This window comes from Variovorax sp. Varisp53 (genome assembly GCF_059491555.1).
The window spans coordinates 2141006-2197175 of sequence record NZ_CP168512.1 but is presented as its reverse complement, the minus strand read 5'-3'; the positions used below and the strand labels follow the sequence as shown (position 1 = coordinate 2197175).

The following is a 56170-nucleotide window of genomic DNA, read 5'->3' as shown; positions in this document are numbered from 1 at the left end:
AAAGGGGTGCCGCCAGCACGAGCGCGGCTGCCTTCCTCAGAGGGCGTCCAGGCACCGAGTTGCTTGCACGATGTGCCGTGGCGGCGGCGGCCCCTGGCCAAACGCGAGAGGGCCTATCTAGATTGATCATTTCTGTCTCCAATAGCTCGTTTTAGGAATGGGCGGGCGCCTGCTTGCCCGAGCGAAACGGGTCACCCCTCGGGGCGTGACCTCGACTAGAGTTCCGGATCGAACAAGACCCTGCCGTACGCGAGCACGCTGACCCGCCCATTGGCGTCCTTCATCGAACCCTCCAGTTCGAGAACGCTCCCGTTCTTCCGGCGGGCGGCGGCCGATGTGGATGCCACGACCCACGCCAGGGTCACGGTCTCGGTCGCCAATACGGGATACAGCAGGTCGACCGAAAAGCTCGTGCCCAGGACATGGCCCCTCTTGGCGAAGTGAGACCCGACCAGGCCCATCAGAAGTGACGTCGTATGCGCCCCGCTCGCGATCAGTCCACCGAATCGCGTGCCGCGTGCGAAGTCTGCGTCGTGGTGCAGCGGGTTCTCGTCCCCTGCGGCCCGTGCAAACGTGCGAACCTGCTCGTCATCGAAGCGATGGACGCGCGAGAAGCAGTACCCAGCCTCGATCGCGGGGCCCACCGCCGGCATGCACTCAATCATGAGTTGCCAGCCTGGTGATGGCTTCCGTGCTTCCCGCTTCCTGGCGCAAACGGAACTTCTGGATTTTTCCGGTGGCGGTCTTGGGGAGGCTTGTGAACACCACGCGGCGCGGACATTTGAAGTGGGCCAGGCGTTCCCGGCAGAACTTCAATATCTCCTCTTCGGTCGGTGCTGCAACGCCGGCTCGCAGTTCAATGAAGACGCAAGGGACTTCGCCCCACTTCGGGTCTGGCTGAGCGACCACGGCAGCGTGCAGCACTGCCGGGTGTCCGTGAATCACGTCCTCGACTTCGACGGATGAGATGTTCTCTCCGCCCGAAATGATCACGTCCTTCGAACGGTCGGTGATCTGGGCATAGCCGTTCTCATGGAGCACCGCGACGTCGCCGGTACGGAACCAGCCGCCCGCGAGTGCCTTGCGTGTGGCCGCTTCGTTCTTGAAGTAGCCCATCATCACCGTATTTCCGCGCAGCATCAGTTCACCGACGGTCTTGCCGTCCCGAGGAACAGGATCGAGCGTGTCCGCGTCGCCGACCATGAGGCCTTCGAACATGGCGGCTCTCGCGCCCTGCCTCACCCTGAGCTTGCCTTGATCGGACGGCGGGAGATCGTCCCACCCGTCCTGCCAGACGCAGCTCACCGGCGTGCCGGACACCTCGGTGATGCCGAAGACATGCTCCACGTCGAAGCCCATGGCCAGCACCGCGTTCAGCACGGCGATCGGCGGAGGCGATCCGGCGGTCAGTACGCGCACCGGCCGGCTCAACCTGGTGTGCCGCGAAGAGTCCGCCAGCATGGCCATGACGATCGGCGCGGCACAAAGATGATCGACCTGGTGCACGTCGATCGCCTGCAGCACCGCTTCGGCGGACACCCGGCGCAGGCAGACATGCGTACCCGCTGCGGCCGTGATCGCCCATGTGAAGCACCAGCCGTTCGCATGGAACATGGGCAGCGTCCACAGATACCTCGGTGCCCGCGGAACGGCCCAGTTCGTGTTCTGGAGCAGGCTCATCAGGTAAGTGCCGCGGTGGCTGACGACCACGCCTTTGGGATCGCCCGTCGTGCCGGAGGTGTAGTTCAGGGCGATGGGCTGCCACTCGTCAGACGGCCAGCGGCCCGCGAAATCCGGATCGCCACTTGCGAGCAGAGATTCGTAGTCGGCCTCGCCGATGCGCTCGCCAGGCGGTGCCAGATGATCTTCGATGTCGATCACCGAAGGCGGATGGTCGAGCTTCTTCAGCGCCGCGGCGACGACTGCGGAGAACTCGCGATCGACCAGCAGCAGCCTGCACTCGCCGTGCCGCAGGATGAACGCGATTCCCTCCGCGTCCAATCGATGATTGATGGCGTTGAGGACTGCGCCGGCCAGCGGCACGCCGAAATGCGCTTCCAGCATGGCCGGTGTGTTGGGTGCGAGAACGGAGACGGTGTCGCCCGGCTCGATGCCCCGCGCGACGAGTGCCGACGCAAGGCGATAGCAGCGCTCGCGTGTCTGCTCCCACGTCCGCGTCAGATCGCCGTGCACCACCGCCACGCGCTTCGGATGCACGAGGGCGGCCCGATCCAGGAAGCCAAGCGGCGTCAGTGGCACATGGTTCGCTTCGCAGCGGTCAAGGCCCGTTCCATAGGACTTCGCACTCATGGTCTTGTCTCCTTGGCTGTGTGGTGAAACGTCGTGAAGGTCGACACCGGCTCACGCTCGGTGACGAGCGAGTTCTCGATGGAAGCTGGGTCGGCATAGCCAAGGCTCATGCCGCACACGAGCATCTGCCCGACGGGAATCTCCAGGAAGTCGGCGATCTGGCGGTGAAACTTGAGGAAGGCTGCCTGGGGACAGGTGTGAAAATTCCGAGCCCTCGCAGCAATCATCACGCTCTGCAGGAACATGCCGTAGTCCAGCAGGCTGCCTTCCGCGAGTTCGCGATTCACGGTGAAGAAGAGACCGACGGGAGCGTCAAAGAAGCGATAGTTGCGCCCATGCTGCTTGTGCATGCGCTCCTTGTCGCCCTTGGCTATCCCCAACAGGCCATACAGGTCCCACCCAACTTTTCGGCGCCGTTCGAGATACGGAGAAAACCATTCGCGCGGGTAGTAGTCGTAGGGCTCCTGAAGGTCCTGCGAACCTTCCGGGTCGTCATCGAGCTCGGCCAGCACTGCAGACAGCTTCGCCTTCGCCTCGCCGGTCAATACATGCACGCGCCACGGCTGCATGTTCATGCCGGAGGCGCTGTAGCGCGCCGTCGAAAGAATGGCTTCGACTTCCTCGCAAGGCACGGGCGTGGGCAGGAAAGCTCGCACGCTGCGTCGGCTGGAGATGGCCCAATCCACGGCCTCTCGCAGGGCTTCTGCGCTCAATGCGGGCGCGGTCACTCGGTTCATTCGAAAAATCCTTCTCTTCTCATATCTTTGGTGCCGCGCGTCAGGGGCAAGAGGTACTCGGTGGTCACTTGGGAGCCATGCGGATCGCACCGTCCAGACGAATCACTTCGCCGTTGAGGTACTGGTTTTCGATGATGTGCAACACCAGGCTCGCGAACTCGTCCGGACGACCCAATCGCGGAGGGAAAGGCACCATCTGTCCCAGCGCTTGCTGCACCTCGGCCGGCATGGCCGAAAGCATTGGCGTTTCCATGATTCCCGGTGCCACGGCCACCACCCGGATTCCCACGCGCGAGAGCTCCCTTGCAACAGGCAGCGTCATGGCGGCGATCCCTCCCTTGGAGGCGGCGTATCCCGCCTGGCCAATCTGCCCATCGAAGGCGGCAACCGACGCCGTGTTGACGATCACGCCGCGCTCGCCGTCTTCCGTGGCGCTGTGCTTCGCGATCTGCGCGGCCGCGAGCCGCAGCACATTGAAGGTACCGACCAGATTGATCTGGATCGTGCGCGCGAAGGCGTCCAGATCATGCGGACGTTCGCGCCCCAACACCTTCTCCGCGGGCGCAACCCCTGCACAGTTGACGGCACCGTGGAGGTCGCCCAAGGCTTCGCGGAAAAGCCGCAGCGCATTCTCGACATCGGCCGCGGACGTGACGTCGGCCCGGACTGCAATGGACCGGTCTCCCAGCTCATCGCAAAGGGCCTGCGCTGCGGCAATGTCCCGGTCCAGCAGAAGGACGGAAGCGCCCGCCCTCACCAGGCGCCGAGCCGTCGCCGCGCCCAGGCCGGAACCTGCGCCCGTGATGACAAAACCACGATCTCTTGCTTGCATTCTTGTCTCCTTCGCACCTGCTCACCCGCAAGTGCCTTGTCGATTCACTCTATCCACCGAGCCCCTTCGCGGCCATGTCCGATCACGTCAGTAACGTGGGGCGTACGGACACCCGTCGGGGCCAGGCGATACCGCCTCCTTCGATGCGGGCTTTGCTTGCTAGCTGGCCAGTGCGTTCACGGCTCTGGTGCGCGTCGAATCGGCTCGCGATTGGTTCACGAACGTGACGGCGACAGCCCCGAGAAGCCCGGCAACCGCGATCGCCATGAAGTTCTGCTCCATGGGAAGCTTCAAGGAGACAAGCCAACCGATCAGAACCGGTGCGACGATGGCGCCAATGCGGCCAACACCGGAGGCGAAGCCCACACCTGTTGACCGTGTCGCAGGCGAATAGAAATCACCGGCGTATGCATAGGCCAGGAGTTGCGTGCCCAACGTGGAAGCACCAACGACAAACACGGCCAGGAACAGCAGTTCAGTCGACTTCGTATACGCGAGTGCGGTCAGGGATATGGCACCTGCTGCATAGAAGCCGATCAGAACGTGTTTGATGTTGAACTTGTCGCTCAGCAGTCCTCCGCCGATCGCGCCGACAATGGCGCCGACGTTGAAGACGATCACGAAGTTCAGGGCGGAGCCGAGGCTGTACCCTGCCATGGCCATCAGCTTGGTGAGCCACGAGTTCAGCGCATAGACCATGAAAAGGCCCGTCATGAATGCGACCCAGATCATCACGGTGCTGAGCCCACGGCCCTCCTCGAACAGGCTGCGTATGGGTGCTGCGCGCACCTTGTCGGTGGGCGATCCAATGTAGACGACGTCCATCGCATGAACCTGCTCGGGCGCAATCCTTGCCGCCATCGCCCGGAGCTTCCGTTGGTCACCCTTCTTGACGAGGAACGACGGCGACTCCGGCATCGTCTTGAGGATGAGCGGGATCAGAAGCACAGGAAGTCCCGCCACGTAGAACACCCACTGCCACCCGTAGCCTTCGATCAGTTGCTTGGCGGTCAGGGCGACAAGAATGCCGCCCACTGAATAGCCGGCAAACACCAGCGTCACCAAGCGTGTGCGCAGATTCGATGGAGCGAACTCGCCCATCTGCGCCGTCACGATGGGGAGCACGCCTCCGATGCCCAGGCCGGCGATGAAGCGGGCGACGCTGAAGCTGATCGGGTCATGGGTCAAACCGGCCGCAGCGGTGAAAAGACTGAAGAACGCAACGCACACCGCGATCATGCGCGGACGCCCGATTCGATCCGCCAAGGTGCCAAGAAAGATGGCCCCCAGCATCGTGCCAAGCAACGCGGACCCGGCCATGACGCCGGCGCTTGTTGCATCGACCCCCATGTCTTTCATGATCGACGGGAGCGCTGCCCCGACGACAGCCAGGTCATAGCCGTCGATGATGAGGATCAGCACGCACCAGAAAAGGACGAGCCCGTGGAATCCATTGAAACGCGACTGACCCGCCAAGGCGTGCACATCGACTTGTTGCATGTTGTCTCCTGTCGTTGGTGTTGGCCGCTTTGCGCGGCGTCGACCGGAGGTTATTTCTGCAACTGTTCGATGCCCATGCCCAAGGACCTCGATATGAGCGGGGCGTCAGGACACGGGAGCTACGGGCGCGATGAGCGCTCCTGCGTCGGGTTGCTGGCGGAGCGATAGGCGCCGGGGCTGACGCCGGTCCACTTCTTGAAGGCGCGATGGAACGCACTCGTTTCTTGAAATCCAGTCTGTGCGGCAACCTCCGCCACGGTCAACGACGCACTCGAGAGCAGGTCAATGGCGATGTCGCGGCGCAGGTCGTCCTTCAACCGTTGATAGCTCAAACCTTCCTGCTGCAACCTGCGCTGGAGCGTGGTGCTGGAAAGGCGCAACTCCCGAGCGATTTTTTCCAGCTCCGGCCACTCGTCCGGCATCCGGCTGCGCAAACTCTTTCGAATCTGAGCGCTTGTACTGGCGTCGTTGTGATACTTGACAAGCAAGTTCGCGGGAGCCGCGCGGAGAAAGCTATCGACCGTCTCGGGCGTCTCTGCGATCTTCAGGTCCAGCAGGTCGCTCGCGAACACGATGTGCGTGGTCTCGGCATTGAAGGTCACGTTGTCGCAGAACCGTGTGCGGTAGTGACTATCGTCGACGGGCGGCGCACACCGAAACTGCATCTCGCTCAAGGGAATGCGCCGATGCACCAGCCAGCATGCCAGGCCGTGCACGAGGATGAACCAGGTGCCGTAGCCGAACAACCGGCGCAGCACGCCGCCGTCGTGCAGGATCACGCGAGCTTCGCTTTCCGTCCGGATCAACTCGCCACGAAAATCGTCCAGCGTCGATCGAAGGAATCTGAGAATGCGGCGCAGGGCGTGCTCGAGGTTGTCCGAGCTGACAGCGGCACGGGTCATGAGCGCATAGCTTCCGCGCCGCAGCCCGTGGCTGTCCAGACCGAAGAACTCGTCGTCCATCAGATCCGCAAGCGCGACCCACATGCGCGAATACGCCGCGGCGGAGATGCGCGCGCGAGGAGAGTTCAGCAACTCGCGATCCAGCTTGGCGAGCTCGAGGACATGGGTGATGTCCATGTTGCGAAGCTGCGCGGCATGAAGCGCTTCATGCACGAGTTCGATCGCGATGGTTCCCTTCAGTCCTGCGGACTTCATGCTCGTCTCCGGCAAATGGTTTTGGTCAGGTGAGTGCGCCATCAATGTGCCTGGGCGGCCTTGAAAAATCCAGTCGCTTGCCGTGCGAGGCATGAGGCGCGAAATCGGGGGCGAAGCATTGAAGTGGGCGATCAATCATGTTCGGTTTCCTCGGATATACCTGGGCACTTCAAAGCGCCTAATTGACACTAGGTTTACGGTGTATACCATTCGCCAGGTCTTACAACCGAGAGCTATCCATGTCATCCGTCGACACCAGCGCGCTGTTCCAGCCACTCACCCTCAAGAACCTCCAACTCAAGAATCGGCTTGTCATGGCGCCGATGACCCGCACCTTCTCGCCCAACGGTGTCCCCGTCGAGGCCAATGCGGCCTACTACCGGCGCCGTGCAGAAGGCCAGGTCGGGCTTATTCTTTCGGAGGGTACGGTCGTCGATCGCCCTGCCTCCCGCAACGATCCCAACATCCCGTTCTTCCACGGCGAAGCTGCGCTGGCCGGCTGGAAGGGAGTGATCGATGCCGTGCACGCAGCCGGCGGCCGCATGGGTCCGCAGCTCTGGCATACCGGTTCGGCGCGCTACACCGAGTGGGAACCCGATTCGCCGGTGGAAAGCCCGTCGGGCCTGGACGCACCGGACAAGCCGCGCGGTAAAGCCATGACCGAGGAAGCAATCGCGGACACCGTGGCGGCGTTCGCTGCAGCTGCGGCAGATGCCAAGCGCCTGGGCTTCGATACCGTGGAAATTCATGGTGCACACGGCTATCTCATCGACCAGTTCTTCTGGTCCGGCACCAACAGGCGCACTGATGGGTATGGCGGCGCCACGCTCAAGGAGCGTTCGCGGTTCGCCAGCGAGATCGTGGCCGCCACCCGCAAGGCGGTGGGTCCCGACTTTCCGATCATCATGCGCGTCAGCCAGTGGAAGCAGCAGGACCTGACCGTGCGTCTCGCACCCACGCCAAAGGAGATGACGGATTGGCTGCTGCCGCTCGTGGAAGCTGGCGTGGACGTGTTGCATTGCTCGCAGCGGCGTTTCTGGGAGCCGGAATTTCCGGAGATCGACGGCGAAAACGGCCTGAACTGCGCAGGCTGGGCCAAGAAGCTGACCGGTGCGACCACGATCAGCGTGGGCTCTGTGGGCCTGGACGGCGACGTCCTGAACGCCTTTGCCGGCAAGGGATCGAAAGCGGCGAGCGTGCAGCAATTGGTCGACCGCATGGAACGCAACGAGTTCGACTTGATTGCCGTCGGCCGTGCATTGCTCGGTGATCCGCACTGGGTTTCGAAAATTCAATCGGGGGATCACAAGAACCTGAAGGGCTTTGATGCCGCCGCACTGGGTGCGCTCGTCTGATGCAACTGCGACGCTGATCACAGATCGCTGGTCGCTGATCGGCCGCTTTCAAATAGCGGCCGAAGCCTTCTTCATGGCTTGATGTCATTCATTCCACTGCTGAAATGCGCGTCACGCACTCTCCGATGAGCGCATGCAGTGCGCTGACATTTCGGCTCCCGATCAATCGGTGCACCTTGGCTTGGGCCACGCTCCAGTGAGGCATGCCCTCGGCACACTTGCCGCGGCCCGCAGCGGTGATACGCGCGCTCCGAGTGCGCCCGTCAGAACCCGGTCCAAGATCCACCCAACCTGCCGAGATGAGTGGCCTGAGAGTGCGTGTCAGCGTTGATGGAGAGAGCGACATCGTCTCGGCCAGATCGCAGGGGCGCACCGGCCCGTGCGCCAGGACCTCCATCAACAGCCGGTACTGCGTGATTCTGAGACCGACCTTGCCGAGTTCCGCGTCATATTGCTGCCTGATCACGCGGGCGAGCTGATGCGCCTTGGCGTCGGTACAGGCTGACCGCTGAAGGCCCGCGGCAGCGATCGCGTGCGTCTGCGGCGTAGAGAGCGTTTGCATGGGCGCACGTGCGGGAGTGGCGCGCCTGGACAACATCGGCTTCGACTGTCAGGACACCTTGGACGGCTTTGCGGGAGCCTCATCCAGCGCATGCGTCTGGTCGATGAAGCGGCGGCTGGAGGCGAGGATCTCTTTGCGGGTGCGCTCGGATTCGACCGCGCGCGACAGGACCAGTGCACCGACGCACTGGGCAATCAACGCCCAAGCCGCATCCGGGTCGCCGATGCGCGAGCTCCAGCTCTTCTGCAGGCGCTTCAGTCCTCCCTCGACGGCCGCACGCACTTCGGGGCCGGCCCGGGCGATCTCGGGCCCGAGGGCCGGCAGGACGCAGCCGGTTTCGGGATGCAGCGCGTGGTACGAACTCAGGTAGCTGCGCAGGCGCTTGGCGACGTGGTCGGGCGGCGAATCGCGGTCTCCAGCCAGCATGTCGGTGCTGTTCGAGATCTCGTGCTCGAGGAGCTCGGCGAACAGCGCCTCCTTGGACGGGAAATGGCCATAGAACGCTCCCCCGCTCAGGCCGATGCTCGCCATCAATTCATCGACGCCGGTGGTTCCGAAGCCGCCCTTCTTCGCGATGGCACGGGCATTCGCGAGCAGTTTCTTGCGGGTTTCCTCTTTGTGGTTTGCCGGATAGCGCATGAATGAGCCTCTGCAGATCGTGGAGCACCCATCATAGCATGCCGACCGTTTGCTAAACGGTCATGGCTCCATCGGTTCATCGATCTGCCGGGCGAGGGTTTCTCCCTGCTGCAAACCCGCTCCAGCGTGTTGACGCTGCAGTGATGGCAAACCTATAGTTCACCAACGTTTACCAAACGATCGTTATTCAAATCCAAACGGATGATCCGATGACCCAACCGACCCAGCTGATCGTGCAAGGCATCTCCAGCGGTGCCATCTACGGACTCGTCGCGCTCGCCTCGTTCTGCGCCTGAACCGCAACGTCGTGGCCAGCCGCTACGCCAACCTTTTCACCGAACCCCTTGGAGTCTGATTCATGAGAGAAGCCGTCATTGTTTCCACCGCACGCACGGGCATCGGCCGCGCGTTCCGCGGCGCGTTGAACAACATCAAGTCGCCCACGCTGATGGGCCACGCGATCCAGCATGCCGTGCAGCGCGCGGGCATCAACCCCGGGGAAGTGGAAGACGTGGTCATCGGTAGCGCAATGGCCGCCGGCACCGCGGGCATGAACATCGGACGCCTCGCGGCGCTCGCGGCGGGACTGCCGCAGTCGGTGCCGGGGCAGACGATGGACCGGCAATGCGCCTCGGGGCTGATGGCCATCGCGACGGCGGCCAAGCAGATCGTCGTCGACGGCATGGACGTGACCGTGGGCGGGGGCCAGGAGAACATCTCCGCCGTGCAGAATCCTTTCGTCAAGTGGGTGGGCGAAGAGGCCGACCCGCTGCTCGTTGCGCGCGTGCAGCACGCCTACATCCCGATGCTGAACACGGCCGAGATCGTGGCGAAGAAGTACGGCATCTCACGCCAGGCGCAGGACGAATATTCCGCGGAGGCCCAACGCCGCACCGCGCTGGCGCAGGAGCGCCACCTGTTCGACGACGAGATCGTGCCGATCACCGCGCGCATGGCCGTGGCCGACAAGGAGACGGGCGCGGTCAGCTTGCGCGACGTGACCCTGGATCGCGACGAAGGCAATCGCCCCGATACGACGCTCGAAGGCCTTTCCAAGCTCAAGCCGGTCATCGAAGGCGGTGTCATCACGGCCGGCAACTCGAGCCAGCTGTCGGATGGCGCATCGGCCTGCGTGCTGGTGGAGCGCACGGTCGCCGAGCGCCGCGGGCTCAAGCCGCTGGGCATCTACCGCGGCATCGCGGTCGCCGGCCTCGCGCCCGAGGAGATGGGCATCGGCCCCGTCCTGGCGGTGCCCAAGCTGCTGAAGACCCACGGGCTCAAGGTGAGCGACATCGGGCTGTGGGAATTGAACGAGGCCTTTGCCTGCCAGGTGCTGTACTCGCGTGACCGGCTGGGCATCGATCCCGACAAGCTGAACGTCAACGGCGGCGGCATCACCATCGGACACCCCTACGGCATGACCGGCTCGCGGCTGGTGGGGCATGCACTGATCGAAGGCAAGCGGCGCGGCGCGCGCTTCGTCGTGGTGACGATGTGCGTCGGTGGCGGCATGGGTGCCGCGGGCCTGTTCGAAGTGGCCTGACGCCAGGAGCAGCACCATGACCTACCAGATCCCGCTGCGCGACATTCAATTCGTCTTGCACGAGCTGCTCCAGGTGCCGGCCATGCTGGAAGCCTGCGGCCAGCCGGAGCTCGACGGCGAGACCATCGACCAGGTGCTCACCGCGGCCGGCCAGTTCGCGTCCGAGGTGATCGCCCCGCTTAACGCACCGGGGGACGCGCACGGTTGCAGCATGCCCTCGCCCGGCGTGGTGCAGACGCCGCCGGGCTTCAAGAAGGCCTATGACGAGTTCACGAAGAACGGCTGGGCCGGATTGGGGTGCAGCCCCGAGTTCGGCGGCCAGGGCTTTCCTTCGGTCGTGGCCAACGCGGTCTACGAAGTCTTCGGCGGCGCGAACATGGCGTGGGCCTCCTACCCCGGCATGTCGCATGCCACCTATGTGAACGTGTCGGCCAACGGATCGGAGGAACAGAAGGCGCTCTACCTGCCGAAGATCGCCTCGGGCGAGTGGGCCGGCACCATGTGCCTGACCGAGCCCAATGCGGGCACCGACCTCGGCCTGATGCGCACCCGCGCCGTGGCGCAGCCCGACGGCAGCTACAGCATCACCGGCAGCAAGATCTTCATCTCGGGCGGCGAGCAGGACCTGACCGGCAACATCATGCACCTGGTGCTCGCGCGCATCGCCGATGCGCCACCCGGCGTGAAGGGCATTTCTCTTTTCATCGTGCCGAAATTCATTCCCGATGCGAACGGCGCGGCCGGCGCACGCAACGGGGTGGTCTGCGGTTCCATCGAGCACAAGCTGGGCATCCACGGAAACTCGACCTGCACCATCAACTTCGACGGTGCGACAGGCTGGCTGCTGGGCGCGCCCAACAAGGGGCTGGCGGGCATGTTCGTGCAGATGAACCACATGCGCGTGCTCGTCGGCATCATCGCCATCGGCCTGATGGAAGCGGCCTACCAGAAGGCCCTGGCCTATGCAAAGGATCGCCTGCAGGGCCGCACCAGCGGTGCAAGATCGTCCGGCGAAGCGGCCGACCCGATCATCGGACACGCCGACGTGCGCCGCATGCTGCTCACGCAGAAAGCGAACATCGAGGGCGCACGCGCACTGGCGCTGTGGACCGCGCAGCTGAGCGATCTCCAGCGTCTTCATCCCGACCCCGCCAGGCGCAACGAGACGGCCGAATTGCTCAGCCTTTTGACCCCGCTCGTGAAGGCGCTGTCGAGCGATCTCGCGGTGGAGAGCACGCTGCTCGCCATGCAGGTGTTCGGCGGGCACGGCTACATCCGAGAGAACGGCGTCGAGCAGCACCTGAGGGACGTTCGCATCGTGGGACTCTACGAGGGCACCAACGGCGTGCAGGCCATGGACCTGCTCGGGCGCAAGGTGCTCGCCGACCAGGGCCGGCAGATGGGTGCCTTCCTGGACATGGCCGGCGCATTCGCCGAAACCTGCGGTCCGCGCGAGGCGATGCGCGAATTCGCGGAGCCGCTCGCCGCACTGGCTGCCGACATCAGGCAGCTCACCGGCAGGCTCGTGGCCACGTCGGCGCACGACCCGCATGCAGCAGGCGCCGCAGCCGTGCCCTACCTGCGGCTGATCGGGCACCTGGCCCTCGCCTGGACCTGGGCGCGGATGGCCGAGGTCGCATTGAGGAATGCGGAATCCACCGACCCGATCTATGCATCGAAGATCGCCACGGCCCGCTTCTACTTCCAACGGCTGCTGCCGCAGACGGCGGCGCTGTGCGGCGAGATCCGGGCCGGGTCGTCGGCGTTGATGGAGCCGGCCGTCGAGCTGTTCTGACCGTGGCGGCAGTACCCGAGGAGGTGCTGCTGCAGGCCCCCCGCGTCGCGGACGCCGCGGTTTTCGGCGTGCCGAACGACGAGTACGGCGAAGAGATCAAGGCGGTCATCCAGCCGGCGCATCCGGATTTCACGGGCCCGGCGGCCGCCGAGGCGCTGAAGGCTTACTCGGTCCGCCCAAGGCTCCCAGGAGCATCGATTTCGAGTCCGACTTTCCCCGGCACGCGACCGGCAAGCTCTACGAGAAATTGCTGCGTGATCGCTACCTGGCCTGAAGGGTGCGAGTCGCCGGCCCGCTTCGCAGCGAGCCGGCGGATGTCCAAGGCTAGGCCAGCGCAGGCTCCATGAACCCGGCGAGCCGCTGCACGATCAGCTGCTCGGCCTCGTCCATGATGCGATCGATCAGCTCCTGCACCGTCGGAATGTCGTTGATCAGCCCGACCACCATGCCGCAGCTCCAGGCGCCCGCATCCATCTCGCCTTCCAGCATTACGCGCGGGTAGACGCCGGCCACCTGGTCGATGATGTCTTCAAACTTGAGGTCGGCGCCCTTTTCCTTCTCGATCCTGATCAGCTGCTCCACGGACGAATTGGTCAGCACGCGCTCGGTGTTGCGCAGCCCTCGCATCACGAGCCGCGTGTCGAGCTCGGTGGCGGCCACGATGGCGTCCTTCACGTTCTGGTGGATCGGCGCTTCCTGCGTCGCCACGAAGCGCGTGCCCATGTTCATGCCTTCGGCGCCCAGCGCCAGCGCCGCCACCAGGCTGCGCGCGTCGGCCATACCGCCGGACGCGACGAACGGAATCTTCAGCTCCTCGGCGGCGCGGGGCAGCAGGATCATGTTCGGTAGGTCGTCCTCGCCGGGGTGGCCGCCGCACTCGAAGCCGTCCACGCTCACGGCGTCGCAGCCGATCGCTTCGGCCTTGAGTGCGTGTCGCACGGAGGTGCACTTGTGGATGACCTTGATGCCGGCCTTCTTGAGCGCGGGCATGTAGGCCTCGGGACTGCGCCCCGCCGTCTCCACGATGCGAACGCCGCCTTCCGCGATCGCAGCGATGTATTCGGGGTACGGCGGCGAAGACAGGGTCGGCAGGAACGTGAGGTTCACGCCGAAGGGCTGGTCCGTCATCTCGCGGCAGCGGGCGATTTCCTTGGCCAGCAGCTCGGGCGTTTTCTGCGTCAGCCCGGTGATGAGTCCGAGCCCGCCGGCATTGGAGACCGCCGCGGCAAGTTCCGCGAAGCCGACGTAGTGCATGCCGCCCTGGATGATCGGGTGGCGGATGCCGAAGAGTTCAGTGATGCGTGTTTTCATGTGTCTTTCACCAGGTTTCCATATAGGGGCGCAGGTCCATCTCGAAGGTCCAGGCATCTCGAGGCTGGGTGTGCAGGTACCAGTAGTTCTCCGCGATGTGCTCGGGGTTCAGGATGCCGTCCTGCGCCTTGAGCGCATAGCGTTCGGGAAAGTTGCTGCGGATGAACTCCGTGTCGATCGCGCCGTCGACCACGATGTGGGCCACATGAATGCCGCGCGGACCGAGTTCGCGCGCCATGCTCTGGGCCAGCGCGCGCAGCGCGTGCTTGGCGCCCGCAAAGGCCGCGAAATTCGCGGAGCCCCGGATGCCGGCCGTCGCGCCGGTGAAGAGAATCGTGCCGCGCCCTCTCGCAACCATCTTGCGGGCGACCTCGCGCGCATTCAGGAATGCGCTGAAGGTGGCCATCTCCCAGATCTTCATGTACTTGCGCCCTGTCTCCTCCAGGATGCTGCTGGGCACATTGGCGCCGATGTTGAACACCATCACCTCGATGGGCCCGCGCTCCTTCTCGATCTGCTCGATGAGGGCCACGACATCTTCCTCCTTGCGCGCATCGCTGCCGTAGCCGAACGCCTGACCTCCGGCCGCGCGGATGCGCTCCACGGCCGGCTCGAGCTTGTCGGCCGAGCGCCGCGTCAGGCACGCGGCGTAGCCCTCGCGGGCAAAGCGTGCGCCAATGGCGCTGCCTGTGGCGTCACCGGCGCCGACGACGAGAGCCACACCGCGGTGGTTGGCTGATGGGTCCATACAGTCTCCTTTAAAAAACGTCCGTTAAGTCATTGAACGTTAATCACTGAACCATCGTTTGTCAATCAAGAAAGAAGTCCAGTGAAACCCCGTTGACGCAGCCGCATTAATCACATAGCTTCCGTTAACCAAACGTACGTTTAATTAAAGGAGCCATGAATGCGCAAGTCGGTTGATTTTTTCTTCGATGTCGGCAGCCCGTCTTCCTACCTCGCGTGGACGCAGCTGCCGGCCCTGTGCGCCAGACATGGCGCCGACCTCGTGTACCGGCCGATGCTGCTGGGCGGCGTCTACCAGGCCACGGGCAACGCCTCACCTGCCAACATTCCTGTCAAAGGGCGCTACACGCAGATGGACTACGAGCGCCACGCGCGCCGCTATGGCGTTCCCTTCCAGGGCAATCCGCACTTTCCGGTCATCACGCTGTTCCTCATGCGCGCGGTCACCGGGATCCAGTTGCGCCGTCCGGAACAGCTGCAGCAGCTGCTGGGCTGCGTGTTCAAGGCGCTGTGGATCGACGCGCTGAACCTGAACGATGCGCAGCTCACGGCCCGCATCCTGGCCGAGGGCGGATTCGATCCCGCCGACATCGAGCGCCTGGCGCAGGACGCCGAGACCAAGGCCGCGCTGAAGGCCACGACGCAGGAAGCGATCGAGCGCGGCGTGTTCGGTGCACCCACGCTCTTCGTTGGCGACCAGATGTTCTTCGGACAGGACCGCATGGACTTCGTTCGCGAAGCCCTGTCCTGAACCGCCGCCAACCGCACGAAGGAAAACACATGGAACACCGACCCTGGCATGCCTCCTACCCCGCAGGGCTTCCCCGCGAGATCGTCCTCGACGACAGTGAAACCCTCGTCACATTGCTCGAACGTGCGTTCACGAGGCACAGTGCCAGGACGGCCGTCACCTGCGCCGGAGAATCGCTGACCTTCGCGCAGGTCGAGCATGCGTCGGCGCTGCTCGCGCGGTCCCTGCAAGCGGCAGGGCTCAAGCGCGGTGACAGGGTCGCCCTTCTGCTGCACAACAACCTCGTTTACCCCGTGGCTTTGGCCGCCATCCTGCGCGCGGGCATGGTGGGGGTGACCATGAACCCGCTCTACACGGCACGCGAGCTGGCGTACCAACTGGCCGATTCGGGCGCGTCCGCACTGGTGGCTGCCGAGCCGTTCATGGGTGTGGTCGCCGAGGTCCTCGGCCAGACACAGCTTCGGTATGTCATGACCGTGCCGATGCAAGGGGTGAAGCAGGCATTGTTCGCGACGGGCGGCGATGCAGGTGCGCCCGCTGCGACCGATGGGCCTCGCGTCATCGGTTTGCGCGACGCGACCGCCGCGCTACAGGACGCCGAATTCACCAGTGAGCACGTGCGCCCCTCCGACCTGGCTTTTCTTCAGTACACCGGGGGCACGACAGGTGTTTCCAAGGGTGCTTGCCTGACGCACCGTAGCGTGCTTGCCAGCTCGCTGCAGATGCGGTCGTGGCTGGAATTGGCACTGGACATCGACAACTTCGAGATCGTGACGCCGTTGCCGCTGTATCACATCTTTCCGCTCGGGGTGGCTTTGACGGCCCTTGCCAGCGGCGCTCACAACCGCCTGGTCGTCAATCCGCGCGACGCCCAGGCGCTTTGCACCGAACTCGAGCGGGCGCCCTTCGACATGCTGATCGGCGTCAACACAATGTTCAATGCCTTGGTGACGTTGCACGAGCTGCCCGGCATCGACTTCTCCCGCTGCAACGTAGTCATCGGCGCCGGCGCCTCGATCCAGGCGGCCGTTGCAGCCAAGTGGGTTGCGGCCGGCGGCCCACCCATCACCGAGGCCTATGGGCTTACTGAAACGTCGCCCAGCGTTACCTTCAATGCACCGGGGCGCAACGGCACCATCGGCGCGCCTGTGCCGTCGACCGACGTTCTTATCGTCGACGAAGCGGGCGAACCGGTGCCGCTCGGCACGCCCGGCGAGTTGCTGATCAAGGGGCCGCAGGTCTTCGCGGGCTACTGGAACCGCGCAGACGAGACGCGCAGGTCTTTCACGCAGGACGGCTGGTTCCGCACCGGAGACATCGTCACCATGGATGCACAAGGTTTGATGTACATCGTCGACCGGAAGAAGGACATGATCCTGGTCTCCGGCTTCAATGTCTACCCGAACGAAATCGAAGGCGTGGTCGCCATGCACCCGGACGTGCTCGAATGCGCGTGCGTCGGGGTGCCTGACGAGCGCTCGGCAGAGGCTCCTCATCTCTTCGTCGTCCGCCGCGTACCTGGGCTGAGGGCGGACGAGTTGGAAGCGCATTGCCGCAAGCTCCTTGCCGCATACAAGGTGCCTCGCTACATCACGTTCCTCGAGTCGCTGCCCAAATCAGCAGTGGGAAAAATTCTGCGCAAAGAACTGAGGCCAATTTCCAGCGGTGCCACGGACGCTGTACCCAAGGTGGAAGCCGGCGGTTGAGTAGCTGGATCGCATGCAGCCCTTCAGCTTGCAGCAAACCGCAGCGAGCGGAAGCGACACGCTCACTTTCGAAGCATCGGATTTTGATCCGTCGGCGAGGTCGTTTGGCTGCGGATCGCCCAACACCCAGAGGTCGGGACAGAGTTTGGCGCGAGCAAGGAATCGATTAAGGTACACCAAGTAAACTTGGCACCAACCGGATACTTAGGATCGCCCAGGTATCACGAAGGAAACCGCCCAATGCCAAAGATCACGCCGGAATGCTTTTCCTCAGAGTGTCCAAGTCGAGCTTTGTTCGACCAAATCGCGGACAAGTGGTCAATGATGATTTTGGCCGTGCTGGATGACGAGCCGCACCGGTTCAACGCCATCAAGCGTCGCCTGGAAGGCGTCACCCAGAAGGCGCTGACCCAGAGCCTTCGCCGCCTCGAACGCAACGGCTTGGTCTCCCGTCGCGTCATTCCGGTTTCACCCGTTGCAGTTGAGTACGACATCACGCCGCTTGGGCGCACCTTGCAGCAGCCGTTGCGTGCATTGCACGATTGGACGATGGTCAAGCTGCCATTGGTCCAGAGGGCGCGCCAAGCATTTGACCAACGAGGGCTTTGATCTGCTCGTGAGTGACTGCATTGTTCGCGCCCGCCCGAACACTGGCATGCAACCCAGCTATTCGGCCCTGATGTCGGGCGACGGAATCGTGGGCACGCCTTGCGAGATGGCCGCGTCGTTCTGGGCCACCATCGCGCGCCGATAAGCGGGCCTCGCTTGAAGGCGTTCCCAGTAGGCGCGAACCGAAGGCGTGAACTGCTGGTCGAGGCCGAGATGCTTAGCCAGCAGCAGCGCGTAGCCGACCGAAACATCGGCGGCGGTGAAACGATGCGCACAGAGGAACTCCTGCTCCGCCAAGAGAGTTTCCAGCGTCCGCAACCTTGCGAGGAACCACTTGCCGTAGTCATGGGCCACCTGGGGCTGACGCCGTTCGCCCGTTTCGAAGTGCAGATAGCGCAGCACCAGTGTCTGCGGGAACGTCAAGGTCGCTTCGCCGAAATGCAGGTAATTCAGGTAGGCGCCGAAGGCCGGCTCATCGACACTCACATCGAGCTTTCCCGGTGAGAAGCGCGCCGCCAGGTACTGACAGATGGCGGACGACTCCGTCATGCGAACAGTCCCGTCGACCATGGCCGGCACCGTCCCCAGGGGGTTGATCTCCAGGTACGACCGGGCAAGCGCGCGAGGCGGGAACGGCATCATTTTCAGTTCGTACGGAACCCCGATTTCCTCAAGCATCCACAAGGGACGAAACGAACGTGCGCTCACGCAATGGTGCAGGGTAATCATGGCTTCAGTGCTCGGAAATGACGGGGGTCGGTCCGCTTTTTACAGCGTTGGCAATGAGGACACCCATGCGCGCCGTTCCAACCAGCCGAGTGCTGCTGCATTGGATGTCCGCGGTACGGTAGCCCTGGCCCAGCACCGAGCGTATCGCAACCCCGATGACTACCGATGCTCTCGCCTGGGAGCACCGCGATCCTGAATGCGGGCGCGGCCTCAGTCCAGGGTCGCGCCAGACTGCTTCACCAGCTTTTGATGCTTCGCCAACTCGGACTCGAAGAAGGCTGGCGCCAATCCAGGCCCTGTGTTCAGCACCGTGAGGCCCTGGCCGGCGATGACGTTTCTTGCTTCCGGCGATACCAAGGCCTCTTGCATCGCCGCGGCATAGCTGTCGACCACCGGCTTGGGCAGTCCGGCCGGACCGATCAACGCGATCCAGGCGTCGAAGCTGTACTTGGGCACGCCCGACTCCATCATCGTCGGCACGTCGGGCAAGGCCGCGGAGCGCGCGGGAGTGCTCACGGCCAACGCACGCAGCGCTCCGGCCTTGATCTGCGGGGCGACCTGCGAGATCGAAACGAACGCGAGTTGCACCTGCCCGCCGATCAGGTCGGTGACGAGTGGTCCGGTGCCGCGATAGGGCACGTGCTTCATGTCGATGCCGGTCTCGCTCACCATCAATTCCCCCGCCAGGTGGAGAACGCTCCCGTTGCCGGCGGAGCCGTAGTTGAGCTTGCCGGGATTGGCCTTCGCGTAAGCCAGCAGCTCCTTCACGCTCTTCACCGGAAGCGCGTTGTTCACCACCAGCACGACCGGCACCGTGGCCAGTACCGCAATGGGCGTGATGTCCTTCATGCTGTCGTAGGGAATGGACTTGTAGATGCCTGGATTGATGACATGGTTGGACGACACCATGCCGAGCGTGAGCCCGTCCTTGGGGGCCTTCACGATCTGTGCGGTGCCCGGAATGCCACCGGCGCCGACGACGTTTTCCACCACGATCGGATGGTCGGTCGCGCGTCCGAAGGCCGGCGCGACTGCGCGGGCGACCGCATCGACCGTCGAACCGGCGGCCAGTGGAACGACGAGCCGTATCGGCCGGTCGGCGTTCGAGGATTGCGCGGCGGCGAACAACGACGTGGCAAGCAACGCCGTCGCTGAAGAAACGGAAATGGCTTTCCGGAGGGAATATGCACGCATGGGTTTGTCTCTCTCGCTTTGTTGGAATTCATGGATGGCGCGCCTGGAGTTCGGCAAACGAAACGAGTTCGCCCGCAATCGCGCTTGCCGCCACCGTGGGCGGGCTGGCGAGCCAGACTTTTCCGGGTCCGCCCCGGCCGGGGAAGTTGCGGTTGATGGCGCTCACGGTGACCTGGTCGGCCCGCACCGAACCACCCGGCCCGCAGTTGCCGCAAGCGCCGCAGGAGGGCTGAAGAATGCGCGCGCCGACGCGTTCGAACGCGTCCATGTACCCCGCCGCAATGCAGTGGTCGCGCACCGCGGTGGTCCCGAACTGGAGATACAGGGCCACCCCGGGCGCGACCTTGAGCCCGCGGTCCGCCGCCCACCTGAGCACCGCGTGGTAGTGGTCGAAGTCTTCGCGCTTGCCGGCCGTGCACGAGCCACCGTAGGCGATGTCGATGCGCACCCGCTCGCCGACCGCCGCCAGCGGCAGGCCGTTGCCGGGGTCGCCCGGTGCGGCGACCATGGGGGAAAGCTGCGTGCAATCGACGTGGAGCGTCCTGGCGTAGATCGCGCCGTCGTCGCTGCGCATCCAGGGCTCGACTTCGAAATCGATGCCGCGGCGCTCGCGCAAGAAGCGCACGGTCTCGGCATCGGGAGCGACCAGGCCGGTGAAGCCGCCGAGTTCCGCCGTCATGTTGGTCAGCGTGGCGCGCTCGTCGGTGGTCATGCGCCGTACCACGTCGCCCGAGAACTCGAACACCTTGCCCACCCCGCCGCCGTCGCGCACGAAGGGCAGCGCGAGCAGATGCAGCACGACGTCCTTGGCGCTCACTCCAGGGGCAAGCGCCCCATCGAGCACGATCTTCAGGGACTGCGGCACCGTCAGCCGCACCGCTCCCGTCACGAAGGCATTCGCCATGTCCGTGGTTCCCACGCCGAAGGCCACGCAACCCAGCGCGCCGCTGTGCGGCGTGTGTGAATCCGTGCCCACCACCAGTTGGCCCGGCAGCGCATAGTGTTCCGCCACCATGGCGTGCGAGATGCCGGCCACGTTGGTGCCGTCGTCCTTCGCGGCCTGTTCCTCGGTCAGTGTGCGGTGAGAGCGCAAGCCGTAGGCGGCCGCGAATTCGCGCTGCGCCTCGACCATGCGATGCACATTCGGCACCAGGCCGCCATGCACGTGCGCAGGGCTTTCCGTGACGTAGGACGTGTGGTCTTCGAAGGCCACGATGGAATCGGCGTCGTGCAGCACCAGCGGCCGGCCGAAGGTGGCGTGCAGCATGTGCGCGGCCATGCCGGTGTAGTACTCGTGGATGAAGCGAAGGTCGGCGCGCACGAAGGCACCGTCGCCCGGCGCGGGATGTGCCTGCGTCAGCTCGGTGGCGAGCGCGTGGCGCGCCACGATCTTCTCGAACAGCGTGCGCGGACGCGCGTCCCGAGCCTCGGGCGGCACCGCGATGTCGCGCATGAATTGCCGGCCGAAGCGCAGCAGCCCGCCGCTCTTGAGGATCGCCGCGGCCAGCGCGTCGCGGCCGGCCACGAGGTCGTCGATCGGAATCGCCTTGCCCGCCTGGATGGACGCGACCAGGCCGAAGTCGGTCGAGGTGAACAAGCCGATGTTGTCGGCGTTCTGCCGGTACAGGCGCTCGAAGCTTTCAGCGATGACCAACCGCACGCCGGCCGCCTTCTCGGCGGTCGGGCTGTGCTCGCGCGAGGAGCCCTTGCCATAGCGCCTGCCCGCGATCACGACCTCGATGCCCGACGCGCGGATGGCATCGGTGCTGATCGGGAATGCCTCGCCCGCCTTGAAGCCCGAGTACGGGTAGCGGCTCAGCTTGTCGTCGTAGTGCGTGAGGATCGGAAGCGGCGTGATCTCGTCCGTCGAAATATCGTCACGCAATGGCGACGCGTCGGCGAGTTCAAGGCGCTCCCCCTTCAAGCTCAGCTCGACCATGCGTGCGGAACAGCTCAGGAAGAGGACGCGCGGGTCGAACCGGATGCTTTCGGCGCTGGCGGCGGCTGGCGTGGAGACTGTCATGCTCCGATGTTCGCGGTCCGTGGCAGCGCCATAAAGCGCTCGCTCGGCACAGGGGATCTCGCCATCCGCGAGATCGGTGATTACCCTTGCAGACTCTCGATGAGCGCTGCAACTGCGCGAGGCTGCGGGGTCTTGCGCAGGGCGTAGATATTCAGGACGCGGTCGGCCCACTCTTCCGCCAGCGGACGCCTGGCAAAGCGGTCGGACCCCGCATAAGCCGTCACGGCACTTCGAGGCACCACCGCGATGCCGAGGCCTGCCTCCACCATGCGGCAGACGGCGTCGAAGCTGCTGACTGTAACCTTCGGGTTGAAGCGCCTGCCCAATGCCGTGGCGCGTTCGTTCAGGGACCGGTCCATCGCGCCGCCCTGATGAATGCCGACCAAGGGATATTCGAGCGCACGCGCGAACGTGATGGCTTGCAGGTCCGCCAGTTCATGTCCCGAGGGAAGCACCACGAGCAAGGGGTCGGAGGCAAAGCGCCATGCATCCATGCCCGCCGGCACGGCGACGTCGACGCCCACGCCGACATCGGCGCGATCGTCCAGACAGGCGCGCAGCACGTCGCGGGTGTCTTCCTCGTGCAGGGTGACCTCCACGCCCGGGTATGCCTCCATGAAGCGGTGCAAGCGCTCGGGCAGGAAACCGATGACGGAGGACATGTTGGCATGAAGGCGCACCCTGCCCCGCACTTCGCCGCCTTCGCTCTGCACTTCGCGCAACAAGGCTTGCAGTTCGTCATCGAAGCGTTCGCCCCTCGCCAGCACCAGCCTGCCTGCATCGGTGAGTGCAATGCCGCGCGGCGAACGCACGAGCAGCGGCGTCTCGAATGCATGTTCCAGGTCCGCGATCCTCCGGCTCAAGGCCGAAGGTGCGATGTTCTCCGCGGCAGCGGCACGCACGATGGAACCGGCGCGGGCCGCTGCCACGAACAACCTGATGCTGTAGGAATCGATTCGACGGGTCACAGGCTTCGTCGGTTGGTGGAACCACAAAGTGTGGCATGGAGACGGCCGACACAGCGCATCTTTGCGCCGGGCCAAAGGCGACTCTAACGTTTCGCGCCGCACAACGCGTTTCACACAATGCAATGCCATTGTGATCTGCGCAACGGACAAATAAAGTTGCCTCCAACCCAACGCGAAGACGCTGGGGAGATCAGGAGACAAACAGATGTCCGCTACGCGCAAAGAGCACAGCCAAAGTCCGGCCGGGATGCCCTACTCGGCTGGCATGCAGCGACCCGGCATCGCAGTGCCGGCAGACGCGTGCGACTGCCACCTGCACGTCTACGACAGCGGCTTCCCGGCAGCACCCGGCGCGCGGCTGCGTCCGCCGGACGCTTCGATCTCCGACTATCGACTCCTGCAACAGCGTCTGGGAACGCGCCGCGCGGTGCTCGTCACCCCCTCGACCTACGGCACCGACAACCGGGTCATGCTGAGGGCGCTGGAAGCACTCGGTGCGGATGCCCGCGGCGTCGCGGTCATCGACGGAGCGCAGAGCAACGAGCAGCTCGGGGCGCTTCACGCGCAGGGTGTACGTGGCGTTCGCCTCAACCTGTCGTTGGGCGTGGCGGGTTCGGTCGAGATGTTGGAGCCTCTCGCACAGCGCATTGCCGCTCTGGGCTGGCATCTTCAACTGCTGATGTCGCCGGATGCTCTAGCGGCCTTGGGCGACACCCTGCGGCGATTGCCAGTGCAAGTGGTCTTTGATCACTTCGCTCGCATTTCGCCGGCGCAGTCGGGCGCTCACCCTGCGCATGCACTCGTGCTCGCGTTGCTCCGCGAAGACCGTGCATGGCTCAAATTGTCCGGCGGCTACCTCGTGAGCGCCCACGTGACTACGGACGACCCAGCGCTGACCGATCTCGCGCGCAGCTATCTCGATGCCAACCCTGATCGCATCGTCTGGGGAAGCGACTGGCCTCATGCGACTGCATCGGCCGGCATCCATCCCATGCCCGATGACGCACGGCAGATGGATCGACTGGCGGACTGGACTTCCGATGTCGACCTGTTTCGTCGCGTGCTCGTCGACAACCCGGCTGCCCTTTACGGCTTCGCATCCCCCGCCCATTCCGACTGACAAGAGAGACAGCGACATGACGAAAAGCATCCACACGCCGCCCTCTGCACTGCGCAGAGGCATCCTCTTGAGCGGTCTTGCGCTCACGGCCTCGTTCGGTGCGTGGGCGCAGGGCAATTGGCCGACCGGCCACGTCATCACGTGGGTCGTTCCGTATCCGCCCGGCGGCAGCACCGATGTGTTGGGCCGAAGCATTGCGCAGAAGCTTGCCGCATCACTGGCCGCCAACGTGATCGTCGACAACCGGGCTGGCGCCACGGGCACCATCGGAGCCGCATTTGTGGCAAAGGCCGCACCTGACGGCTACACGCTTCTGGGCACTTCCATCGGCCCGCAAGCCATTGCGCCCCATCTGATGGGGAAGCTGCCCTACGACCCGATCCAGAGCTTTGCGCCGGTGGTGACGATCGGCACGATCCCGCACATCCTGGTCGTCGGGGTCGACCAGCCGTTCAAGACCGTTGCGGACCTCGTCGCTGTGGGGAAGGCGCAGCCGGGCAAGCTGGCATTCGCGTCCGGTGGCACGGGAACGATCCTGCAGATGCAAGGCGAACTGCTCAAGCAGCAGGCCGGCGTGCAATTCATCCATGTGCCCTACAAGGGCGACACCCCTGCGCTGCAGGACACGCTTGGCGAACAGGTGAACTTCATGTTCGCTCCCGCGGCGGCAGCGCTTCCGCACGTGCTGTCCGGAAAGCTGCGCGCGCTCGCGGTCACGTCGGCGGCGCGTCTCAAGGCACTGCCGGACATCCCCACGATGGGCGAGGCCGACATGAAGAACTTCGTGGTCGAGCAGTGGCAGGCTGTCTTCGCGCCTGCAGGAACGCCAGCGCCTGTCATCGAGCGGCTCAACCGCGAGATCAATGCCGCGCTGAAGGACCCATCCATCACCGCGCTCGCGGACAAGCTGGGCGTCACGCTCATCGGCGGCACGCCGCAACAGCTGGGCGAGTTGCAGAAAGCGGACTTCGCCAAATGGGCCGACGTTATCCGCAAAGGAAACATCAAGGCCGAGTAAGTCGCTCGCTCAACCTGTTCTTCCCCTCCCACTCTTTCACACCGAGAAAACCACCACCATGAGCCAACTTCCTGAAATCGTTCGCGAGATCGAACGCGTATCCGTCGACGTCGTCGCCAAGGCGGCCACCTTCCAGGCCGCCATCCTTGCGGATGTCGCTGGCCGCCGCGGCACGATGAATGCCCGTGTGGCACCGGTCCACCACAGCATGGCGGTGGCAGGTCCTGCCTTCACCGTCGAGGTGCGTCCCGGGGACAACCTGATGGTCCACGCCGCGATCGCGCTGGCCAAGCCGGGCGACGTGCTCGTGATCGATGGCAAGGGCGATCAGACTGCCGCCCTCATGGGCACGCTGATGCTCAGTGCCTGCAAGAAGCAGGGGCTGGCGGGCGTGATCGTCGATGGCGCGATTCGCGACAAGCTCGACCTGCTGGAACTCGGCTTTCCGGTGTTCAGCGCAGGCTTCAACCCGGCAGGACCGACGAAGTTCATCCCGGGCCGCATCAATCACACCATCTCCGCTGGCGGCACCATGGTGAATCCCGGTGACCTGATCGTGGGCGATGCCGATGGCGTGGTCGTGATCGAACGCGAGAAGGCGTCCGCGATGATGGCGCTGGCCGACAAGAAAGTCGCCGATGAAGCCGCACGCCAGGAAGCCATCAACCGCGGCGACACTGCCTCCAAGTGGCTGCCTGCAGCACTGCGCGCCGCCGGCGTCCTGAAGGAAGGGGAGTCGCTGTGAGCGCCGTACTCGTTACCGGCGCCGACCTCGCGCCGCAGGCCCTCGACTTGCTCGCGGGCTATGAGATGGTCTACGCAGGCAAGACGCCGACCGAGGAAGATGTCGGGGCCCTTTGCAAGGCACACAACCCTGTGGCCATCATCGTCCGCTACGGCAAGGTCACCGCGCAGATGATGGATGCCGCGCCGGCGCTCAAGGTCATCGCCAAGCACGGCACCGGCACGGACACGATCGACAAGGTCGCCGCCAAGGCGCGCGGCATCGAGGTCGTCGCTGCGGTCGGTGCCAATGCAGCCGCCGTGGCGGAGCAGTCCCTCGCACTCATGCTGGCGTGCGCGAAGTCGGTCGTCCAACTCGACAGGCGCATGCACGCCGGCCACTGGGACAAGGCGACACACAAGTCTCTCGAGCTGGGAGGCCGGACCGTCGGCCTGATCGGTCTGGGTGCCATCGGCCAGCGATTCGCCAAGATGGCGGATGCGATGGGCATGCACGTGATCGGCTTCGATCCTTATGACAAGGACGTCCCGGGCTACATCAAGGTCGTCGATCTGGAAACGATCTGGCGCGATTCGGATGTGATCTCGCTTCACTGCCCGCTGACCGATGACAACCGCGGTGTGGTGAACGCAGCCGCACTCGCGAAGTGCAAGCGGGGCGTGATCATCGTCAACACCGCTCGCGGTGGCCTGATCGACGAACAGGCTCTGCTGGTCGCGATCGAGTCCGGCCAAGTCGCGGGCGCGGGTCTGGACTCCTTCGCGGTCGAGCCGCTGGTCGCCGATCACCCCTTCCGCAAGCAGGATCGCATCGTGATGAGTCCTCACATCGGGGGCGTCACCAGCGATGCTTACGTCAACATGGGCGTTGGTGCCGCCAGCAACCTGCTGGCTGTGCTCGCCCGCGGCTGAAGCCCCGACGCACGCCATCAGCGCCGCGATTCCAAGGAGACAAACCATGCGCCGCGTCAACAACTTCAAGCGATTCCACGCAGCCCGATCCATCTGCGCGATGACCCAGGTGGGCAGCTCGTTCGCGACGCTCGGCTCGGTCCTGCCGCAGATTCAATCGGGCAAGCTCACTGCCCTCGCAGTGGCCGCGCCGAAGCGCTCCGCATTGCTGCCCCAGGTGCCGACCTTCGAAGAGGCCGGCGTGAAGGACTACCGCGCCGACGCCTGGTACGGACTGCTCGCACCCGCAGGCACGCCGCCCGCCGTGGTCGCGACGCTGCAGAAGACTGCACAGGCTTTCGCGCAGGCAGCTTCCACTCAGGAGAGGCTCAAAGGCTTGGGGATGGAAGCGCAGAGCGTTTGCGGCAGCGCATTCGGTGAGCAGCTTCAGCACGAAGTGCAGAGCTACAAGTAGCTCGCACGCGAACTCGACATCAAGGCCGAGTGAGATGCCGACACGTCCGGCAACTCATCGACAAACAGGAATTGCTTTCATGTTCTCCAGACTTACTTTCACCCAGCGCGCTGCACTCGTCGCATGCGCCCTTTGCGCTCTTGCCGCCGGCGCCGCCAACGCGGCCTATCCCGACCGCACCATCACCATCACCATCGTCGTGCCGTACGCGCCAGGTGGCGCCGCCGACGCCGTGGCCCGCGTGGTCGCGGCGCGCATGAGTACGAAGCTTGGCGCCACCGTGATCGTCGACAACCGTGCCGGCGCCAGCGGCACCATCGGTGCCGGCTTCGTCGCCAAGGCCCCGGCGGACGGCTACACCGTGCTGTACGACGCGACACCCTACTCGATCAATCCGCATCTCTTTCCCAAGATGCCGTTTGCCGAAAGCGCTCTGCAGCCACTCTCCCTGGTGCTGCTGGCACCCAATGCGCTGATCGTCAAGGCCGATTCGCCAATCAAGTCGGTCAACGATCTGGTCGCCAAGGCCAAGGCGCAACCCGGCAAGGTGAACTACGCCTCCGGCGGCAGCGGCACTGTGCAGCGCCTCGCATCGGAACTGCTGCGCCAGAAGCTGAGCCTCGACATGGTCCATGTGCCCTACAAGAGCGGCGGCCCGGCCATCACGGACGTGATGGCCGGTCAGGTCGACTTCATGTTCGCCACCGTGGCCGCGAGCTATCCCCTCGTGAGTTCGGGCAAGCTGCGGGCGCTCGCGGTGTCCTCGCCGCAACGCTCGCCGCGGATGCCTGAGGTGCCGACGGTCGCCGAGACCGTGGTTCCGGGTTATGAGGCCTTCGAGTGGAACGGCATGTTCCTTCCCGCCAAGACGCCGAAGGACATCGCGGACAAGCTGCAACGCGCGGTGGTCGAAGTCCTGAAGGAAGACGAGGTGCAGAAGCGCTTGGCCGATCTCGGTGCCCAAGCCGTTGGATCGACGCCTGAGGAGTTCGCAACCTTCCTCAAGAAGGAAGACGCAAAGTGGGGCGATGTGGTCCGCAAGGGCGACATCAAGCTGGACTGAGCATCCGATGAATTCCTGGTCCACGCTTTCGCAGCCGGTGCCGCATTCTCTGGGCCTCGATCGGCCTGCGCGCCGGTTGCCGCCGATGGCGTGCGACTGCCACATGCACATCTTCGATCCTCGGTTCAAACCTTCGCCGCACTGGACGCGGCAGCCGCCTCTGGCGCCGGTGGCCGCCTACAGGCGTCTGCAGGAGCGCCTCGGAACCACGCGGGCCATTGTGGTGACGCCATCGACCTACGGCACCGACAACCGATGCACGCTCGATGCACTCGCGCAGCTTGGCTCTGACGCGCGAGGCGTCGCAGTGGTGGACCCCTATGTCTCAGAAGCGGAGCTTGACGAACTCGCGTCGCGCGGCATTCGAGGCCTGCGCCTCAACTTCGTCACTCCGCAATCGTGGGGCGTCACAACGCCGGACCTGCTGATCACGCTGGCCTCCAAGGCGAGCCGCCTCGGATGGCACATCCAGCTCCTGCTGCATCCGGACCAGTTGGTCGAGCTTGCACCCGTGCTTGAGAAGCTTCCAGCACCGCTGGTGGTCGATCACCTCGGACGCATCGACCCAACTGAAGGATCATCGGCGCAAGCCTTCCGGCTCCTGATGCCACTGCTGGAGGCCGGGAGCACCTGGATCAAGCTCTCGGGTGCCTACATGCGCTCATCGGTCGGCGGACCTTCCTACGCGGACACCGTGCCGCTCGGCCAGGCCCTCGTGCGAGCCGCGCCACATCGCATCCTCTGGGGAAGCGATTGGCCTCATACGACCGAAACCGCCGGCACCGTGAACGATGCCGCGCTGGTCGATCTCCTCCAGGCATGGTGCGGCGACGACGCCTCGCTGATGGACCGCATCCTCGTCGACAACCCCGCAAAGCTCTATGGCTTTGCGACCTGAGCAGCATTACAGACCATGTTCCTCATCCAACCACCCCAGGTGCGCGAACTGAAGCTCTTCAGTGCGATGCCCGATCAATTTCGTCGCCCCGAACGCAGCGCATGGGCAGACGCGAATCGCGGCGGCACGCCGACCGATTCGTTCCTCGAAGGGCCCGTCTTCGACGACGCCGGAAACCTCTTTGTCACCGACATTCCCTGGGGTCGCATCTTCCGCATCGATCCGCAAGGACAGTGGTCGCTCGTCGCCGAGTACGACGGAGAGCCCAACGGAATGAAGTTCCTCGATGCGCGAACCCTGCTCATCACCGACTACAAGAACGGGTTGATGCAAGTCGAGGTTGCGAGCGGTCGCGTCACACCTTTCCTCGAACGTCGCAACAGCGAACGCTTCAAGGGCGTCAACGACCTGGTGTTCGACGGTGCCGGCAATTTGTACTTCACCGACCAGGGCCAGACGGGCCTTCACGATCCGACTGGGAGGCTCTACCGCCTCGGGCGCGACGGCAGGCTCGATCTGCTGCTGGACAACATCCCGAGCCCGAACGGCGTCGCGCTGTCACCGGACGGCAGGGTCCTGTATCTCGCGGTGACGCGCGGCAATTGCGTCTGGCGCGTGCCCCTTCTGCCCGACGGCAGCGTGTCAAAGGTCGGCCAGTTCTTCACGTCGTACGGGCCCAGTGGACCGGACGGCCTTGCGGTCGATGCGCAAGGGCGGCTGCTGGTCGCCAACCCCGGACTGGGTTACGTGTGGGTACTCAACAGTCGTGCAGAGCCTGTGGAAGTGCTGCGAGGGCCGAGCGGCGCGTCAACCACCAATCTCGTCTTCGGCGGACACGAAGGTCGCACGTTGTACGTCACCGATTCGACGCACGGCCACATCCTGATGGCCGACATGGATGCGGGTGGATTACCCTTGGCAAGGCGCTAGGGATGCCACTTCGAAACAACCGGCGGCGTCGCAGCTGAGCGTTGGCCCGCCAACGCGTAGGAGAGCTTGTTGGCGGCCTGCACGACGCTCTTCGCGTACTTCTCGAGCTTCGTCTTCGTGAGTCGTGAACTGGGCCCCGAGATGCACATCGAGCCGAGCAGGTTCCAGTTGGTGCGAAACACGGGGGCTGCAACGCTCGATACCTCGGTCTCGCGTTCGCCCATCGAGATGTGGAAGCCGCGCGAACGAATGGACTCGTAGGGTTCCCCCTTGGCACCGCTGAACGCGAGGATCACCCGCCCCGGTGCGCCGAGATTCAGCGGCAGCCGCTCTCCGATGCGGACGCTGTGCCGCACCGACTGCGGCCCTTCGACGCGGGCGACGCAAGACCGGATGTCGCCTTCGCGCACATAGAAGGACGCGCTCTCGCCAGTGAGCTTGACCAGTTCGTACAGGGCGGGCTCGACGACGTTATTGACGTCGAACCCGGCCTGATAGCGCGCCCCGAGCCAGCCGGCCGCCGGTCCGAGCCGCCATTGGCCGTCGTCGGTCTGCACCATGTAGTTGGATTGCGCGAGCGTGCGGGCAAGGCGCAGCACAGTGGTCTTGTGCATGCCGCAGCGACGGCTCAGTTCCGCGAGCGGGAGACTCGACTCTCCCACCTCGAAGGCTTCCATCAGGGACAGTGCCCGTGTGACGGCGATCACCCCGCTGGCGCGTTCGGTGGCAGGCTCACTCTTGCTGGCGTTGCGCATATTGGACCTTGGTTCGCTGTATGCAACGGCATTGTACGTATTGCAACTCGCAAATAAAGTCCTCCGAAAGCGCCACCCTCAGGCGCTGCCTATCGGAGACAAGTTCATGCATCCCTCACGCCGCGCTGTGCTGGCATTGGCCGCAGCATCCCTTCTGGTCACGGCCGTACACGCTGAAGCCTGGCCCACGAAGCCGATCCGCCTGATCGTGCCGTTCCCCGCTGGTGGCGGCACCGACATCATTGCGCGCGAACTGGCAAACAAGCTGACCAGCTCGGGCTACAACTTCGTGATCGACAACAAGCCCGGATCTGGCGGCAACCTGGGTGTCGATGCAGCCGCCAAGGCGGCACCTGACGGCTACACGCTGGTGCTCGGCCAGACCAGTAACCTCGCAATCAATCCGACGCTGTACCCCAAGCTGCCCTACGACCCGGTCAAGGACCTCACGCCGGTGAGCCTGGTGGCGAGTTCGCCGTTGGTCATCGTCGCGGGATCGAGCACTCCCTACAAGACGCTCGGCGACGTGGTGAAGGCTGCGAAGGAAAAGCCTGGCTTCATCAACTACGCATCGTCGGGCAACGGCACCGTGTCCCATCTCGCGGGCGAGTCTTTCCAGAAAACGGCGGGCATCAAGCTCACGCACATTCCGTACAAGGGCGCGAGCCAGGGCGCCACGGACGTCATCGGCGGTCAGGTGCAGCTCTACATCTCGACAGTCCCGACGCTGATGGGCCACATCAAGAGCGGAAAGATGCGCCCGCTCGCCGTGACTTCGCTGCAGCGCGTGCAGGACCTGGCCCAAGTGCCCACCGTGGCCGAATCGGGCTTCAGCGGCTTCGAGTCCGTCACGTGGTTCGGCATCCTGGGCCCGGCGAACCTGCCGAAGGAAGTCGTCGCCAAGCTCAATGCCGACATCAACAAGGCGCTCAAAGAGCCCGACTTGCGCCAAAAACTGATCGCTCAGGGCGCCGATGTGAGCGGAGGCAGCGCGGAGCAGTTTTCGAAGCTGATCCGAGACGACATTGTTCGATGGGGCAAGCTGGTGAAGGACTCCGGCGCAAAAATCGATTGACCGCAGCAAAGCTGGGTTGGGAGGTCGACCATGCGCCAGAGAAGCGCGCGGCATGGGCGGATCGAAGCGTAGGAACCTGCGGGTTGGAGCCGAGCAAGCTCATTGAATCTATCCAATAATTCAACTATTATTGGATAATGGAAGAAAAACACGTCATCCAAGCCTTGGCCGCGCTGGCCCAACCGGTACGCCTGCAGGTCTTTCGAGCACTGGTCGTCGCCGGACCTGACGGCCTGACGCCCGGTGTGCTCGCGGATCAGCTCGGGGTGCCTTCGACGAGCCTGTCGTTCCACCTCAAAGAGCTGACACACGCCAACTTGGTCAGCCAGACGCGGGACGGTCGCAACCTCATCTACCGCGCGGTGTTCGAGCAGATGAATGCGCTGCTCGGCTATCTCACGGAGAACTGCTGCCAGGGCGAGGCGTGCCTGCCTGCCAGCGTCACAGCCTGCGAATGCTGAAGGAGAACCCATGAAGCGCTTTCATGTCCATCTGCACGTCGATGACCTGGCGAAGAGCATCGCCTTCTACTCGGACGACCTGGGCATTCAGGCCGAAAACGAGTCCGAGCTCGACATCGGCAAGATTCAAAAGGCTGCGCAATGACGCTCAACGTTCTCATCCTCTGCACCCACAACTCGGCTCGCAGCGTGCTGGCCGAGGGCATGCTCAACCACTGGGCCCAGAAGCTCGGCAAGGACGTGAAGGCGTTCAGCGCCGGCAGCGCGCCCAGCGGAAAGATCAACCCGTTCGCCATCGACGTGCTGCAGGCCGCCGGCGTGAACACCGAGGGCTTTCGCAGCAAGAGTTGGGACGAGTTCACCACGCCCGTCATGCAGGTCGTCATCACGGTCTGCGACAGCGCTGCGCAGGAGGCTTGCCCGTACTGGCCCGGCACGCGCGTGAAGATCCACTGGGGCTATCCGGACCCGTCCAACACCGAGGGCGGCGACGAGGCAAAGCGCCAGGCCTTCGAGCTGACGCGCCAGGCGATCTCTTACCGCATGCTCCAGCTGCTGGCGCTGGACAATCCCGAAGCGATGAGCGACGCCGAGCTGCAAGAGCGACTGCGCCGCATCTCTGCGAGCTGACCCCATGAGTGCAGTGATTGAAAGCCCGCGCAGCGCGGTAGCCCCCATGAGCGTGTTCGAGCGCTACCTCACGGTTTGGGTGTTCCTCTGCATCGTCGCCGGCATCGCGCTGGGGCAGCTCTTCCCGGCGGCGTTCCAGGCGGTAGGCCGTCTGGAGGTCGCGAAGGTCAACATTCCGGTAGGCGTGTTGATCTGGGTGATGATCATCCCGATGCTCTTGCGGGTCGATTTCGCGGCCCTCGCGCAGGTGAAGAACCATTGGCGCGGCATCGGCGTGACGCTGTTCATCAACTGGGCGGTGAAGCCGTTCTCGATGGCCTTCCTGGCATGGCTTTTCGTACGCCAGGTCTTCGCAAGCTTTCTGCCGGCCGAGCAGCTCGACAGCTATGTGGCCGGCCTGATTCTGCTGGCGGCAGCGCCCTGCACGGCGATGGTTTTCGTCTGGAGCCGGCTGACCGGCGGTGACCCGACGTTCACGCTCTCGCAGGTCGCACTGAACGACGCCATCATGGTGTTCGCCTTCGCGCCGATCGTCGGCCTGCTGCTGGGCCTGTCGGCCATCACCGTGCCTTGGGACACGCTCATCACCTCCGTGGGCCTCTACATCGTGCTGCCTGTGATCTTCGCGCAGCTGCTGCGCAAGCGGCTGCTGAAGGCGGGGCCCGCGGCCTTCGAACAGGCGATGCACCGCATCGGCCCGTGGTCGATCGCGGCGCTCCTGCTGACCCTCGTGCTGCTGTTCGCGTTTCAGGGCGAGGCCATCATCAAGCAGCCGCTGGTGATCGCGATGCTCGCAGTGCCGATCCTGATTCAGGTGGTACTGAATTCGGGCCTTGCCTACTGGCTCAATCGGAAGCTCGGCGAGAAGCACAACATCGCGTGCCCATCGGCGCTGATCGGCGCGTCCAACTTCTTCGAGCTGGCGGTGGCCGCAGCCATCAGCCTGTTCGGCTTCCACTCGGGCGCGGCGCTGGCCACCGTGGTCGGCGTGCTGATCGAGGTGCCAATCATGCTGGCCGTGGTCAAGGTCGTGAACTCGTCGCGAGGCTGGTATGAGTCGTGAGCTGCCGAACATCGATCCGGCCTTGTTCGCAAAGGCCGACCCGGATCTGCTGCTGCCGGCGCAACGCTCCACGCACGCGCCGCGCATCCTGCTGCTGTATGGCTCGGTGCGCGAGCGCTCCTACAGTCGCCTGCTGACGGAAGAAGCCGCCCGCCTGCTGCGAGCGTTGGGCGCGGAAACGCGGATCTTCGACCCCCGTGGCCTGCCGCTGCCGGACTCGGAGCCGGACGACCACCCCAAGGTGGTGGAACTGCGCGAGCTTGCCCAATGGGCCGAAGGCATGGTCTGGACGTCGCCCGAGCGCCACGGGGCGATGACCGGCATCATGAAGGCGCAGATCGACTGGATACCGCTGTCGGTCGGTTCGGTGCGGCCGACGCAGGGCAAGACGCTTGCGGTGATGGAGGTATCGGGCGGCTCGCAATCGTTCAATGCCGTGAACCAGCTGCGCGTGCTGGGCCGTTGGATGCGCATGATCACGATCCCCAACCAGTCGTCGGTGGCCAAGGCCTTTCTGGAGTTCGACGAGGCGGGACGCATGAAGCCCTCGCCGTACTACGAGCGCGTGGTCGACGTGATGGAAGAGCTGGTGAAGTTCACGCTGCTCACGCGCGACTGCGCGAGCTACCTGGTCGACCGCTACAGCGAACGGCGCGAGAGCGCCGAGGCGCTCTCGAAGCGGGTCAACTTGCGCAGCATCTGAGCCAAGCGAGCGTGCAGAGCAGGACAACGACGACCGTCATGCTGGGCGTTGCCCAGACCTTGGTATGCGCCTCGTCGTACTACCTTTCGCGTGAAAACACTCGTTGCGCATGTTTTCGAGGGTCAGACCACGGGGAATTGCCAGCAGGCAACTGAGCCCAATGCGGCATCTGTGCGCCCTTGGAGAACAGTGAACCCGTGCAATTTAGGGCATATGTAGGGCACGGGCACCGAAAATGACAAAGGGGTTAGCAACTACTACGCTGCTAACCCCTGTCAATTTTGGTCGTGTGAAAACGATCTAAAGATGGCCTGAAACCCGCATGGATACTGGCTTCTATCAGTTCGAAAAAGCTTTTGTACCCCCTTTTGTACCCCTCCTAGGCGCTCATCATTTAAGTTGCTTTTGCGCATCATTGTTGGGGTCGTCTCGACTGAACCGCGAGCCTTGTGGACTCTTATTGACGCCTTCATTAAACATGGTGTCGCTCAGGTCTCGCACGGCACTCCCCACTCAATGGTCCCGACTCGGCGCCGCATCGTCGCGCTGTCGTTGCCTCCGTCGGGTCCCGGCCAGACATCCGCCGTCGGCAAGAAGTGAGCTTCACCATCGAACTCGACGGCCTGCAGCTTCCCCATCAGGCACTCGGATCCTGGCAGGGGGCTGTCGAAGAGATGTTAGAGGCCTATGCAAAAGAGATGTTCAAGCGCGAACAGAAGGTCATGGAGTTGCCATCGAACTCTCGCAGCAACAAGAACGCTACTTGCCATCAAAGTCCGTTTGTAAGTCTCGACGATCACCGACTGCTAGCGGCATGGCGAACACCAGCTCCAGCGGAGAGACTCCCTCTTTGGCAGGCGGTCAGTAGACGCGGCCGCTTCGCATTCCCTCCATGCCCCCATCCAATGGGATGAATAGCCGCTACTATGTGCGTAAGCATCAGTAACGGGGACCTAATGCTCTATCTATTGGACACCGGCCGGATGGCCTACAAATTCGGCAAATGGCGCGGCGCGCTCTATCTGGTCGCGACTGCCGTGCCGCTAGCTGTTGCGAATTTCATCGTCAAGATCTTCAGCATCTTGCCGGGGCAACCTGAGCCACCGGCGGCCTTCCAGTGGATCGAAATAGGTTTCTACGCCTTCGCACTGCTTCTTTGGGGTTACGGCTGCTATCGGCTTTATCGGGATCACGTCCACCACGACTACTACCTCGAAGCCGACCACTACCAGCGAGAAGGCTGGTAAGCGCGGAGTTGGGCAAGGTCTGCCCCAGCCCCAAGTGGGCCCGGACCTGCCTTCGAGGAAATCGCTCCGAACCGTTCGAGCGTTTACAGCAAGGGTATGGCCCGCGCAGTTCGGAGGTCAGCGGGTGGACGAACGCAGCGCCGCGACCGAACTGCTGCACCAGAGCAAACAAGAACATTGACTGAGAGGGGACATCGGCCATGCATATCGAAAGCGTCACGGTCATCGGATTCCGGTGTTTTGGCCCGACCCCGGCAACCGTCCCGCTGAGCGCCGGGCTCACCGCAATCGTCGGCGCGAACGCTTCGGGCAAGACCGCGGTACTGCAAGCACTCATGCGCCTGTTCGGAGTAACCCGGGCGCAGCGGACGATCGTTCCTTCGGACTTCCATGTGCCACCGGCCGAGGCGGTGCGTCCTGCCGCGCGTGAGCTGACCATCGATGTTCGCCTCAGTCTGCCGGAGCTGGTAGCAGGTACGGCGACCGCAGCCACTGTCGCGCCAGTTTTTCGCCATGTACGCGTTGAGCGTCCTGGCGGCACGCCACTGTGCCGCCTGCGCTTGCGGGCACGCTGGGATGCCGACGGCACGGCCGAAGGCACCGTCAGCCAGGACCTGAACTGGGTCAACACGGCCGACGAAGTCGTCCGCGACGATCAGCTCTCACCCGTGGCACCGGGCGACCGAGGCCTGATCCAACTGTTCTACACCCCGGCCAGCCGGGATGCAGCCACCCAGATCCGGGCCACAACGGGCGCTCTAGCTTCTCGTCTGCTCCGAGCTATCGAGTGGTCAGCAGATACTCAAACCACCGTCAACGCCGCGACCGAGCAACTGACGGCGGCGTTCGAAGGCGAGAAAGCCATCCAGGCCATCAGCCAGTCCCTTTCCCAGCGCTGGGAAAAGCTGCACGATGGGGACATCGACTGCGAGCCCGAGCTAAGTCTGACGAGCCGGCGCTTCGAGGAAGTTGTCGCGCGGATCGGCGTGATGTTCAAGCGCGGCCCGGCTGGTGTCGACCGCGGACTCGAGGCTCTGAGCGACGGCCAGCAGTCCCTGTTCTACTTCGCGCTCGGGGCCGCAGTCTTCGATGTGGAACGTGCAGCAGTGGCCGGGCAGATCGCGGGGTTTCGGGCCGAGGAACTCAGCGTGCCCGCCCTTACGCTATTCGCGATTGAGGAGCCTGAGAACCATCTAGCGCCCTACTATCTCTCGCGCATCCTGCAGCAGATCGGCACCCTCGTTGCAACCGGCGCCGGCCAGGCCCTGGTGTCCAGCCACTCGCCCTCGGTGCTGGGACGTGTTCCGCCTGACGACGTGCGCTTTTGCCGCCGAGACGCTGTCAGCGGTGTCTCGACGGTGCTGCCCATCCCGATGCCCAGCGGCGACATCGAGGCCATCAAATTCGTGCGCAACGCCTTTCTTGCGTTTCCCGAGCTGTATTTCGCGCGCTTCGTGCTGCTGGTCGAGGGGGATTCGGAGCGCATCGTGCTGCCGCGCCTGGCCGAGGCACTAGAACTCCTGGTCGACCCGTCGTTCGTGGCGATAGTGCCGCTGGGTGGGCGTCACGTGAACCACTTCTGGCGCCTGCTCCGAGGCCTGGGCATCCCCTACGCCACGCTGCTGGATCTCGATCTGGGGCGTGACGGTGGCGGCTATGGACGCATCAAAATCGCCTTGCAGCAGCAGCTGGCACTTGGCGCACCGCGAGAAAAGATTCTGGCGCTGTCGGACGGAACCACCCTGAGCGACGAGGGGCTCGCCAAGATGGAGACTTGGGACCAAGCCAACCTCCAAGGCTGGTTGGACTACCTAGAACGCTCCTCATCCGTGTTCTTCTCCGCGCCATTGGACCTCGACTTGGCGATGTTGGCCGCCTTTCCAGCGTCGTACGCGGCCACGATCGACGGCACCGGGCCGCGCATGACCAACGAGGCGGCCGCAGAGGTGGTGCTTGGGACGGCAGGTTCCGGTCTCGCCTGCTATGCCGGCAGCTTCCAACTGCACCGCGAACACATGGCCGCTTACCGATACCACTTCCTCACCCGCAGCAAGCCCGCCACGCATCTGCGTGCCCTGGCGCACCTTGATTTGCCCGCGCTCAAGGCGGGTATGCCTTCTGTGCTCCAGCGGGTGCTACAGCACATCGCTTCCCATCTCTCACGGCTGCTCTGACCATGTCATTGCCGCCGCGCCGTGTATCGCCCGCCGACTGGCAACCGGTCGGCGTGGACAGCCTGGAACCGAACGCACTGACGGTGATGCGTTCGGGCGACCATCGCTCGGTGCTGGCGGGCCCTGGCGCGGGCAAAACAGAACTCCTCGCGCAGCGAGCCGCTTTTCTGCTGCAAACGGGTGCCTCGCCCGCACCGCAGCGTATCCTAGCCATCAGCTTCAAGCGCGACGCCGCACGAAACCTCGCGCGACGCGTGCGCCAGCGATGCCATCCCGATCACGCGGGCCGCTTCGACTCGTTGACCTTCGATGCGTTCGCCAAAGGCCTTGTAGACCGGTTCGGGCAAGCGCTGCCCGCGCGCTGGCGGCCCACCCCCGACTACAGCATCCTGTTTCCTAAGCGCGCGCACTGGGTCGACTTCCTGCAACGTGCCGGGCGCGCCCCGAACAACCCATTCGGCCAGGCCGCCGTGCAAGGGCTGTCAGTCAACCACTTCGAGCGCCGCCACATCCTTGCCGAGCGACTGCCCGAGGCCGGCTGGCCGCTGGCGACGGTTGGCCAGTGGACGGGCCAGCGGTTCTGGGACGAACAGTTGCGCGGCATTGCGCGCAGCTCCCTCACGTTTGCGATGATCGGCCGGCTGGCCGAACTGTTGGTCCGGGTCAACACGTCCGTCCGCAACGCTTTGGCGCTGACCTACTCGCACGTGTTCATGGACGAATTTCAGGACACGACGCAGGTCCAGTTCGACCTCGTGCAGACAATCTTCCTGGGTACACCGGCGATCCTGACGGCCGTGGGCGACAACAAGCAACAGATCATGCGTTTTGCCCTCGCAATGGACGATCCGTTCGTCGTGTTCGAGCAGGCATTTCGTGCGCAACGCATTCCGTTGCTCAGCAACTACCGGTCTTCACCCGAGCTCGTGCGCATCCAGCACGTGCTGGCGCAGGCGCTCGACACGAGTGCCGCGCACCCGCAGTCCCGGGCACCGGCAAAGATTGCTGACGCCTGCTGCGCAATCTGGGACTTCTCCGGCGAGGATGCTGAGGCGCGCACGCTGGTTCAGTTCGTCGCGTCACAGATGCGCGAACACGGCCTGCAGCCCAACGACTTTGTGCTGCTGGTGCGCCAGAAAGCCGAAGAATATGCCCGGACTCTGGCTCCGGTCTTCGCAGCCGCTGGCATTCCGCTGCGCAACGAAGCCGCCTATGTTGGTGCTCAAATGCTACAGGAGCTGCTTACCGAGCCGCTCTCGGAGACGGTACTGCTGATCCTGCGCCTAGCCTGTACCGCTGGTGGCGGTGCCACGTGGAACGAAGCGCAGCGCTTGCTCGCCGACCTTCGTGGTATCACTTCCACTGACGACCGCGCGCGCCGCACATTGGCGCGCGACCTAGACATCTTCGCGCGGCGGCTCTGCCAACAGCATCCCAGGCCCCCGAACACCGAAGCGGCAGCTCGAACTCTTGTCCAGGCGGTAATCGGCTTTCTGGGCCGCGACGCCCTCGTTGGAGCCCACCCGCCTTACGCGCAGGGCGATTGGTTTGTCGAGGTCGAAAACAGTCTGGCCCTGCATTTGCAATCGAGCGCTGCCCAGGCGCCCGACTGGCCCGCGGCGCTGGAAGCCTACGAAGGAACGAAGGCGGTCCCGCTCATGACCTTGCACAAGAGCAAGGGGCTCGAATACCACACTGTCATCTTTGTCGGCCTGGACGATTCGGCGTGGTGGAGCTATGCCCAGGACACCGCTGAAGCCACCGCGGGCTTCTTTGTGGCCTTCACGCGCGCCAAGCAGCGAGTGATCTTTACCTATTCGCCCAGCCGCGGCACGCGCAGGAGCATCGCGCCGCTTTACGCGCTTCTGGCGTCGGCGGGCGTGCAAACCTTTTCGATCGCCTAGCGCTCCCAGGAGGTCCATATCCATGAGTCCAGCCAGCCTCTCCGCTTTCGGCGCCGCCGGTCCGATGGTGGGCTACCTTTACCAGGTCCGGATCGCGCTGCTTTGGGCTATCCGACGCAGCCGCGTCGGCGACTTCACCGTCAGCATTGAGACGCTGGACGATGTGAGCTTCGAGGCCGGCGGCCAGCCCGATGCCGTGTTGCAGACCAAGCACTCGCTCAACGCGGTGGCCAACCTGACCGACCTGAGCTCCGAGGTGTGGAAGACCTTGCGAATCTGGCTCGTTGGGCTGGCCAGCGGCGAGATCCCACCCGACACAGCCCGCTTCTTGATCGCCACTGCAGACGCCCCTGCGGGCAGCGCCTGCGCCGCACTAGGCGTCGAGAGGCTGGGCCGCGACGTGGCCGAGGCGGCCAAGCGACTCAAGCATGCCGCTACCACGTCGAGCAACACCGAACTCAAGGACGCCTTCGAGGCTTACCTGGCATTGGATGAGGCTGGGCGCGAGGCCCTATTGGAACGCGTTTACGTCGTGCCGTCCCAGCCCGACGCGGCCGCTATCGAGGCGCAGTTGCAGTCTGAGCTCTACCATGTCTCCCTGCACCATCAGGACCTGTCGGTCCAGATGCTCGAAGGTTGGTGGTTCAAGCGCGTGCTCCACGAACTGGTCCACCCCGCCGGCGGCATCCCCCGCGCGGAGATCGATGCACAGATCACGGAGATTCAGGAGTCGCTAAAGCCCGATTCGCTGCCGATCGACGGCGAACTGGATGTGCTGATGGTGGCCCTGGAACAGTTGCCGGAGTTCGCCAACCGCCCGTTCTACAAGCAGGTGGAGCTGGTTGGCGGCAGCCAGCTGCGCATCCGCAACGCGATCACCAGCTACCTGCAAGCCTTCCGTCAGCGCTCGGCCTGGGCTCGCGACGACCTGCTGTTCGATGCCGACCTGCAGAAGTACGACCAGCGCCTGCATACCGAGTGGGAACTGCAGTTCGCGCAGGCCTGCGACGAGCTCGGCACCGACGCCTCTGAAGACGCCATGGCCCGGGCGGGCCGTGCCATCCTGAAGTGGGCCGAGGACGCACATGTGCCAATCCGTTCGGGCGTCAATGTGCCCTGGGTCTGCCGGGGTTCGCTTCACATGCTGGCAGAGGATCTACGCCTCGGCTGGCATCCCGAGTTCCAGGCGCGGCTGCAGGCCATCTTCGGTGAGTCCGGAAAGGGCTGCGCGGCATGATTGTCTGGCGGGAACGCACCATCGAGCAGCGCAACTTGCTCAACCCAGCCTTCTGCGCGATCGCCGTATGGCACCTCGCGCGCGGCTATCACACCGAGGCCACGGCGCTTGGCAGCGACACGGGCGGCCTGCCGTTCGCGTTGGCGTTCGTCGGTACAAGCCTAGTGTTGCGCGGGCAGACGCGTGACCAATTGCCTCGCTCGATCGCCACCTCGCTGCCCACATGGGTGAACGACCACCCGCTTGAGCGTTCGGCCGTCGCCAAGGGCGTGGTCGTACTGCGCGAGGCGGTGCGCGAGGCTCTGCTGTTTGGAGCACAGCACGAGCTGCTCTCGCTCGACGGCCACCTGCTCGAGGCCAGCGATACATCCGTGAAGAAAATCAACGCCTACCTGCGTGCGTCAAGCGCGGAGGTGAGGGACTGCATGCGCCAGGCGACGTTCGTCGGCCGCTGGCTGTGCAAAGCGGGCACGCCGCCGACCGTACTGGCGCTGTTGGGAGTACAAGCATGATCCAGATTCGCGCCGTCGTGATCTACAGTCACGATGGGCGGCACCGCGTGGTGCCCTTCGAGCCGGGCAGCGTCAACATCATCTCGGGCGACCCGCGCACCGGCAAGTCGTCCCTGCTGGGCATCATCGACTACGCCTTGGGCGCCAAGGAAATCGATGTACCGGAAGGCAAGGTGCGGCGCAATGTCGCTTGGTTCGGTCTGCTCCTTGAGACCGGCCGAGGCCAGGCATTCGTCGCGCGCCAGTCGCCAAAAGGCGACGGCAAGTCCAACGAGGTGATCTACGTGCAATCCGATGGCGAGGTGTCGATCCCCGCCGCCGATGCGCTGCGAGCGACCACCAATCGCGACGGCCTGCGCGCGTTGCTAGCGTCCTGGGTTGGCATGTCCGATTACCTACACGAGCCACCGCAGGGCCAGACGCGGGATCCGTTGGCCGCCACGATCAGCCATGCTCTCACTTTCTGTTTCCAGTCGCAGTCCGAGATCGCGCAGCGCAAGTACCTGTTTCACGGATCGAATGACCGCTTCGTGGCGCAGGCGATCAAAGACACCCTGCCCTATTTTCTGGGTGCCGTCACTGACGACTATGTCGCTCAGCAACAGGAACTCAAGCGTGTGCGCACCGAGATCCGGCAAATCGAACGCAAGCTCGCGGAGGCAGCAGCCATCCGCGGGGAAGGTTTGGGTCGCGGCGACACGTTGCTAGCCGAGGCGAAGGCGATCGGCCTGAGCACGCTCGACGACAGCGCCCCTTGGGAAGAGAAGATCGAGGCCCTGCGCGTGATCCAGAACACCCCGGTGCCCTCTGCCGCGTCGGAAGCCGGCGAAGACGTCGAGTTCCGTCGCCTCTCCGACGTGCGTAGCGAACTGGTGCGCGAGCAGCGCACGCTCCAGTCGACGCTGGAGCGTGCCCGCAGCTTCGAAGGCAGTTCCAGGGGCTATGCCGCAGAGGCTCGCGAGCACACCGCCCGGCTCCAGGCGGTGACGGTCTTCGAGCACGATGCGCCGGGGCACGCTTGCCCGCTGTGTCTGCAGGACCTGCCCGATGCCTCGCAGGTACCCTCGATCGGTGATCTGCGCGCCGCGCAGGACTACATCGGTGAGCGCAGCGGCGCGATGGACGCCGCGACCCCGCGCATAGCGACAGCGATTCAGGAGGTGGAGACCCAGCTCGCCAACGTGCTCCGCCGCCTCGACGACAACCGCACGTTGCTCACGGCAGTCAAGCGCGGCAGCCAGCGCTTGCAGCTAGCCACCGACGCCGAAGCACGGCGCGCCATGGTCCTGGGGCGCATCAGCTTGTACATGGAGAGCATCCCGCAAATGCCGGATGTCAGCGAGCAACAGGCACGGCTGGCCGCGCTGCGGCAGCAAGAGGTCCAGCTCGACGAGGCCGTCAGTACGGACACGATCCAAGCGAAGTTGGACTCCTGTCTGTCCAATGTCAACCGACACCTTTCCAACTATGCCAAGCAGATCGACCTGGAATACTCGGATTCGCCGCTGCGCCTCGACCCCCGCAACCTGACCGTCGTGGCCGACACGCCCGAGCGGCCGGTGCCCATGCGCGAGATCGGCAGCGGGGAAAACCACGTTGGCTACCACATCGTCGCACACCTCGCCTTGCACACCTGGTTCGCCAGCCGTGGCCGCCCGGTGCCCTCATTCCTGTTGCTGGACCAGCTGTCGCAGGCTCATTTCTCGCCCGACACCGCCCCCGGCAATGGCGTGACGCAGGAGAAGATCGACACGGACCGCCGGGCCGTCAAACGGCTCTTCGGCCTGATCTTCGATGTGGTCGAGAGCCTGGAAGGCAAGTTCCAGGTGCTCATTACCGATCATCCGGACTTCAGCGACGACACTCGGTTCCAGGCGGCGCTGCGCGAGCGCTGGCGCGATGGTTTGAAGCTCGTACCCGAGGACTGGCCGCGCGCGGCGTGAGTACAACCGTGGACCGCACCCCAGTTGCGGAGGCAGCTGGTCCTTAGATAGCCGGTATTGAATTTGAAGCGAGAAACCATGGCGATCAAAACCAGTTGGGTAATGCCTCCCCATACCATAGGTGGTCTGGACCATATCGGCACTCAAGGCCCATGCATCCAGATCTATTCGCAGCTGCTTCCCGGCATTACGAATGTCACTGACCGGGCACGGTACTACAGCTTTTATCCATGGTTGATCCGCTCATACGAGGAGCGAGACAGCCAACGCGAGAACTTCAACGCATTCGTGGAGGCTTATCGGAAGGCCGACTGCCTATTCACGATGATCGCCGAGCGCCATGCGCAAATGACAGGCGACGACGCAGCACGCCACGGTCCTGCGATGGTCGGGCGGGACACACTCAACGATGCGGTCAAACTGATCGGCGAAGGACAGTCGGTTCTCCTCTCGACCTACGCGACCCGAGAGGATTCCAGCGAGCGCTATTTCGCCAACAGGCTTGGCGGCCTCGGCCAGTACTACGCGGGGACCTTGACGCAGCTCGACATCTTGGCCGTAGTTGAGAAACCATGGCTGAGCTACACCCATGAGCGCGGCGAGCCGATCGCGCGAGCGTTCGACATGGGAGTCGCTGGACATGCCTTTTGGCAAGCAGTAGATGCCGACAGCGTGTCAGCGGAGACGCTGGACGCGCTCAAAGACTTCTGTCCTTGTTGCCTGCCCCAGCGGCAAGACGAGCAGGCCGCGTTGCTCGACATCCTCTTCGACCGGAAGTCCGAATTCGAAGCGCAGGGAGTCCAACGGCGTAGAAGCCTGGCGCTCCTTCTGCATCTGGCCGGTGCATTGCGGGCGGTAAAAGTATCAGGTCTCGACGAGCCGACTTTCCGCGCGGCCATCTACACAGAAACCCTCGCGGACGGTACGGCTTGGCGCCCTCCGGCCACTTTATCCCACACCCGCTTGGCCTGGGCCTACTACGTCCGAAACGACCTGATGTCCGTGGCGATGCAGAAGGCCTTCGCTATCTCGCTCACCGCGCTGGCAACGGAGCCAACGCCGCCAGCTTCAATAGAAGAGTTCAGCCAATCACTGGCGAGGCACCCAGATCTTCTTGAGGCACTAGGCAAGCTGAAGGCAAGAACCTTCGGCGCGTTGTGCCGCTCCCAGGAATTGGGCGCACCGGCACTTGGCGACTTCATGGCCGACGGGCACGAGTTGGCGTGGGCAGCTGCCCGTGTTTCCAGGGAGCGCCAACAACTGGACCGGGAGCCTGCCTTCCTAGCGTCCGTCGTGAGCATGTTGGCGCTGCTTCGGATGCGGGAGAACCAGACTGCTCCTCCCTACGGCTATCTGGCCATGGACCACACGCAGCTTCAAGATTCCCCGATCAACCTGAGATCATTTCGGGAGCGCTGCGTGAGATGGAACGACATGACGCTTTCAGCCGTGGCCGCGGACTTGATCACATGGATCTTGAGAACTCACCTGCATGTCGCATTGCGCAAGCTGCGGCAGAGTTCGACCGCCACGTTTCGAATCCATCCTACTGAGCGAGGAATTGAGGCACGCGGGGACGTTCCCGCTCCGGCCAAGACCAATCCTCGTATCCGGCAGGCAATCAAAATTCTGTGGGATGTCGGTGCCTTAGCACGTGAATCTGACGGTAGCGGAGACCTGCAGGCCACCGCCCTTGGCATCCAGCTCTTCGAGACTGCACATGGGTGACACTAACGACGACATCTCGCTTCTGGCAGCTCTCAAGGGCACCAAATTCGAAGCGTCTCTGGTGACGACGTTCAATGCGACGCTGCCGTTCTACGAGGAAGTCGTACTTCGGCGCCTGCAGGCGGCCGAGTCGCGGCACAACGTCGTGCTCATGGACATCGTGCAGTGTGCTCGTTCATGGGCCACGCCATCTTTGAGGCCGCGTCTGGCCGGTTCGGCGTATGCGCTCATCCCTATGGCCGCACCTGGTGCCTTTCACCCAAAGATCTGCCTGCTCGCCAGCAGGAAGCGCTGTGTCCTGTTCATTGGCAGCCACAACCTCACGCTTTCAGGGTTCGGCTTCAATCGGGAGGTCACAACGCACATCGACGTGGTACCGGACAGCGCCCCTGCTCACAAGCTGGTGTTGAGTCACGTCTGGAGCTTGATTCGCGAATGGCTTCGGACCCAGGAGGGGGCGCTGGCGCCGTCCGTGCTGGAGGCCGCGCACAGAATCGGCGAACTTGTTCCCCAAGCAGATGGCGCTGAATCGAAGCTTTCCGACATCCGCCTGCTCGGGCAGTCCAACAGCGGACCGTCGTTGCTCGAACAGCTCGACCATGCAATCCCGGCTGTGCCCAGGCGTGTGGTGGTTACCGGCGCGTTCTTCGATACCCAACACGCCTTTCTGAAAGCGCTGGAGGCCCGTTGGCCCGAAGCCACGATCAAGGTGATCATCGACCCCAAGACCGTCAAGCTCGGTGGCCGCCCCAAAGGGCTTCGTTCACAGTTCGTTGATGCGCGAGAGCTCTGGGCGGAGAAAGCAGAGCGCTATCTTCACGCCAAGGCGCTTCTTCTCGACTTCGGCGGCTCGAAAATGCTCGTCGCGGGCAGCGCGAACCCGAGCCGGCCAGCCTGGCTTGGAGGGGCGCGCTCCAACTTTGAGGCCATGCTCGTTCGGCCGAACCTTGAGGTGGCGAGTTCAAGCTTCGCCAGCGATCTCGCGCAGGGATTTTCCGCTCGCACGATGGATGACGCAGAGCTGCGCGCGATACCGATCACGCACCAGGATCACGAGAACGATGCCAATGCCCCAAGCGCTCCGGTGCGGATCGTCGCTCTTGCCGCAGGGGCTTCGACAGTCCTGATTCCGGCGTCAGACACCCTGGGATTTGCTGAATTCGTCATGCACCTGGAGGACGGCTCCGACACAGCACCTGAGGGTCTTGGCCGTTCCGAGGATGGAAGCGCGATCGTGGAGCTGGGGGAGAGGGCACCTGAAGTGCGCTGGCTGGAGCTGAGCGGCCGCGGTAGCAAGCTCCTGCGTGTAATCGTGCACCACGATGCGGCTCTGGGCCGTGGTGTGGTGCGCTCGCACAGAGCTGCACTTCAGAATGCGCTGGCCGGCTTGGACTTCAGCGGTGCCAACATCGAATCGCTCATCCAGCAAATCGAGAAGGCCATTTTCGATGATCCCGAGCAGGTGGTAGCGCCACCGCCAGGCACCGTGCGACCTGGCGCAAGCGAACAGACCTCGACAGCTTCGGGACGCCCGGCATCGCTCGCCGTCCACATCGGCGAAAGTGCCAGCGCAGCCAAGAGCAAGAAGAAGCGCCTTCTGCAAGCGGGAAGCCTGCTCGACGTGCTCGATGCCCTCTTCTATCGCCTGGGTCAGGGACTTCCAAGATCGGCCGCATCGGGCGCCGAGAGACCGCAGTTCTCGGAAGAGGAGCTGGTAGGAACCGAGCAAGAGGAGGCCAGCCAAGAGCCTCCCGTTGCGCTCACCGTGCAAGCGGTCGACGCAGTGAGAAAGCGGCTCAAACAACTCGTCAGGCGCATGATCAAGCAGCTCAAGGCGGCGCAAAGCGAGACCAGGCCTGACCTGCGTGCGGCCAAAGCGCGAACCGGCGTAGTTCAGCTCGTCGCAGTACTCTCTCTGGTGCGGGAATTCAGGCGTCTTCGGCACCTGCCGCAATGGCGCCGCATGGCAGGCTTCATCGACCCGGAAACCCGTCAGGAGCTGTTGTCGCAGTCGATGGTCATCCTTTTCGGGCGTGCGCAAGGCATCGCACGCGATATCCTCGACCGTGACGGCGGGGCCGGCGAAGTCGCGGAACTCGGTCAGGTGCGCGCACTGCTGGCATGGCTCGCCTGGGACATTGGTCACAGTCTCCTGAAGCGCATTGAGCCCATGGCACCGAAAGCAATAAAGAAAGACTTGGTTGCGGCTTACGCCTATCTTTACGACCTACTTCCGGCCATCACCGTCGACGACGAGGACACGGCACAACTTGCCTCCAGCGTGAGAATGACCAACACGCCAACGGCTGACGAAGGCGTCCATGGCGAAAACTGGCTCGCACACCACATCATGACCGGTCTGGAAGTCGCCACAGCCCCTGCCACGGCCTATCTCGACCGAGAAGGCATCAAGACCGGCGATCTGATGCGCGTTCCCCACACGAGCCCACCCCAGTTCTGCGTCGTCATTGATGCGACCGTACAGGACATTTGCCTGAGTGAACTAGACGCGGAGCGCAGTTTTACGCGATTCGCCTGGCGTACAGCGAGCGGGACTCGCGGGACGCAAGGCGGCTGATCAGCAAGTCACTGTCGCAAGCGCTCAGCGGATTACGCGATGCGCTTCCGCTTATCTACGACACCGCGCGAACAGTCATTGTTGCTGAGCACAAGTGATGTGCGTCAGCGTGCAATGCGCGCACAGCCCTTGACGGCGAGAACGCCGTGGCACGATGAAGGGAACGGCAAGCAGCCTGTCCACCATCCACACTTACCAGCATCCCTGCCGCGCAGGCGTAGCGCGCAGGTCCAAGTGGCCGGAGTTGCGTGAAGGATCGGAGCTGAATGGCCGCGATCGGTACGAAGCACGGTGTAGTGCCCGACAGCTTGACGACAGGATACACGGACACGCTGCGATTACGAACGAATCTTCTGGCTCAGGTAGTGAAAGATCGTTCGGACGGCATTCACAACCAATTCGCCCTCGGCCCGCTCAACAATGTTTTCGTTGGGATGGGCGACACTTCCATGGTTGCGAAGGGTGTTGAGTGCATCGAGAACCGATGCAAATGATCCTAGTATTCTCCCGATCTCACCGTCATGCTCACCCAGCGACTGCAGTGAGGGGTGTTGAGCACGAAGGGCCTTGTACGCTTGCGTGAGGGTCGCACCCTCTGGGAGCGCGATCGCATCGTCCTGGCAAACGGACTTCAGATATCCATGCATGGCCGTATGAAGGCGGTCAATCGCGCTTGGAGCTCCCGATGTGGCTAGCAGGTGATCGGCATCTGCTAGAGCGCGACGTACGACTTCTGATGCGGAGACTGTTGGCAGCACGGCAGGAACGTGCCCCGCCTGATAACCCAGTTCAATCAGCTTTGCTGCTTGTTCGCGCTCAAGATGCGGGTGAATCTTGCGGTGCTCCACGACCGCCACCAGGGCCCGGATATCGTTGTTGGCAAAGAACTCAAGTACCTGAAAAACACAGGCACCATAGTCCTCATCGCCAAACCCCAAGCTTCGTAGCAGCCGAGCGTGTCCGCGAATGTAGTCATGGAACCCTGTCAGGTAGCCGAGCTCGTGCCAATCCGTTGAGTTGAACTCCGCCACGATGGCGCGCTGCATCGCAAGCATGAGGGGGCCGCGCCATGCTGAATCCTCCAACAATTCACAATTCATCGTTGCCCCTCCAAAATGAAAATCTACCTCGACTTGGCTCTAGTTGTGGCCGAGAACTAAGACGGCAACGATATGGAATCTTGCTTCCTCAATGGTGCCTCCGCAACGCGGGGACACCAATCCATGGGCTTAAATTCCTATCTTTTCCTCTATGGCGGGATTGAAGCTACTTTCAACGCGCCATCCAGCTTACGGTGAATCATCGATACCAGCGTCAAGATATCGAGCGCATCTTGTTCGGACATCGGCCAGTTCGTCTTGGGCGCATGGGCCAGGGGATTGCGCACGGCGCCGAACAAGCCAATCAGCAAATTGGCAAAACCTTTCTGCTCGCTCTTCTCGGAATCAGTGAGGAGGGATCCCAAAGCCAGAATGGGCTGTTGGCCTGCGAACGCTTTGCTCACCAGGTCAGCGCCATCGCCGTTCAGACCCGATAGCACGCGAATCCGCTCTGCAACACCTTTCGTTGCCTCGAAGACTGCATGAAAATAGTTCTCGTCCAACAGCTCGGCGCGGCAATAGTTCAGGACCTCTGCGTGCACAACGCGACTTTCCAACGCAGCCTTGAGTCGTCCTGCGCGGGCGCGCGCAGCATCGAGCGTTGTAGCCTTGTCAGCGTGAGCGACCTTGCCGTCCTCACGTACGTAAAAGCCTGAGAAGGCTAGGACGACGTTAAGTTCGTCGCGCCGCCACGCAAACGTTGCAGGGTCACGGGCGTAGTTGACCGGGTTCATCGCCCTATTGACGAACATGATGAGATGGTTGCCGAGCTGATGCTGGTTCTGCGCGCCAGCCAGAGCATTGAATAGCCGCTTCCACTTCGTCATGCCGGGCGAGGTGTCCGCAATCTCGATCTCTTGCAACAAGCGCTCGATCTGCGTACCGCTCAAGCCACGCTCAGTATCAGCGAGGACACGACACGCGGCTTCCAAGTGCTGCGAGCTGAACAGTGGGATCCGTGTCATGAGTTCTTCTCAGCAGGCCTTCAAGCCCATTCAAGCGCGATGATGATCGCCTGCCCCTCGGTGCCTACCTCCACAAACAGGGCATGTTCGTAGCCAAGCTGCCGCTTGTAGCCTCGAAGTTTCCGAAGATCAATCTGACGGTCAACGCGGCTCGTTGATTTCTTGAATTCCAGGACCAGATGGTTCTTCTTCGTTCCGCGCCGATGAACGATCACATCTGGAAATACGGTCTGCGCCTCATCATCCTCGCTGTCCGGGTAGAGCTCCAGATGCCCAAGCCTCTTCGGTTCTATGCCATCCCGGTTGTATTCGCAATCTACAGTCCAATCAGAAAAATACCGCTGGAGATACATCGCGAAGCGAAAGGTGATGGATCGTTCGTTGGCGTCGATGCCGAGCAAGTCGTGGTCGTTGGCCAGCAGGTCGGACAGCGCGTGTGCCACCGCATCGCCTGGTGGGTGATGGTTGAGATATCCAATTTGATCTGCAGTCAATGCCATTCCTATGCCCGCCTGCTGAACATTCACATCAAAGGACGCCTGCGCGGATTGAAACAGGATTTTCCGCCTGGCTTCATCCAATCCATCGGCAACGTAGTGTTTGAGCATATACGCAGAGCAATTCGGTTGCCTGCAGGTTGCGGATCTCTGTGCCGGGGCGCTGAATCACGTCTACAAGTGCCACATTGCCAATCAGTTCAATGATCTGTCGAAGGCTATCGAGGCTCTAGGCTGCCTTGCCAGGGGGAGCGACTTGATACTCCCCCAGCCTCGTGTCACACCGGAGGCCCCCTCTGCGGACGGCCCGGGCGGAGGCAACAGCGTTGAGGAAATGGTTGATGTCAAGAGCTCTCGCTCCTGATCGCGCCGTCAGAACAGCATGCGTTCCTTTGCGTCACCCGGCATCGCCGGGTCGCGCTGTCGTGCTGCGCATCGAGCCGCTGAAGGCGTCTCGCCCCTTCGGCGTCCATCGCTAACGCCTTCGCGCGTCCCCGCGCTGCGCTTGCTTCGGCAACGGGGTTAGCGAGGGGCTGGCTTGCAGTTCCCTTCACCGTATCACGCCGTTCTCGTCGTCAAGCTCTGCGCGCCCTGCCCTGCGGTTGCGCGCTTGCGTCCTGGCGGCCGTCTTCGAACCTGACCACTGCGCTGCGCCGTCTTGGTATCGGTTTCGGGCAATCCCCCCGATTCACGGAGCCGACGATGGCGCACGATCTCTTCGCTTTCTATTCTTCCGTACTTTTGGTTCGCGACGTAGCAGGCGACTACCGTCCAGCCGACGCCGGCGAGGTGCTGCAGGCCGCGCAGAGGCTGCTGGGGCAGCAGTTGCAGGGGCGCGAGGGTCCAGTCGTCGCCGCAGGTGGTGCGCGGTTTCCTGCGGGTCACTCGGGGGCTGGAGCAAGAGATATTCGCGGTGCTGATGCTTGGCGCGCAAAACCAGTTGATCAAATACATCGAGCTGCTCCGCGGTACGGTGAGCCGGACATCGGCTATCCACGAAAGGTCATCAAGAAGTCGCTGGCGCGCCATCAGCCGCGAAACCAATGCGTCGCAACTTGGGGCGTTGGTATCGAGCTCCAGCGGTATGGCTGCTTGGAGAGCAGCCATTGTCATTCTGTCTTCGGTTTCGCTGTCTTGGCCCTTAGCGCCTTGAATCCTCTGTCTCTCGCAATGAACGCGGCGAGCATGTGAGGAATCAGCGTCACTGCATCCACAGACCCATACAGCCTGCTGTGCACCTCGGCATAAGCCTCGAGCTGCGTCTTCAGCTCTGCGGGCACTGTGATCGTCAGCTTCACGCTCTCAGCTCGTGGCAGCGCGCCTATGCTCAATCGACTCACCCCTTTGCTCATTGCGAACTCCCGCGCTTGAAGAACAGCGGCTGGTACGGCCGCAGGATGAGGTCCTTGCTCACCATGACACGCATCGGAAACCCCGGCCGGATCGTCAGCGTCGGCTGAATGCTCGCATTGCGCTTCGTGATCTCCTGCCCGACCTGGTTCACCGTGGCCTGCGCCCCCTCGCGCACCGCGATCACGATGCGGTTGTCGCCCTGCTCCGTCCGGCTCTGCGGGGCCGCCAACTCGGCCCCCACGCCGAGCAGCGTCGACAACGCCGCACCTGCCAAGATCCGATCCCAGTGCCACTCGACGCCATCCTCCAGCCCGGCGTAGCCGGCCGGATCGATCCCCGGCAAGCGATCGAGCGCCACCGACGAGGTGTCCGGCAGGATCAGCCGCGTCCACACCAGCAGCACGCGCCGCTGCCCGAAGGCCACCTGGCTGTCGTAGCGACCGATCAGCCGCGAGCCCTGCGGAATCAGCAGATGGCGCCCCGTGGCCGTGTCGTGGACCGCCTCGGTCACGGTGGCAATCACCTGACCCGGCAGGTCGGAGTTGATGCCCGTCACCAGTGCGGCGGGGATGATGGTTCCCGCCATCACCTGGTACGGAGAAGTCGGCAACTGCAGGCTGCCCGGATTGCGCGTGGCCGTGTCACCGGCCTTCGCAAGAAACTCTTCCTTGCGGTCTTGGCGGTTCTGCGCCGCCACAGGATCGGTCGGCGAAGCCACAGCTGGGCTCATTGCGCCCAACGGATTGAACGGCTGTTGACCCGCCGTCGGCGCGCCCAGATCAATGGCGGGTGCGGGCATGGCCGGCTCGGTAACCGTCCCCCGCTTCGCGGCGGCACCATCGCCGCTGCGCCGGAAAAACACCGACGATCGCGCCGCCTCCTCGGCCGCCATTTGCTCGGCCTGCGCCGGATCGACGGCATTGCCCGTCCTCGCCTCCATCGGCTGCTGTGCCTTCACCATGGCCGACCCGAGGTCTCCCGGCAGCGGCGGCCCCAGCACCGGTGGCGCCGGCTTCGAGGCCAGCGGCATCCCGGCATAGTCCTTCGGCAACTGCTCCAGTCCATCCGCCCGCGCCACGCGGTCCACGTTGTACAGCTCGGCGGCCGGATTGCGCTCGCGCTTTTGCGACTGCAGCGACCACATCGTGCCGCCGAGCACGGCCGCGGCCAAGGTGCCGGCGCCGATCGCCAGCATGCGCCGGTTGAGCCGCACCACCGACCGGGGCTGCGCGCGCAGGGTCACCGTTTCCGGCGCGACCTTGCGCGTGACCTGGGGCGACGGGGGCGGCACGGTGTCTTCGGCGCTCATGACCCATCACTCCGCGCGCCCTGCACGCTGCCGTTCACGCCATCCGTGCGCTCGATGCGCACCACCTCGGCCGTGCCACCGTTGAAGCTACCCAGCCGCAGCTCCGCCGCGCCGAAGAGGCGATCCACCACGTAGTACGGCGAGCGGAAGCGGTAGTTCACGAGCTGCCCATCGCCCTGCGGCCCGATCACGAACAGCGGCGGCAGCTCGCCCTGCGCGATGCCGCCCGGGAACTGGATGTAGACCTTCTGTCCGTCGTCGAAGGCGCGCAGCGGCTTCCAGGACGGCGCATCGCCACCGATCGCATAGCGGAACCGGATCTGCTCCACCGACAGGCCCGAATCCACAGGCGCCGCTACTTGCGCCTCCCTCGCCTGCTTCTGCAAAGCCAGCATCCGGTCCTTCGGATACTCCCAGGACACCGACGCCATCCAGGCCTGCGGCGTCGAGGACAGCTCGAGCAGATAGGTACGCCGGTTCGTCGTGATGACCAGGTTCGTCTTCAACCCCACGCGCGTGGGTTTCACGAGCACGTGGACCCGCTGGTTCGCACCGCTGCCGCTGACCGTGTCGCCCACGATCCAGCGCACCGTGTCGCCGGCCGAGACCGCCACCAGTTCCTCGCCCTCCTGCAGCGCGACGAGGGTCACACGGCCCGGACTGGTGTAGACCTGATACAGCGCGCCCTCCGCATACGGCCAGACTTGGATCGCATTGACGTAGCCCTCGCGCGTCGGCGCGACGCGGGCCTCTTCGTTGGCCCGGGAGACACGGACTTTCTCGTCGGAGGGTTCCGGCGCCGGCTTCGATTCCTGCCCGCTCGGCAGCGCCTTCATCTGCCCGGGCAGCGGCAAGGGCTTCGGCACCTCGACCACCTCGACGGGTGGGGTCGGTTCCGGCAACGGCTGCGCAGCAACGGCCACCGGCTCGTCCAGCGAGATCGCGGGCGGTGCCTTGCCCTGCGTGGCACAGCCCGCGACGACCGCCACCACGCTCAGCAGGATCGGCGCAGATACGCCTCTACGGAAATCAGTCTTCATGGCTTGGTTCCTTTGGCTGTATCTGTCGCATCGAGCTCGCGGCTCCAGGACAGGCCGTTGACGTAGATGCCCAGCGGGTTCCTGCGCAGCCGCTCCTCGGTGCGCGGCGTCTGCAGCACGATCGCGAGCACCGCGGTCCAGCGCTCGAGCCCTGCCGCTTCGCCATTGACGTAGCGCCGCTCCGTCCACCGCACCTGGAACGAGGCATCACTGGCGCGCACCACACTGTTGATCTGCACCGCCACCGAGTTCTCCCCGATGCGCGAGAACGGATCGTTGGCACGCGCGTGGTCGTTCAGGGTCGCGGCGCCGCGGTCCGTCGTGTATTCGTAGGCCTCGAGCCAGTTCTGCCGCACCACGATCGGATCGATCGACAGCGAGCGCACGTCGGTGACGAAGCGCGCCAGGTGGTGTGCGATCTGCGCGTCGCTGGGCTTGTAGGGCGTCGCGGCCTCGCCGACCGCGCGCACCTGGCCCGCGCTGTCGACCTCGACGACATAGGGCGTCACGATGGACTGCGCCGAGCGCCAGACCAGCCCGCCGGCCATCAGCAGGGCCATCGATAGACAGCCGAAGGCCATCAATCGCCAATTCTTCGCCTGCACGCGCGCACTGCCGATGCGCTGGTCCCAGACCTGCGCCGCGGCTTGATAGGGGGTGACGGGCTCGGGCGTGTCCGAGTACCGCACCTGGGGTCGCTTGAATCGCATGGATGGTTCTCCTCAAGAAGCCGGATCAGGCGTTGCTGTCGTCGCGCAGGCTCGGGCCGGTGCCGCTGCCGCCGTGGTCGCCCGAGCGCAGGACGTGCGCCGTTGTCGAGGCCGCATGGCTCAGCTGCTGCCTGCGTCGCATCTGCCGGGCCCATGCGGGCTCGGGGGGCGGTGTGCCGGCCTCGTCCACAGCGGCAGATGCTGCATTCCCCGCGGCGACGGGCGCTGCTGCATCGGCCACGAAGTTCGCCACGCGAGCCTTGACCGCCTGGGCGCCGGACGCGACGCGCTGGCCGACAGCACCGGCACTGGTTTTCGCGAGATGGGCCAGGCCGGCACCGGCCGCGCGCACGCCGCCACCGCTGGATGCCGCGCCATCCCGGTAGGCCGACTTCGCGCCGCTCGCCAGGCCGCCGGCCGAGCGCGCGGCCGCCGCGCCGCCGCCGATGGCCGCACGCGCCGCGCCGGGCGCCATGCGCGCCCCCGCGGCCACCGCGGAACCCGCAGTCGCCACAGCCGCGCCACCCCCGACCACCAAGCCCGCCGCACCCAGGGCCGTTCCCGCTGCCGCACCGGCACCGAGCTGCGGCGCACCCGACACCAGCCCGGTCGCAATCCCCGGCCCGAAGATCCCCAGACCCAGCATCGCGAGCGCCGCCAACATGATCGTCAGCGCATGGTCGATGGAGGGCTCGGCCCCGGGCGGCGTGCGGAACTCCGCGAAAAGGCCCGCGGCGATCCCCACGATCACGGCCAGCACCAGCACCTTGATGCCGGCGGACACCACGTTGCCCAGCACCTTCTCGGCCAGGAACGCGGTCTTGCTCCACAGCGCGAAGGGAACCAGCACGAAGCCCGCCAAGGTCGTGAGCTTGAACTCGATCAGGGTGACGAAGAGCTGCACCGCGAGCACGAAGAAGCTCACGATCAGCACCAGCCAGGCCAGGAACAGCACGGCGATGGTGTCCAGATGCGCGAAGGTTTCGGGGAAGCCCGTCATCTCGCTGATCTGTTCCATGATCGGCCGCCCCGCCTCGATGCCGACCTGCGCGAGCCGGCCCGGCTGCAGGAACTGCGCCTGCGTCAGGCCGGAGCCCGACGCCACCAGGCCCAGCCCCGCGAACGACCGGAACAGGACGCCCGCCAGCTGGTTGAAGTGGCCGATGATGAAAGCAAAGGCTCCCACATAGAGCACCTTCCGGATCAACCGCGCGATCACGTCGTCGCCCTGCCCGCTCGCATGGCTCATGGCCCAGAACAGCCCGGCCAAGGTCATGTCGATCACGACCAGCGTGGCCGTGAGGAACGCGACCTCGCCGTGCAGCAAGCCGAAGCCCGAATCGATGTAGCGTGAGAAGACATCGAGGAAGCGATCGATGACCGCGACATCGTTCATGGCGTCAGTCCTTGGCGTTCGCGTCGGCCGGCACTGACGCAGGGGCTGCCGGCGCTGGCACCGGCTCGCCCGCGTAAGGCGATGGGCCGCCACGCATGAAGCGCTGGCGCGTGGCTTCGGCCACCGCATGGCACTGCGCGTCGCCCATCCGGGCATGATCGGCCTTGCACTGAGCCCGCAGGT

Annotated in this window: 55 protein-coding genes (2 of these 55 cut by a window edge); 29 read left to right on the top strand and 26 right to left on the bottom strand. The window is 64.1% G+C overall.

Features of this window, described 5'->3' with window-relative positions:
- The 7 genes from ACEOAB_RS10185 to ACEOAB_RS10155 form a co-directional block, all read right to left on the bottom strand.
- Positions 1-19, bottom strand: partial view of a tannase/feruloyl esterase family alpha/beta hydrolase gene (locus tag ACEOAB_RS10185; RefSeq protein ID WP_413747477.1) — the beginning only. Its footprint begins 1511 nt before the window's first position; the window shows 19 of its 1530 coding nt (coding positions 1-19); its start codon is at positions 17-19; the stop codon falls past the left edge of the window.
- Positions 20-215: 196 nt separating this feature from the next.
- Entirely contained in the window at positions 216-665 is a 450-nt protein-coding gene (locus ACEOAB_RS10180; RefSeq protein ID WP_413747476.1) for a MaoC family dehydratase, read from the bottom strand.
- On the bottom strand, positions 658-2310 hold the full coding sequence (locus ACEOAB_RS10175) for an AMP-binding protein (RefSeq protein WP_413747475.1): 1653 nt from the start codon (positions 2308-2310) through the stop codon (positions 658-660). The genes ACEOAB_RS10180 and ACEOAB_RS10175 overlap by 8 nt, the downstream gene beginning before the upstream one ends.
- Entirely contained in the window at positions 2307-3047 is a 741-nt protein-coding gene (locus ACEOAB_RS10170; RefSeq protein ID WP_056596049.1) for a nitroreductase, read from the bottom strand. The genes ACEOAB_RS10175 and ACEOAB_RS10170 overlap by 4 nt, the downstream gene beginning before the upstream one ends.
- A 64-nt stretch (positions 3048-3111) precedes the next feature.
- Positions 3112-3879, bottom strand: a complete 768-nt coding sequence (locus ACEOAB_RS10165) for an SDR family NAD(P)-dependent oxidoreductase (protein WP_413747474.1) — start codon at positions 3877-3879, stop codon at positions 3112-3114.
- A 159-nt stretch (positions 3880-4038) separates the two neighbouring features.
- Positions 4039-5379: an MFS transporter gene (locus tag ACEOAB_RS10160; protein WP_413747473.1), complete on the bottom strand. Its 1341-nt coding sequence runs from the start codon at positions 5377-5379 to the stop codon at positions 4039-4041.
- A 119-nt stretch (positions 5380-5498) separates the two neighbouring features.
- Positions 5499-6536 (bottom strand): AraC family transcriptional regulator, encoded by a 1038-nt coding sequence (locus tag ACEOAB_RS10155; protein ID WP_056596057.1) that lies wholly within the window; start codon positions 6534-6536, stop codon positions 5499-5501.
- A gap of 239 nt (positions 6537-6775) precedes the next feature.
- Between ACEOAB_RS10155 and ACEOAB_RS10150 the strand changes: the two genes are divergently transcribed.
- Positions 6776-7891 (top strand): NADH:flavin oxidoreductase, encoded by a 1116-nt coding sequence (locus tag ACEOAB_RS10150; RefSeq protein ID WP_413747472.1) that lies wholly within the window; start codon positions 6776-6778, stop codon positions 7889-7891.
- Positions 7892-7979: 88 nt separating this feature from the next.
- Here ACEOAB_RS10150 and ACEOAB_RS10145 read toward each other — a convergent pair whose 3' ends face one another.
- A complete protein-coding gene (locus tag ACEOAB_RS10145; RefSeq protein WP_413747471.1) occupies positions 7980-8453 on the bottom strand; it encodes a MarR family winged helix-turn-helix transcriptional regulator in 474 nt (157 codons plus the stop codon).
- A gap of 48 nt (positions 8454-8501) precedes the next feature.
- Positions 8502-9092 carry a TetR/AcrR family transcriptional regulator gene (locus tag ACEOAB_RS10140; protein WP_056596066.1) on the bottom strand — a complete coding sequence of 197 codons (591 nt, stop codon included), beginning with the start codon at positions 9090-9092 and terminating at the stop codon, positions 8502-8504.
- Between the two features lie 358 nt (positions 9093-9450).
- Here ACEOAB_RS10140 and ACEOAB_RS10135 point away from each other — a divergent pair, with 358 nt between their 5' ends.
- The 3 genes from ACEOAB_RS10135 to ACEOAB_RS10125 are packed head-to-tail and all read left to right on the top strand — an operon-like array spanning position 9451 to position 12777.
- Positions 9451-10635 (top strand): acetyl-CoA C-acyltransferase, encoded by a 1185-nt coding sequence (locus ACEOAB_RS10135; RefSeq protein WP_056596069.1) that lies wholly within the window; start codon positions 9451-9453, stop codon positions 10633-10635.
- 16 nt (positions 10636-10651) lie between these two features.
- Complete coding sequence (locus tag ACEOAB_RS10130) at positions 10652-12430, top strand: acyl-CoA dehydrogenase C-terminal domain-containing protein (protein ID WP_056596072.1); 1779 nt, start codon at positions 10652-10654, stop codon at positions 12428-12430.
- Positions 12370-12777 (top strand): AMP-binding enzyme, encoded by a 408-nt coding sequence (locus ACEOAB_RS10125; RefSeq protein ID WP_413747470.1) that lies wholly within the window; start codon positions 12370-12372, stop codon positions 12775-12777. Before ACEOAB_RS10130 ends, ACEOAB_RS10125 begins: the two co-directional genes overlap by 61 nt.
- On the opposite strand, the gene ACEOAB_RS10120 is transcribed toward ACEOAB_RS10125, so the two are convergent.
- Positions 12755-13741, bottom strand: a complete 987-nt coding sequence (locus ACEOAB_RS10120) for an NAD(P)H-dependent flavin oxidoreductase (protein ID WP_056519411.1) — start codon at positions 13739-13741, stop codon at positions 12755-12757. The genes ACEOAB_RS10125 and ACEOAB_RS10120 overlap by 23 nt on opposite strands.
- Before the next feature lie 7 nt (positions 13742-13748).
- On the bottom strand, positions 13749-14489 hold the full coding sequence (locus tag ACEOAB_RS10115; protein ID WP_056596075.1) for an SDR family oxidoreductase: 741 nt from the start codon (positions 14487-14489) through the stop codon (positions 13749-13751).
- A 159-nt stretch (positions 14490-14648) separates the two neighbouring features.
- On the opposite strand from ACEOAB_RS10115, the gene ACEOAB_RS10110 reads away from it, so the two are divergent.
- The 3 genes from ACEOAB_RS10110 to ACEOAB_RS10100 all read left to right on the top strand — a co-directional run bounded on the left by ACEOAB_RS10110 (position 14649) and on the right by ACEOAB_RS10100 (position 17554).
- On the top strand, positions 14649-15239 hold the full coding sequence (locus tag ACEOAB_RS10110; protein WP_056596078.1) for a 2-hydroxychromene-2-carboxylate isomerase: 591 nt from the start codon (positions 14649-14651) through the stop codon (positions 15237-15239).
- Between the two features lie 29 nt (positions 15240-15268).
- On the top strand, positions 15269-16945 hold the full coding sequence (locus ACEOAB_RS10105) for an AMP-binding protein (protein WP_413747469.1): 1677 nt from the start codon (positions 15269-15271) through the stop codon (positions 16943-16945).
- A gap of 240 nt (positions 16946-17185) precedes the next feature.
- Positions 17186-17554 carry a winged helix-turn-helix transcriptional regulator gene (locus tag ACEOAB_RS10100; protein WP_056596083.1) on the top strand — a complete coding sequence of 123 codons (369 nt, stop codon included), beginning with the start codon at positions 17186-17188 and terminating at the stop codon, positions 17552-17554.
- Between the two features lie 57 nt (positions 17555-17611).
- Here the strand turns inward: ACEOAB_RS10100 and ACEOAB_RS10095 are convergent, their stop codons facing one another.
- The 4 genes from ACEOAB_RS10095 to ACEOAB_RS10080 form a co-directional block, all read right to left on the bottom strand.
- Complete coding sequence (locus tag ACEOAB_RS10095) at positions 17612-18283, bottom strand: glutathione S-transferase family protein (protein WP_056596085.1); 672 nt, start codon at positions 18281-18283, stop codon at positions 17612-17614.
- A 210-nt stretch (positions 18284-18493) separates the two neighbouring features.
- Positions 18494-19477 carry a Bug family tripartite tricarboxylate transporter substrate binding protein gene (locus ACEOAB_RS10090; protein WP_413747468.1) on the bottom strand — a complete coding sequence of 328 codons (984 nt, stop codon included), beginning with the start codon at positions 19475-19477 and terminating at the stop codon, positions 18494-18496.
- Positions 19478-19505: 28 nt separating this feature from the next.
- On the bottom strand, positions 19506-21500 hold the full coding sequence (locus ACEOAB_RS10085; protein WP_413747467.1) for an aconitase family protein: 1995 nt from the start codon (positions 21498-21500) through the stop codon (positions 19506-19508).
- Positions 21501-21580: 80 nt separating this feature from the next.
- Positions 21581-22669 carry a LysR substrate-binding domain-containing protein gene (locus ACEOAB_RS10080; RefSeq protein WP_495653695.1) on the bottom strand — a complete coding sequence of 363 codons (1089 nt, stop codon included), beginning with the start codon at positions 22667-22669 and terminating at the stop codon, positions 21581-21583.
- A 4-nt stretch (positions 22670-22673) separates the two neighbouring features.
- Between ACEOAB_RS10080 and ACEOAB_RS10075 the strand changes: the two genes are divergently transcribed.
- The 8 genes from ACEOAB_RS10075 (at position 22674) to ACEOAB_RS10040 (ending at position 29607) form a co-directional block, all read left to right on the top strand.
- The gene (locus ACEOAB_RS10075) at positions 22674-23588 is read left to right on the top strand and encodes an amidohydrolase family protein (protein ID WP_413747466.1); all 915 of its coding nucleotides are present in this window, start codon (positions 22674-22676) and stop codon (positions 23586-23588) included.
- Positions 23589-23604: 16 nt separating this feature from the next.
- Positions 23605-24606 carry a Bug family tripartite tricarboxylate transporter substrate binding protein gene (locus ACEOAB_RS10070; protein ID WP_413747465.1) on the top strand — a complete coding sequence of 334 codons (1002 nt, stop codon included), beginning with the start codon at positions 23605-23607 and terminating at the stop codon, positions 24604-24606.
- A gap of 58 nt (positions 24607-24664) precedes the next feature.
- On the top strand, positions 24665-25351 hold the full coding sequence (locus ACEOAB_RS10065) for an RraA family protein (RefSeq protein WP_413747464.1): 687 nt from the start codon (positions 24665-24667) through the stop codon (positions 25349-25351).
- Positions 25348-26262 (top strand): hydroxyacid dehydrogenase, encoded by a 915-nt coding sequence (locus ACEOAB_RS10060; protein WP_413747463.1) that lies wholly within the window; start codon positions 25348-25350, stop codon positions 26260-26262. Before ACEOAB_RS10065 ends, ACEOAB_RS10060 begins: the two co-directional genes overlap by 4 nt.
- Before the next feature lie 46 nt (positions 26263-26308).
- A complete protein-coding gene (locus ACEOAB_RS10055) occupies positions 26309-26716 on the top strand; it encodes a tripartite tricarboxylate transporter substrate-binding protein (protein ID WP_235508042.1) in 408 nt (135 codons plus the stop codon).
- Positions 26717-26795: 79 nt separating this feature from the next.
- Positions 26796-27779: a tripartite tricarboxylate transporter substrate binding protein gene (locus tag ACEOAB_RS10050; RefSeq protein ID WP_413747462.1), complete on the top strand. Its 984-nt coding sequence runs from the start codon at positions 26796-26798 to the stop codon at positions 27777-27779.
- 7 nt (positions 27780-27786) lie between these two features.
- Positions 27787-28677: an amidohydrolase family protein gene (locus tag ACEOAB_RS10045; RefSeq protein WP_413747461.1), complete on the top strand. Its 891-nt coding sequence runs from the start codon at positions 27787-27789 to the stop codon at positions 28675-28677.
- A 15-nt stretch (positions 28678-28692) separates the two neighbouring features.
- Entirely contained in the window at positions 28693-29607 is a 915-nt protein-coding gene (locus ACEOAB_RS10040) for an SMP-30/gluconolactonase/LRE family protein (protein ID WP_056596117.1), read from the top strand.
- On the opposite strand, the gene ACEOAB_RS10035 is transcribed toward ACEOAB_RS10040, so the two are convergent.
- Positions 29604-30362, bottom strand: coding sequence for an IclR family transcriptional regulator (locus ACEOAB_RS10035; RefSeq protein ID WP_056596120.1), 759 nt, complete (start codon positions 30360-30362; stop codon positions 29604-29606). The genes ACEOAB_RS10040 and ACEOAB_RS10035 overlap by 4 nt on opposite strands.
- 106 nt (positions 30363-30468) lie before the next feature.
- Between ACEOAB_RS10035 and ACEOAB_RS10030 the strand changes: the two genes are divergently transcribed.
- The 14 genes from ACEOAB_RS10030 to ACEOAB_RS09965 all read left to right on the top strand — a co-directional run bounded on the left by ACEOAB_RS10030 (position 30469) and on the right by ACEOAB_RS09965 (position 47617).
- Positions 30469-31437, top strand: coding sequence for a tripartite tricarboxylate transporter substrate binding protein (locus ACEOAB_RS10030; protein ID WP_056596123.1), 969 nt, complete (start codon positions 30469-30471; stop codon positions 31435-31437).
- A gap of 137 nt (positions 31438-31574) precedes the next feature.
- A complete protein-coding gene (locus tag ACEOAB_RS10025) occupies positions 31575-31898 on the top strand; it encodes an ArsR/SmtB family transcription factor (RefSeq protein ID WP_056596126.1) in 324 nt (107 codons plus the stop codon).
- A gap of 10 nt (positions 31899-31908) precedes the next feature.
- On the top strand, positions 31909-32043 hold the full coding sequence (locus ACEOAB_RS10020; protein WP_268810553.1) for a VOC family protein: 135 nt from the start codon (positions 31909-31911) through the stop codon (positions 32041-32043).
- Positions 32040-32528 (top strand): arsenate reductase ArsC, encoded by a 489-nt coding sequence (locus ACEOAB_RS10015; protein ID WP_056596129.1) that lies wholly within the window; start codon positions 32040-32042, stop codon positions 32526-32528. Before ACEOAB_RS10020 ends, ACEOAB_RS10015 begins: the two co-directional genes overlap by 4 nt.
- Positions 32529-32532: 4 nt before the next feature.
- Positions 32533-33591, top strand: a complete 1059-nt coding sequence (gene arsB / locus ACEOAB_RS10010; RefSeq protein WP_056596131.1) for an ACR3 family arsenite efflux transporter — start codon at positions 32533-32535, stop codon at positions 33589-33591.
- A complete protein-coding gene (gene arsH, locus ACEOAB_RS10005) occupies positions 33581-34294 on the top strand; it encodes an arsenical resistance protein ArsH (protein ID WP_056596133.1) in 714 nt (237 codons plus the stop codon). Before arsB ends, arsH begins: the two co-directional genes overlap by 11 nt.
- Before the next feature lie 983 nt (positions 34295-35277).
- Entirely contained in the window at positions 35278-35541 is a 264-nt protein-coding gene (locus ACEOAB_RS10000; protein WP_495653694.1) for a hypothetical protein, read from the top strand.
- Positions 35542-35741: 200 nt separating this feature from the next.
- Positions 35742-37715 (top strand): ATP-dependent nuclease, encoded by a 1974-nt coding sequence (locus ACEOAB_RS09995; RefSeq protein WP_495653693.1) that lies wholly within the window; start codon positions 35742-35744, stop codon positions 37713-37715.
- A 2-nt stretch (positions 37716-37717) separates the two neighbouring features.
- A complete protein-coding gene (locus ACEOAB_RS09990; RefSeq protein WP_495653692.1) occupies positions 37718-39619 on the top strand; it encodes a UvrD-helicase domain-containing protein in 1902 nt (633 codons plus the stop codon).
- A 22-nt stretch (positions 39620-39641) separates the two neighbouring features.
- Positions 39642-40856 carry an ABC-three component system protein gene (locus tag ACEOAB_RS09985; protein WP_495653691.1) on the top strand — a complete coding sequence of 405 codons (1215 nt, stop codon included), beginning with the start codon at positions 39642-39644 and terminating at the stop codon, positions 40854-40856.
- Entirely contained in the window at positions 40853-41368 is a 516-nt protein-coding gene (locus ACEOAB_RS09980) for a three component ABC system middle component (RefSeq protein ID WP_495653690.1), read from the top strand. Before ACEOAB_RS09985 ends, ACEOAB_RS09980 begins: the two co-directional genes overlap by 4 nt.
- Positions 41365-43311 (top strand): DUF3732 domain-containing protein, encoded by a 1947-nt coding sequence (locus tag ACEOAB_RS09975; RefSeq protein ID WP_495653689.1) that lies wholly within the window; start codon positions 41365-41367, stop codon positions 43309-43311. Before ACEOAB_RS09980 ends, ACEOAB_RS09975 begins: the two co-directional genes overlap by 4 nt.
- Before the next feature lie 78 nt (positions 43312-43389).
- Positions 43390-45039, top strand: coding sequence for a hypothetical protein (locus ACEOAB_RS09970; RefSeq protein ID WP_495653688.1), 1650 nt, complete (start codon positions 43390-43392; stop codon positions 45037-45039).
- Positions 45032-47617, top strand: coding sequence for a hypothetical protein (locus ACEOAB_RS09965; RefSeq protein ID WP_495653687.1), 2586 nt, complete (start codon positions 45032-45034; stop codon positions 47615-47617). The genes ACEOAB_RS09970 and ACEOAB_RS09965 overlap by 8 nt, the downstream gene beginning before the upstream one ends.
- A 338-nt stretch (positions 47618-47955) precedes the next feature.
- Here the strand turns inward: ACEOAB_RS09965 and ACEOAB_RS09960 are convergent, their stop codons facing one another.
- From ACEOAB_RS09960 to ACEOAB_RS09915, 10 genes are all read right to left on the bottom strand, one after another.
- Positions 47956-48717: an abortive infection family protein gene (locus ACEOAB_RS09960; RefSeq protein ID WP_495653686.1), complete on the bottom strand. Its 762-nt coding sequence runs from the start codon at positions 48715-48717 to the stop codon at positions 47956-47958.
- A 149-nt stretch (positions 48718-48866) separates the two neighbouring features.
- On the bottom strand, positions 48867-49682 hold the full coding sequence (locus ACEOAB_RS09955) for a TIGR02391 family protein (RefSeq protein WP_495653685.1): 816 nt from the start codon (positions 49680-49682) through the stop codon (positions 48867-48869).
- Between the two features lie 20 nt (positions 49683-49702).
- The gene (locus tag ACEOAB_RS09950) at positions 49703-50290 is read right to left on the bottom strand and encodes a hypothetical protein (protein WP_495653684.1); all 588 of its coding nucleotides are present in this window, start codon (positions 50288-50290) and stop codon (positions 49703-49705) included.
- A 447-nt stretch (positions 50291-50737) separates the two neighbouring features.
- Complete coding sequence (locus tag ACEOAB_RS09945) at positions 50738-51286, bottom strand: hypothetical protein (RefSeq protein ID WP_495653683.1); 549 nt, start codon at positions 51284-51286, stop codon at positions 50738-50740.
- A 2-nt stretch (positions 51287-51288) separates the two neighbouring features.
- Positions 51289-51531 (bottom strand): DUF2274 domain-containing protein, encoded by a 243-nt coding sequence (locus ACEOAB_RS09940; protein WP_495653682.1) that lies wholly within the window; start codon positions 51529-51531, stop codon positions 51289-51291.
- Positions 51528-52841 carry a TraB/TrbI/VirB10 family type IV secretion system protein gene (locus tag ACEOAB_RS09935; protein WP_495653681.1) on the bottom strand — a complete coding sequence of 438 codons (1314 nt, stop codon included), beginning with the start codon at positions 52839-52841 and terminating at the stop codon, positions 51528-51530. Before ACEOAB_RS09935 ends, ACEOAB_RS09940 begins: the two co-directional genes overlap by 4 nt.
- On the bottom strand, positions 52838-53881 hold the full coding sequence (trbG, locus tag ACEOAB_RS09930; protein ID WP_495653680.1) for a P-type conjugative transfer protein TrbG: 1044 nt from the start codon (positions 53879-53881) through the stop codon (positions 52838-52840). Before trbG ends, ACEOAB_RS09935 begins: the two co-directional genes overlap by 4 nt.
- Complete coding sequence (trbF, locus tag ACEOAB_RS09925; RefSeq protein ID WP_413312886.1) at positions 53878-54591, bottom strand: conjugal transfer protein TrbF; 714 nt, start codon at positions 54589-54591, stop codon at positions 53878-53880. The genes trbG and trbF overlap by 4 nt, the downstream gene beginning before the upstream one ends.
- A gap of 25 nt (positions 54592-54616) precedes the next feature.
- Complete coding sequence (gene trbL, locus ACEOAB_RS09920; RefSeq protein WP_495653679.1) at positions 54617-55987, bottom strand: P-type conjugative transfer protein TrbL; 1371 nt, start codon at positions 55985-55987, stop codon at positions 54617-54619.
- 4 nt (positions 55988-55991) lie between these two features.
- Positions 55992-56170 carry the 3' portion of an EexN family lipoprotein gene (locus ACEOAB_RS09915; RefSeq protein WP_495653678.1) on the bottom strand. The gene runs 130 nt beyond the window's last position, so the window shows 179 of its 309 coding nt (coding positions 131-309); its start codon lies beyond the right edge, outside the window; it ends in the stop codon at positions 55992-55994.

Bases quoted from the DNA above. Each gene is read 5' to 3' on its own strand.
- ACEOAB_RS10180 (WP_413747476.1), bottom strand. From the start codon at position 665: ATGATTGAGTGCATGCCGGCGGTGGGCCCCGCGATCGAGGCTGGGTAC.
- ACEOAB_RS10175 (WP_413747475.1), bottom strand. From the start codon at position 2,310: ATGAGTGCGAAGTCCTATGGAACGGGCCTTGACCGCTGCGAAGCGAAC.
- ACEOAB_RS10170 (WP_056596049.1), bottom strand. From the start codon at position 3,047: ATGAACCGAGTGACCGCGCCCGCATTGAGCGCAGAAGCCCTGCGAGAG.
- ACEOAB_RS10165 (WP_413747474.1), bottom strand. From the start codon at position 3,879: ATGCAAGCAAGAGATCGTGGTTTTGTCATCACGGGCGCAGGTTCCGGC.
- ACEOAB_RS10160 (WP_413747473.1), bottom strand. From the start codon at position 5,379: ATGCAACAAGTCGATGTGCACGCCTTGGCGGGTCAGTCGCGTTTCAAT.
- ACEOAB_RS10155 (WP_056596057.1), bottom strand. From the start codon at position 6,536: ATGAAGTCCGCAGGACTGAAGGGAACCATCGCGATCGAACTCGTGCAT.
- ACEOAB_RS10150 (WP_413747472.1), top strand. From the start codon at position 6,776: ATGTCATCCGTCGACACCAGCGCGCTGTTCCAGCCACTCACCCTCAAG.
- ACEOAB_RS10145 (WP_413747471.1), bottom strand. From the start codon at position 8,453: ATGCAAACGCTCTCTACGCCGCAGACGCACGCGATCGCTGCCGCGGGC.
- ACEOAB_RS10140 (WP_056596066.1), bottom strand. From the start codon at position 9,092: ATGCGCTATCCGGCAAACCACAAAGAGGAAACCCGCAAGAAACTGCTC.
- ACEOAB_RS10135 (WP_056596069.1), top strand. From the start codon at position 9,451: ATGAGAGAAGCCGTCATTGTTTCCACCGCACGCACGGGCATCGGCCGC.
- ACEOAB_RS10130 (WP_056596072.1), top strand. From the start codon at position 10,652: ATGACCTACCAGATCCCGCTGCGCGACATTCAATTCGTCTTGCACGAG.
- ACEOAB_RS10120 (WP_056519411.1), bottom strand. From the start codon at position 13,741: ATGAAAACACGCATCACTGAACTCTTCGGCATCCGCCACCCGATCATC.
- ACEOAB_RS10115 (WP_056596075.1), bottom strand. From the start codon at position 14,489: ATGGACCCATCAGCCAACCACCGCGGTGTGGCTCTCGTCGTCGGCGCC.
- ACEOAB_RS10110 (WP_056596078.1), top strand. From the start codon at position 14,649: ATGCGCAAGTCGGTTGATTTTTTCTTCGATGTCGGCAGCCCGTCTTCC.
- ACEOAB_RS10105 (WP_413747469.1), top strand. From the start codon at position 15,269: ATGGAACACCGACCCTGGCATGCCTCCTACCCCGCAGGGCTTCCCCGC.
- ACEOAB_RS10100 (WP_056596083.1), top strand. From the start codon at position 17,186: ATGCCAAAGATCACGCCGGAATGCTTTTCCTCAGAGTGTCCAAGTCGA.
- ACEOAB_RS10095 (WP_056596085.1), bottom strand. From the start codon at position 18,283: ATGATTACCCTGCACCATTGCGTGAGCGCACGTTCGTTTCGTCCCTTG.
- ACEOAB_RS10090 (WP_413747468.1), bottom strand. From the start codon at position 19,477: ATGCGTGCATATTCCCTCCGGAAAGCCATTTCCGTTTCTTCAGCGACG.
- ACEOAB_RS10085 (WP_413747467.1), bottom strand. From the start codon at position 21,500: ATGACAGTCTCCACGCCAGCCGCCGCCAGCGCCGAAAGCATCCGGTTC.
- ACEOAB_RS10075 (WP_413747466.1), top strand. From the start codon at position 22,674: ATGTCCGCTACGCGCAAAGAGCACAGCCAAAGTCCGGCCGGGATGCCC.
- ACEOAB_RS10070 (WP_413747465.1), top strand. From the start codon at position 23,605: ATGACGAAAAGCATCCACACGCCGCCCTCTGCACTGCGCAGAGGCATC.
- ACEOAB_RS10065 (WP_413747464.1), top strand. From the start codon at position 24,665: ATGAGCCAACTTCCTGAAATCGTTCGCGAGATCGAACGCGTATCCGTC.
- ACEOAB_RS10055 (WP_235508042.1), top strand. From the start codon at position 26,309: ATGCGCCGCGTCAACAACTTCAAGCGATTCCACGCAGCCCGATCCATC.
- ACEOAB_RS10050 (WP_413747462.1), top strand. From the start codon at position 26,796: ATGTTCTCCAGACTTACTTTCACCCAGCGCGCTGCACTCGTCGCATGC.
- ACEOAB_RS10045 (WP_413747461.1), top strand. From the start codon at position 27,787: ATGAATTCCTGGTCCACGCTTTCGCAGCCGGTGCCGCATTCTCTGGGC.
- ACEOAB_RS10040 (WP_056596117.1), top strand. From the start codon at position 28,693: ATGTTCCTCATCCAACCACCCCAGGTGCGCGAACTGAAGCTCTTCAGT.
- ACEOAB_RS10035 (WP_056596120.1), bottom strand. From the start codon at position 30,362: ATGCGCAACGCCAGCAAGAGTGAGCCTGCCACCGAACGCGCCAGCGGG.
- ACEOAB_RS10030 (WP_056596123.1), top strand. From the start codon at position 30,469: ATGCATCCCTCACGCCGCGCTGTGCTGGCATTGGCCGCAGCATCCCTT.
- ACEOAB_RS10025 (WP_056596126.1), top strand. From the start codon at position 31,575: ATGGAAGAAAAACACGTCATCCAAGCCTTGGCCGCGCTGGCCCAACCG.
- ACEOAB_RS10020 (WP_268810553.1), top strand. From the start codon at position 31,909: ATGAAGCGCTTTCATGTCCATCTGCACGTCGATGACCTGGCGAAGAGC.
- ACEOAB_RS10015 (WP_056596129.1), top strand. From the start codon at position 32,040: ATGACGCTCAACGTTCTCATCCTCTGCACCCACAACTCGGCTCGCAGC.
- arsB (WP_056596131.1), top strand. From the start codon at position 32,533: ATGAGTGCAGTGATTGAAAGCCCGCGCAGCGCGGTAGCCCCCATGAGC.
- arsH (WP_056596133.1), top strand. From the start codon at position 33,581: ATGAGTCGTGAGCTGCCGAACATCGATCCGGCCTTGTTCGCAAAGGCC.
- ACEOAB_RS10000 (WP_495653694.1), top strand. From the start codon at position 35,278: ATGGCCTACAAATTCGGCAAATGGCGCGGCGCGCTCTATCTGGTCGCG.
- ACEOAB_RS09995 (WP_495653693.1), top strand. From the start codon at position 35,742: ATGCATATCGAAAGCGTCACGGTCATCGGATTCCGGTGTTTTGGCCCG.
- ACEOAB_RS09990 (WP_495653692.1), top strand. From the start codon at position 37,718: ATGTCATTGCCGCCGCGCCGTGTATCGCCCGCCGACTGGCAACCGGTC.
- ACEOAB_RS09985 (WP_495653691.1), top strand. From the start codon at position 39,642: ATGAGTCCAGCCAGCCTCTCCGCTTTCGGCGCCGCCGGTCCGATGGTG.
- ACEOAB_RS09980 (WP_495653690.1), top strand. From the start codon at position 40,853: ATGATTGTCTGGCGGGAACGCACCATCGAGCAGCGCAACTTGCTCAAC.
- ACEOAB_RS09975 (WP_495653689.1), top strand. From the start codon at position 41,365: ATGATCCAGATTCGCGCCGTCGTGATCTACAGTCACGATGGGCGGCAC.
- ACEOAB_RS09970 (WP_495653688.1), top strand. From the start codon at position 43,390: ATGGCGATCAAAACCAGTTGGGTAATGCCTCCCCATACCATAGGTGGT.
- ACEOAB_RS09965 (WP_495653687.1), top strand. From the start codon at position 45,032: ATGGGTGACACTAACGACGACATCTCGCTTCTGGCAGCTCTCAAGGGC.
- ACEOAB_RS09960 (WP_495653686.1), bottom strand. From the start codon at position 48,717: ATGAATTGTGAATTGTTGGAGGATTCAGCATGGCGCGGCCCCCTCATG.
- ACEOAB_RS09955 (WP_495653685.1), bottom strand. From the start codon at position 49,682: ATGACACGGATCCCACTGTTCAGCTCGCAGCACTTGGAAGCCGCGTGT.
- ACEOAB_RS09950 (WP_495653684.1), bottom strand. From the start codon at position 50,290: ATGCTCAAACACTACGTTGCCGATGGATTGGATGAAGCCAGGCGGAAA.
- ACEOAB_RS09945 (WP_495653683.1), bottom strand. From the start codon at position 51,286: ATGGCTGCTCTCCAAGCAGCCATACCGCTGGAGCTCGATACCAACGCC.
- ACEOAB_RS09940 (WP_495653682.1), bottom strand. From the start codon at position 51,531: ATGAGCAAAGGGGTGAGTCGATTGAGCATAGGCGCGCTGCCACGAGCT.
- ACEOAB_RS09935 (WP_495653681.1), bottom strand. From the start codon at position 52,841: ATGAGCGCCGAAGACACCGTGCCGCCCCCGTCGCCCCAGGTCACGCGC.
- trbG (WP_495653680.1), bottom strand. From the start codon at position 53,881: ATGAAGACTGATTTCCGTAGAGGCGTATCTGCGCCGATCCTGCTGAGC.
- trbF (WP_413312886.1), bottom strand. From the start codon at position 54,591: ATGCGATTCAAGCGACCCCAGGTGCGGTACTCGGACACGCCCGAGCCC.
- trbL (WP_495653679.1), bottom strand. From the start codon at position 55,987: ATGAACGATGTCGCGGTCATCGATCGCTTCCTCGATGTCTTCTCACGC.